This is a genomic window from Gemmata palustris, from assembly GCF_017939745.1.
In the GTDB taxonomy this organism is placed as follows: Bacteria; Planctomycetota; Planctomycetia; order Gemmatales; family Gemmataceae; genus Gemmata; species Gemmata palustris.
This window is the reverse complement of the sequence record NZ_JAGKQQ010000002.1, coordinates 403699-461369: the sequence shown is the minus strand read 5'-3', so window position 1 is coordinate 461369 and position 57671 is coordinate 403699. Positions and strand designations below refer to the sequence as shown.

The window sequence follows — 57671 nt, the reverse complement described above, 5'->3', positions numbered from 1 at the left end:
TGCTCAAGCCCGGTGGTGACTTCGGGAAGCTCTACCAACTCGAAGTGCGCGGGAACGCCGAAGCCAAGTCGATTCGATTGTTCACGGACGGCGTCGCGAGCGGCGAGCGCCCCTGGGCGCCCGCCGCACTGAGCCTGGCAGAGATTACCGTCGGCGCGCGGTTCTACACCAACGGCCCCGGTGCGCACGAGGTACGCGGCCCGGCCCGGTGCGACATCGCGGAGGTGCTGTTCTACGACCGCGCGCTCACCGACGACGAAGCCAAGAAGGTGCGCGCGTACCTCACCGCGAAACACGCTAACTTGAAGCAGAACCTCCCGCCCGAACCCCCGGCCGCGGGCGAGCGCCTCGTGCCGGTTACAGACCCGCCCCCGGTGCAGGTGTTCGTGCCGGGATTCACGGTGAAGCAACTCCCCGTCGATCTCACGAACGTGAATAACGTGAAGTACCGCGCGGACGGGGCGCTCGTAGCACTGTGCTACAACGGCGACATCTGGGTGCTGAAGGACACCGACGGCGACGGCGTCGAGGATAAGGCCGAACTGTTTTGGGAGAACAAGGGGCGGCTCCGGGCGCCGATCGGAATGGACCTCACGCCGCCGGGGTACAAGCACGGTGCCGGGGTGTTCGTCGCGTGCAAGGGGAAGGTGACGCTCATCGTCGATACCGACAACGACGGCAAAGCCGATAAGGAGATCATCGTCGCGGACGGGTGGAAGGAGATCGCGAACAACGTGGACGCGCTCGGCGTCGCGCTCGACCCGAAGGACGGGGCCGTGTACTACGGGCGCGGGGCGTTCAGTTACACCGATGCGTACCGCGTCGACAAGGACAGCAAATCGCAATACTCGCTCAAAGACGAAGAAGGAACGATCATCCGCGTCGCCCCCGACTTCAAGACGCGCGAAATCGTCGCGACCGGCATCCGGTTTCCTGTGGGGCTGCGATTCAACAAGGCCGGCGATCTGTTCTGCACGGACCAAGAGGGCGCGACGTGGCTCCCTAACGGCAACCCGCTCGACGAGCTACTGCACATCCAGCGAGACGACAGGAGGGGGGCGGGGGGGGAACCCGCGGGGGGGGCCTCCCCAAAAAAGGTGAGGCACTACGGGTTCCCGCCGCGGCACCCGAAGCACCTGCCGGACGTGATCGATGAACCGAGCACGTTCGATTACGGCCCGCAGCACCAGTCGACGTGCGGGTTCTGTTTTAACGAACCGGTGAAAGACGGCGGCCACCTCCCGACCGTCCCTGCCGGAACAGGAAGTTCCGTTGCGCGGGACGGTCAAACGTTTGGTCCGAAGAGTTGGGCGGGCGATGCGATCGTAACGGGCGAGTCGCGCGGCAAACTGTACCGCACGCAGTTGGTGAAAACGGACGCGGGCTACGTGGCGAAGAATCACCTCTTCGCGTGCCTGAACATGCTCACCATCGATTGCTGCATCGCGCCGGACGGTTCGCTCGTGGTCGCGTGTCACAGCGGTGGCCCGGATTGGGGCAGCGGGCCAACGGGGAAGGGCAAGCTCTACAAGATCAGTTACACCGACAAAGAACACCCGCAACCGGTGTTGGTGTACCCCGCGGGGCCGCGCGAGGTCCGCGTCGAGTTCGATCGGCCGGTCGATCCGCAGTTGCTCCGTGACGTGTTGGCGCAAACGAAGCTCACCGCGGGGAAGTTCGTTCGCGCCGGCGACCGCTTTGAAACACTCTGGCCGGGGTACGCGGTCGTTCAGGCCGAGAAACTCGCCCCGCGCTTCAATGTACCGGTTCATTCGGCGCAACTCACCCCCGACCGCCGAACGCTCGTGCTGGCCACGGACCCGCTTCACGGTGCCGGGCACTACGCGCTCACGCTTCCTGGCATGGGGCGGCCCGCAAAGGACAAGACGCCGAAGGGCGCTCTCACGCAGCACCCTCAGATCGATCTCGACTTCGATTTGAGCGGTTGTGAGGCAACATGGTTCGACGAAAATGGCAAAGCGGTGCGGACCGGTTGGTTGCCGACCCTGGACTTATCGCTCGCTCAGAAACTGACCGCCGGGAGCGCCGCTCACGCCGCTCTCTGGGAAGAAATGAAGAAGGGCGGGTATCTGGTACTGAAGGGACAACTGAACCTGATTGATATGCTCCGCCCGGCCGTTCAACCGGGATCGAAAATCGATTACCAGTTCCCGAAGGAACAGATCACGGTTAAGCACGGAAAATCTCTTATTACGGAAGCAAAGGAAGGGGGGCTGTGGCCCGAGCGTCTCGTGGTGCGGGTGACACCCGGCGCGGGCGATTGGCGCTCCGCTTCTGTGACGTGGTTCACCGCAGAAGATAAGAGCCCGCGCCCGTTCCCGCTCCGCCGCGCGCTCGTTCCGTGGGCGGATACGAAGGCCGAAATCGGGAAGCCGATCGAACTCGCGCGCCCGAAGGAACTCGATGGCGGGAGCTGGGCGCGCGGGCGCAAGGTGTTCTTCAGCGAGCAAGCGGCGTGCTTCAAGTGCCACAGCGTCCATTCACAGGGTGGCAGCATCGGTCCCGATCTCACGAACCTCATCCATCGCGATTACGGTTCCGTGGTGCGCGACATCACGCAACCGAGTTTCGCCATTAACCCCGATTTCCTCGCGTCCGTGGTCACATTGAAAGATGATCGCGTACTCACGGGGGTGATCCGCACGGTCGGCGACAAGCTCCATATCGGCGACAATAAGGGGACGACCACGATCGTCGATCGCACCGACGTGGAGTCGATCAAGGCGTCACCGCTATCGGTCATGCCGGACGACTTGCTGAAGAAGCTCCCGCCCGATCAGGCCCGCGATTTACTCACGTTCCTGCTCACTCCCGCGCCACGAATGCCGGACGATTACGTCGGCCCCGAGACGCGCCCCAAGCCGCGCACGCTCGCGGAGGTGAATGCAGCGCTCGCGGGGGCGCCCAACCCGCCCGAGAAAACGCGCCCCATTCGCGTCGTGCTGGTGGCAGGGCCAAAAGACCACGGGAAGGGCGAGCACGACTATCCCGCGTGGCAGAAGGCGTGGGCCGAGTTGCTCGCGGCCGACGACAAGGTCGAAGTCGTGACCGCAATGGAGTGGCCCGCGAAGGAGGAGTTCCAGAAGGCCGACGCGATGGTCTTCTTCCAGCGGGGCGACTGGGACGCGAAACGCGCCGCCGAGATCGATGCGTTCCTCGAGCGCGGCGGCGGTCTGACGTACCTCCACTGGGCAGTGGACGGGCAGAAGGATTCGCCCGGCTTCGCGAAGCGCATCGGGCTGACGTGGGGTAACGGCTCCAAGTTCCGCCACGGTCCGGTGGACCTCGACTTCAAGGACGCAAAACATCCGATCGCGCGCAACTTCGACAAACTGAAGTTGGTGGACGAGAGCTACTGGCAACTGACCGGCGACTTACCGAAGGAGCGCGTCCTTGGGTGGGCCAACGAGGACGCGAAACCGCAACCGCTGTTCTGGTCGGTGGAGCGCGGAAAGGGGCGCGTGTTCGTATCGATCCCCGGCCACTACTCCTGGACGTTCGACGACCCACTCTTCCGCGTGCTGCTCCTGCGAGGCATCGCGTGGACCGCGAAGGAACCAGTGGACCGGTTCAACGATCTCGTGCTACCGGGTGCGGACGTGGCGAAGTGATTCCGAATCGCGTGGCACCGACCTTCTGAAATCGGTCGGTGCTGCGTTGGATTGATTTCGGTTGTGGTAGTACAGCAGCGGCGCAGGAGGTGTGCTTACTTCTTGTCCTGGGGTACATGGAATCGTACCTGTTCTTTCCACTGAGGCGGCAAGTCGAGCTGGCGGCGAACGTCCGTCTCCACGACCACCGTCTTGAGGGGTTTCGGGAGTACGATGAAGCAGTAATCCGCAACTGCCTCATCCTTTGCTTCCTGGTGTGCTGTCCGCTTGGAGAGGCCATCCACCTGCCCAGGGAGGCGCCCCTCTGTTTGATAGCCACGAGCGGAGACGTGAAGTAATACTTCGTCGCCTCGCATGAACGTCTCGACCGACAGACTTGCGTCACACCCCACGAATACGGCGACCACGAAGTGTATGTCGAAATCGGGGCTCAGTTCCTGGTCGCGCTCAGTGAACGGCGGGTCGGCTTCTTTCCCGCGGTGCTGCGCCCACAGTTCTTTCCACTCGCGTTCCTGAGTCACTACGACGAACCGCTCTTTGCGGATCGCACTGTGCGAGCCACGGAGGACGAGCGTCGGCTTGAGCTTCGTTTCCTTCGGCTCTCCAGCGAGCGAAGCGGTGGCCAGTGTGCCCAAGGCGACCAAGCCGAGCGCGGTGCGGATGTTCACGGGCGCACCTCGTGAGTGGGGAGCAGCTTCATTCGCGATATAGCCCGGCAACTGGGCGAACGATAGCCCAACTAGTTCTTGTAGCGAGCCGCGACCGCAACAGTAGTTTCAAGGCGTTGCGTTGGTTGTAAGTGTATTGTGTGGCAGGGTAATACATCGTGTGCGTGGGTATCGTGAGCGGATCCGTTGCGTGAGCCAGTCGAGCATCTCGGCCAACGGGAACTGGGCGACCCAGGCGGTCGGCGCGAGCCCGCGTGCCCGAGCGATCCGGAGCGTCAGGTACACCCACACCTGGCGCAACAGCAGGGCCACGCCCTCGAGCAGCAACCGGTACTCGGGGTTGGTGCTGGTGGTCCACCCGCGGGCCTGGTTCTTCTGCCGATAGCTGGTCTCGATCCCGAACCGCTCTCGGTACCGCCGGCGCCCCAACCGAGCCCGGTTCGCCTCCGACACGGCGGTCGCATCGCCCCACCCGCGGAACGCGTACACCCGGGCGTGCGATTCGCCCTTCCGTTGCCACACGAGCACCCGAGTCGATACCGCCTTGCGGCTCTTCTCGGTGACCCACTCCATGGTGGTGATGGTGCCGTGGGGTTGGGTGTAGCTGGCGTTGCGGCGGTTGGTACCGGTGCCCTTCTTGCGCATCGGGACCGTGTAGCTCAGGTTCCGTTCCTGCAACAGCAACAGGGTCTCCCCGCTGTCGAACCCGGCGTCCAGAACCACCCCGCGGACCGTGAGCCCGCGGGCCGCCACCTGGTCCAGAAGGGTCTGCACCTGCTGGTGCGGCTTGGTTCCTTTCGTCACGCTCATCAGCCCCACGGTGTACCGCCGGTGCTTGTGAATCAGTACCCCGGTGGCGTACGCGTGAAAGAACGAGGTCCCGGCCTTCTTGGGTCCGCCGATGATCCCCGGGGTGCTGCGATCCCCATAAAAGGGGACGTAATGCACATCGATGGCACACGTCCACCGGCGCCTCCGGTCCCGGCGCGTGAACCCCGCCACCTGGTGAAGGGCATCCACCAACCGGGCCGTGAGTTGGTCCCGGGAACCCCGGTTGGCGTGCATCGCCTGTCGCGCGGTCTCGTGGGAGAACCCGAAGTACCGGGTCACTACCGCGAACAACGTGCGGGTGGTGCCCGCGATCAACAGCACCAGGTCGAGCAACTGGGTGCGCGTGACCGACCGCTTGTAGTCGGTCCAACCCAGGGCCCGTTCCAACGTTCGGCGCGTCAGTGCGTGGACCACCGCCGGGGTGATCGTAGAGTAACCACGTCGCATGGGAGGCTCCCGTTCAAGTGCCTGAGAACCTTGAACTTAGGAACTCCCATGCGGCACTGCCAAATCACTTGAAACTACTGGCAAGGGAGCGGGAGGCGCACCCCGTTTATCGTCCCAGTTCCACACACGGGAAGCCCCGCTCCCTTGCGGTCGCGGCTCGTTCGGTCGCTACGGGATCTCGAAACGAGCCTAACTACCCGTGTGTTGTCTTCGTGTGCGTGGTTGTCAACGAGACGGTATGATGCCCGAAACCGCGGGCGCATGCGGTTCCAGGAATCGAGGGTGCCATGCTGATTGACGTGAGCCACACGATCGAGAGCGGGATGATTACCTACAAGGGGCTGCCCGCCCCGCTCGTGTGCGACTTCCTCTCGCGCGAGGCGTCGCGGTCGGTCTACGCCCCCGGCACCGAGTTCCACATCGGCAAAATCGAGATGGTCTCGAACACCGGGACGTACCTCGACGCGCCGTTCCACCGGTTCGCGGACGGAGCGGACGTATCGCAACTGCCCTTGGACCGCGTCGCGCACATCCCCGGACTCGTGGTGCGTTTCGACCCGACCGCGGGCCGCGCGGTTACGCGCAAATTCTTCGCGGGGCTCGATGTTCGCGGGAAAGCGGTCCTCGTTCACACCGGCTGGGACGCACACTGGCGCACGGACCAATACTTCGAGGGCCACCCGTTCCTCACGGGAGAGGCGGCCGCGTACCTCGCCGAAGCGGGCGCCGCCCTGGTGGGTATCGATTCGCTCAACATTGATGACACCGCCGACATGCAGCGCCCGGTCCACACCGCGCTGCTCGGTGCGGGCGTGCCGGTCGTGGAGCACCTCACGGGGCTGGCCGCGCTGCCCGATTCGGACTTCCGATTCTTTGCGACGCCTGTCAAAGTGAGGGGCATGGGTACGTTCCCCGTGCGCGCGTTCGGGTTGGTGTAATGAACCCGCAAACCGGTCAAATCTACGCGAGACGGCGCGGCGGAAAGGCCGAGGTCGTTCGCGTCACGGCCGTCACGGCCGTCGCGGACGAGTGGGCGGAGTTCCAGTTTTTGCACGGCCCGGAACGGGTCCTTCGAGCCGGTTCGGGCCGCTGTAAGGTCAAGAACTTCGCCGCAGCGGGCTGGGAGCCGACCGACGAGCGCGCGGACTACACACACCTCGACGGCGCGACGCGCTACGAGACGTTCCGCGTGCTCGATACGAAGGGCGACCCGATTTTGAGGTGCAGCGCGAAACGGGCCGCGTTCTACTTGCGGAAGGGCTACGCCCGCGCGATCGCGCCGAACGTGTTGCAGTTCCTCGACCCGCAAACGGAGGACCGGCTCCGTGAACTGTACCTCGGCGGGTTCACCGAGTTCTTCATGGAGGTCAAGAACGACCGGTGCGTGTGTTGCGGGGCGACGACCGACCTCACGCGGCACCACGTCGTGCCGAAGCGCCACAAGAAGAACGTGCCGCAGCCGTGGCGCTCGTGCCTGTCGAACGTGCTGTTCGTGTGCGGCGCGTGCCACCGCACCTACGAGGACGCGCCCGAGCCGACGGTCACCGCGAGCGCCGACTGGCGCGTGTTCGTGTGGGCGTGGCGGGACCACTTCCGGGACGTGCTGAAACCGCGGTTCCTGCCCAATGGGTGGGACATCATCTCGGTGCAGAATTTCGCGGCCCTGGAAGAGTAGAGCGGGCGACAAATCCTGTAACCCTTATTTGCGTCAGTTCGTTTCTCAGTTCGGCCGTTTTGCTCGTTTCGCGTGTGGTCGGCGTTCGCGCGGTGCGGTCGCATTCGCGCGCCGCGCGAATAAGCCCTTCACCGGTGAGCGAATTTTCGCGTGCCGGGCGCGAATCGGGAGTGATTCCCGAGTTCCCCCCCCCGCTCTTCTGCCCCATTCGTTTGTCACCACCGGAATCGTGCCGCAAGTTTGTCGCGGACTGGCTGCTGTGAGCCGGCCGATCTGCGGCCCGGTGCGACCCCCACGATCCCGACGCCCACCTGTTATGAATCTCTTCCCCCGGAACCGAAACGACGAGCGCGATCGCGTTCGGGAGGGTTTGATGTCGCCCCTGGTCGACGAATTCGCGACGGACCTGGAACTGCCGGCCCTCGGCAGCGGCCCGGGAACGATGGAAGCGGCGATGCCCCCGGCCCAGTCCCTGCTCGCCCGGCTCCTGTCCGCGCAGGTGCTCCTGCCCGAAGAGTGGGAAGAGGTGCCGCCGGACCACCGCGACGTCCTCACGCGGCTCACCGCGATCGACGCGCTTTTGGCCAAACTGCTCGGGCTGCACCTGCTCACGCGGTTCCAGGTGGACACGGTCCGCAAGGGCGGGGCCGACGACCTGATCCTGGGCAACTACCGGCTCCTCGACGTGCTCGGCCAGGGCGGGATGGGCACCGTGTACCGCGCGGAACACATCCTGCTCCGGCGCCAGGTGGCGCTGAAGGTGATGTCCCGCTCGACGGACGTCAGCTCGCGCCTGATCCACCGGTTCTACGGCGAGGCCCGGGCCGTCGCCCGGCTCCAGCACCCGCACATCGTCACCTGCTTCGACGCGGGCCGGCACACGCGGGCCGGGACCCAGGCGCGCGAATACTTCGTAATGGAACTGATCCCCGGCCAGGACCTGTTCACGCTGGTGCGGGACAGCGGCCCGCTCCCGGCGCTGCGGGCCTGCGAGCTGTTCCGCCAGGTGGCCGACGCGCTCGGCGAGGCGCACCGCCACGGGCTGGTCCACCGCGACATCAAGCCGAGTAACGTGCTGGTCACCCCGGACGGGCAGGCCAAGGTGCTCGACTTCGGGCTCGCCCGGCTCCCGACGCAGCAGATGACCGAGCCCGGCGTCGTGCTCGGCACGATCGGGTACATGGCCCCCGAGCAGGCCCGCGACCCGCACTCGGTGGACAGCCGCGCGGACCTGTTCAGCCTCGGCGCGACATTGTACTGGGCCCTCACCGGGCGCGACCCGTACCCAGAATCGGGGAACCCGGTTCAGGACCTGCACCGCCGGTTCACGACGGTGCCGATGGCCGTGCGCCGGGTGCGCCCGGAGGTGCCGGCCGAAGTCTCCGATCTCGTGTCGCGGTTGATGGAGCCGGACCCGGAGATGCGGTTCCCGTCGGCCCGCACGGTCTCCGCCGCGCTCACCGGGTTCACCCTCTGGTTGCCGCACGGCGTGACCCCCGCGGCCGGCAGCTCGCGCCAGGAGCGCTTGGGGCGCGGGCGCGTGCTCCTGGTCGAAGACGACCCCGGCGTGCGGGCGCTCATGGTCGCGCTGCTCCAGGACCAGTACGACGTGCGCGAGGCCGAGGACGGCGAGACCGCGCTGACGGAAATCACCCGCGACCCGCCGGACCTCGCGGTGGTGGACGTCGGGCTGCCCGGGATGAGCGGCCCGGAACTCGTGGAGAAGGTCCGGTCCGCCGGGCTGGACTCCGAGCGCATGAAGGTGCTCATCACCTCCGGCGACCTGCCGGCCGAGGCGCTCGGCGGGCTGTCCGTTTCGTCGGCCGACGACTTCATCAGCAAGCCGTTCGCGCCGGTCGAGTTCCTGTCCCGGGTGCGGGCGCTGATTATGCGGCGCCCCGCGAAGTCGAGCGATTCCGATACCATCCTCACCCCGCCTCCGGTGGGCTCCACGCGGCCGGTCGCGGCCGAGACGCTCTCGCTCACCGTATCGCGGTTGCTGGCCGAGACCCAACTGGCCGCGGAAGGGCAGTGGCAGCGCCTCACGCGGTACGTCCGGGCGCTGTGCCGGGCGCTGCCCGATACGGGCCACTATCTGCAACTGAAGGACGAGCGGTACGCGGACATCCTGGCCGCGGTCGCCCCGATGTACGATATCGGGTTGCTAGGTGTTCCGCGGCACACGCTGCTGAAGCCCGGGCGCCTGGACGCCTCCGAGCGGTCGGTGGTTCAGACGCACTGCTCGATCGGCGCGGAGGTACTGGTCGGGGTGGCGCAAACTTACGGCAGCGAAGTTCAGGGGCTGGACGTCGCGGCGGAGGTCGCCCGCAGCCACCACGAGCGCTGGGACGGCAGCGGCTACCCGGACGGTCTGGTCGGCGACGAGATCCCGCTCGCGGCGCGCGTGGTGTCCCTGGCCGCGGTGTACGAAGCGCTGCGGAGCCGGCGCCCGCACCGCCCGCCGCTGAGCCACACGCAGACCGTGAAACTGATCTCCACCGAGTCCGAGGGCGAGTTCGACCCCACCGTGGTCACGGCGTTCGCCAGCGTCGCGGCCCGCTTCGAGCAGATTCACCAGGGTAAGTAACCCGTTTGTGTCGTGCCGGGCCGCGCGTTCAACAAAGAACGCGCGGTCATTCTGTTCCCGGCGCTTGTGCCTGCGTGGTTGTGCCCCGATAATGGCGGCACCCGCGGAGGTCTCTCCCCATGCTCCTGGTCGGCCGTCGAACGACCCACACTTGCGCCGGATTGAACCGGCGCGCGTTCCTTCAAGTCGGTGCGTCGTCCGTTTTGGGGCTGGCGCTCCCGGACCTGCTGCGCGCCCGCGCCGCGGGGAAGGGGGAGGGCGCCAAGGCGAAGGCCGTCATCCTCTTGTGGCTCTGGGGCGGGCCGAGTCAGCTCGACACGTTCGATCCCAAACCGAACGCCTCGCTCGACTACCGCGGGCCGTTCGGCACCATTCCGACGAAGATCCCGGGTGTTCGATTCTGCGAACTGTTTCCGCAACTCGCGCAACACACCGATAAACTCGCGGTCCTTCGCACGCTCACCACGCAATCGAACGACCACGGCATCGCGGGCACCATCGGGCTAACGGGCAGCGCCGCGGGCGGTACGGGGCTGGACGGCAAGCCGCTGCAAGGTTCCCCGCGCCCCGCGCTCGGTTCGATCGTTGCGAAGGCCCTCAGTGGAGCCAAATCCACCGGCGCTACGGGTGCGATTCATCCGTTCTTTGTGGTTGGCGGAAAGTTGCACCAGGGGAAGAAGGCGATCATCGGCGAGGGCGGCGGGCCGCTCGGCGGCGGGTGGGACCCGTTCCGACTGGAGTACGACCCCGCAACGGGCACGAAGATTCCCGCCCTGCAACTCCCGCCCGATCTCACCCCCGAGCGCGTGGCCGACCGGCAGAAACTCCTCGCCGCGCTCGGGAGCGCGGACCGGCGCGTGAACCAAATCGGCTCCACGGGTACGATCGACGAGTACCACGCGCGGGCGCTGGCGATGCTCACCTCGCCCACCGCCGCGGCCGGCTTCGATCTGTCGAAGGAGCGCGACGCGACGAAGGACGCCTACGGGCGCACGCGGTTCGGGCAGTCGTGCCTGCTCGCGCGCCGGCTGGTCGAGGCCGGGGTGCCGTTCGTGCAGGTGAACTGGAGCGACCACGTCGAGGCCGAAGAGGACTCGGGCGACGGCGGGTGGGACCACCACTACCGCAACTTCCAGATCATGCAGGACCGGCACGCCCCCTGGCTCGATCAATCCATGTCCGCGCTGCTCACCGACCTCCACGAGCGCCGGATGCTCGACAGCACGCTGGTGCTCGCGGTGGGCGAGTTCGGGCGCGAGCCGAAGGTGAACGACAAGGCCGGGCGGGACCACTGGCCCGGGTGCTACAGCGCGCTCGTCGCGGGCGGCGGGGTGCGGGGCGGGCGGTTCGTGGGCACCAGCGACGCCCGCGCCGGCAAACCGGCCGATTCGCCGCTCTCGCCCGTCGATCTCAACGCGACCGTGCTCAACCAGGTCGGTCTCACGAGCGAACAGATTACGGGGCTCGGCCTCGCGCCGGTCGGCCGCGTCATCGAAGAACTGTTCTGACCGCGAACCGGGCGCGCGTTCGCGGCGTCCGTCCGGCGAGTTCCATCCCGCCCAAACGACTCGCAAAGGTCCGCAATGGCGAAGAAAACAAAAGTCACCAAGAAGCCCAAGAAACCGGCACCGAAACCGTCCCTCTTCACCCGGCTCCGCAAGCACTTCGGCACCGATCCCTCGAAGCTGCCGGTCCTCGAACAGACGTTCCAGAGTTACGACCGCGCGAACTTGCACCTCACGACCGAGGAGTTGCTCGTGGGTGCGGACGCGGCGCTCGTCGGGGTCGTGTTGCCCAGCCAGTACTCCGGCGCGTCGCTCGCCAAGCTCTCGCGCCCCACCACCGCGAAGGGGTACGAAGAGGGGCCGGTCGAGTTCGTCGACGTACAACTCGCCGACGAACAGCGGCTCGCGTGCGTGAAACAAGGGCTGTATACGTTCCGCGACGAGGGCAAGCCCGTTGCAATGCTCCTCGCGGAAGAAGAGACGTACCGGCCCGACAAGGGGCTTCAGGTTGCGGTGATGGCGCCCGATCGTGAGGCGGCCGAGCGGTTCTCGCGCAAGCTCGTGAAGGGCGTCCGCCACGGTTCCGCGTTCCGCGGGAAGGTGCTCTCGGTCGAGCAAAATTGCTACGGCAGCACGACGGTTCGGTTCCACAAACTGCCCGATGTTAAGCGCGAGAACCTGATCCTGCCCGAAGAGCTGCTGACCCGGATCGAGCGGCAGACGATGGGGCTGAGCAAGCACGCCGCGCGGCTCAAGGCCGCGGGCCGGCACCTGAAGCGCGGCATCCTGATGCACGGCAAACCCGGCACCGGCAAAACGCTCTCCGCGATGTACCTCGCGGCGCAAATGACGGGCCGCACGGTGCTGGTGCTCACGGGCGGCGCGGTCGGGTCCATTGAGACCGCGTGCGCGCTCGCCCGCCTGCTCGAACCGGCGACCATCGTACTCGAAGACGTGGACCTCATCGGCACCGAGCGGGAGCAGCAGTCGGTCGGTGCGAACGCGCTGCTCTTCGAGTTGCTCAACCAGATGGACGGCCTCGGCGAAGACGCGGACATCCTCTTCATCCTCACCACGAACCGCCCGGACTTCCTCGAACCGGCGCTCGCGGCCCGGCCCGGGCGCATCGACCTGGCCATCGAAGTTCCGCTCCCCGACGAAGCGTGCCGCCACCGGCTGTTCGAGCTCTACAGCCGCGGGCTGAAGCTCGAACTCGCGGACCTGGGCGTGTGGGTGCGCCGGACGAACGGCGTGAGTGCCGCGTTCATCCGCGAACTGCTCCGTAAGGCCGCGGTCCTCGCGGCCGAAGCCGACGGGACCGGCTCCGAACTCGTGGTTACCGACCGACAGTTCGAGGAGGCGATTGCCGAACTCCTCGTCGCGGGCGGCCCGATGACGCGCGCGCTGCTCGGCTTCGCGAGCGGGACCGAGTAGGTGAGAAGCAAAACGGTTCACCGCAGAGGGCGCGGAGAGCGCAGAGGAAGAAAACATGAAGCGACTCGTACTGCACAGTTTTGTCATTGCTCTGCTCTGCCTTCCTCTCTGCGCCCTCCGCGCCCTCTGCGGTGAAAATCTTCCCGTGCGCCTCACCAAAGACGGCAGCTTCAAACAGAACCTTCAGTGGTCGCCGGACGGCAAGACGCTCCTGTTCACGCGCATCCACGAGGGCAAGATGGCGCTGTGGCTGATGCCCGCCGACGGCGGCGAGCTGAAACGCCTCCTGCCGAACCACACCGAACCGCACTTTGACGGAAACTTTTCGCCCGACGGTAAGCGAATCGTCTACGTGTACGACAAACTCGAAGGGACCGACGGCAAGTTGCGAATCAACGTGTGCGCGGCCGACGGCAGCGACGACCAGGTACTCATTCCTCACAGGGCGTTCGAGGAGTCGCCGCGGTTCAGTCCGAACGGCAAGAAAGTGTTGTGGGTGTCGACGCGGAACAAGAACCCGGACCTGTACACTGTGGACGCGGACGGGAAGAACGAGAAGCGGCTCACGAACGACCCGGCCTACGACCTCCACCCGGCCTGGAGCCCGGACGGTGCGAAGATCGCCTTCGCGAGCGGGCGCAGCGGCAAACAGAAGATTCACGTCATGAACGCGGACGGGAGCGACCAGAAGCGCATCACGGACGGCGAGTTCCTCGATGCGTGGCCCGTTTGGGAACCGGGAGGTAAGCGGATCGCGTTCGCCTCGAATCGCTCCGGGAATTCCGACATCTGGTTGATGACGGATGATGGCAAAGAACTTACCAACCTGACACAAAACAAGGCGCAAGACACCGCACCCGCGTGGCACCCCGAAGGGAAGAAGCTCGCGTTCGTTTCCACGCGCGACGGCGGCAGCGACATCTACGTGATCGACGTGAAATAGCCGCGCGGCATGGCAGCGAGGTCCGCACGGTTCTGATCTCGGTCTCGTTTCTGGGTCGTCGAAACGGCTATAACGAGCCGCGACCGCAACAGTAGTTTCAAGGCGTTGCGTTGGTTGTAAGTGTATTGTGTGGCAGGGTAATACATCGTGTGCGTGGGTATCGTGAGCGGATCCGTTGCGTGAGCCAGTCGAGCATCTCGGCCAACGGGAACTGGGCGACCCAGGCGGTCGGCGCGAGCCCGCGTGCCCGAGCGATCCGGAGCGTCAGGTACACCCACACCTGGCGCAACAGCAGGGCCACGCCCTCGAGCAGCAACCGGTACTCGGGGTTGGTGCTGGTGGTCCACCCGCGGGCCTGGTTCTTCTGCCGATAGCTGGTCTCGATCCCGAACCGCTCTCGGTACCGCCGGCGCCCCAACCGAGCCCGGTTCGCCTCCGACACGGCGGTCGCATCGCCCCACCCGCGGAACGCGTACACCCGGGCGTGCGATTCGCCCTTCCGTTGCCACACGAGCACCCGAGTCGATACCGCCTTGCGGCTCTTCTCGGTGACCCACTCCATGGTGGTGATGGTGCCGTGGGGTTGGGTGTAGCTGGCGTTGCGGCGGTTGGTACCGGTGCCCTTCTTGCGCATCGGGACCGTGTAGCTCAGGTTCCGTTCCTGCAACAGCAACAGGGTCTCCCCGCTGTCGAACCCGGCGTCCAGAACCACCCCGCGGACCGTGAGCCCGCGGGCCGCCACCTGGTCCAGAAGGGTCTGCACCTGCTGGTGCGGCTTGGTTCCTTTCGTCACGCTCATCAGCCCCACGGTGTACCGCCGGTGCTTGTGAATCAGTACCCCGGTGGCGTACGCGTGAAAGAACGAGGTCCCGGCCTTCTTGGGTCCGCCGATGATCCCCGGGGTGCTGCGATCCCCATAAAAGGGGACGTAATGCACATCGATGGCACACGTCCACCGGCGCCTCCGGTCCCGGCGCGTGAACCCCGCCACCTGGTGAAGGGCATCCACCAACCGGGCCGTGAGTTGGTCCCGGGAACCCCGGTTGGCGTGCATCGCCTGTCGCGCGGTCTCGTGGGAGAACCCGAAGTACCGGGTCACTACCGCGAACAACGTGCGGGTGGTGCCCGCGATCAACAGCACCAGGTCGAGCAACTGGGTGCGCGTGACCGACCGCTTGTAGTCGGTCCAACCCAGGGCCCGTTCCAACGTTCGGCGCGTCAGTGCGTGGACCACCGCCGGGGTGATCGTAGAGTAACCACGTCGCATGGGAGGCTCCCGTTCAAGTGCCTGAGAACCTTGAACTTAGGAACTCCCATGCGGCACTGCCAAATCACTTGAAACTACTGGCAAGGGAGCGGGGCCTCCTGTGCGTTGAACAGTAACCAGCAACGAGATGCGCCTCCCGCTCCCTTGCGGTCTCGTTACAAGCGCACCAAAACCGGACCAAGCTGCGTAAAGGCAGGTTGACCGCTTCGCCTATTTGGGTAGAGGGATGAGGCGGACGCGGGCGGACATCCCGGGCGAGAGTAGGCCCTTCGGATTCGGGACCGTGGCCCGGAACCGCGCGGTCCCCGTCTTCGGGTCGACCTCCGGCGCGATCAGGTCGAGTTTCGCCTCATGGGGGAACCCCTGGTCGCCCGCGAACCCGACCGCCACGCCCAACTTACTCGGTTCGGCCAGCCCGTCGCGGCGCAGTTGCAAAAGGAGCGATTCGGGCACGTTGAAAGAGACGTACATCGGTTCCGTGGCCACGACCGTCAAGATTTGCGTCTGGTCGGCGGTGACGAGACCGCCCTCGGTGGCTTGAAGGCGGCTCACCCGGCCGGTGAACGGGGCGGTGACCCGGGTCCACGACAGGGTCAGTTCGACCCGCTCCACCTCCACCTTCGCGACGATGAGTGCGGCCTCCGCCGCCGTATTCAGTCCCAGTTCGTCCGGGCTGATTACCTTGTTCTCCAGCAACTTCTTGGCGTTGGCGGCCGTGATCTTGGACACCTGCAACTTGGCCTCGGCCACTTTCAACCGCGCCTGGGCCGCGTTCAGGGCGAGTCGGTACGGCCGTGAGTCGAGCTCGACTAGCAGATCCCCCTTCGCGACCGCGTCCCCTTCCCGGACCGCGACCCGGGTCAGGTGGCCCGTCACCTGCGCGCGCACATCGACGGCAGAGGTCTGCGTCCGGCCCGTGAACTCCCACCCTTTCGACGGGTCTTCGGCCCGCATGCCGGCGGGTGGGAACAACAACCCCGCAACCAGAACGAACAGCGCGGCTCGCATGTGGAGAGTCTCCGGGCACGGCGGGTGCGTCCAGTATCCGCTGGACCGTCGAGATTGTCCAGCTTTTGCCGGGCTCGTGACCGTGGCGGATAATAGGAGTTGGTGCGGGCAAAGAATGGAAAAAGCGTGACCGCCGGGTTTAGATTCACGCGACTCGTCCCGTACTGGGGATGTTCGCAAGGCGCGATCGCGTTCATCGATCCGTCGGAATTGCCCATATTCCCTGCTTTCGGAGCCCTTCAGGTGAGCAAAAAGGACATTCTTCGCGGTGACGTCGAGTACGCACCCATCGAAGTCGGGTCGTGGATCTACGTCTGGACACCGGGCGGGCAGAAGCCGCAGCCCGATCGCAGTCGTGCGTGTATGATTAGTGCCCACGGCGAGACGTCCCTGATCACGTCCGGTGCCGGCGCGCCGAAGCACGTCTACCTCGCGTACTACTGCCCGCACGGGAGCAACATCTCCGGGTCATCGTTGATGTTGTCCGCCACGCGCCAACTGAAAGTGAAAGAGCTGTTCGGCCCCGGTCAGGCCAAACAGGATTACAAACTGACAAAGTATCAGGGCTCCCACAGCGGCGCGAATGAAACCTATGGAAAGATCCAGACGGGCGTTCACCGTAGAGCCCGGGAGAAGGACGTCGAGAAGAACCACGCGGAGAGCAAGCGGTTGCTGCAGAAGAGGAGCGTTGAAGACTGGGAAAGGTCGCGTTTAGAGGGGATGAGTATGGTCAAAGATGTGGTCTACGACATCGTGACCATTCGGAACCGGTTGTTTTCCTTCGGCACCCCCACGTTGTTCTCAGTGGTCGCGGACCTCGAAAAGGCCGGCTTTTACTACTCCACCGTTCACTGCTTCTTTTGCCGTGGCTTTGGAAAGGATGATGATGAGAATTACCGTGCCGAGCGGCGCAATTAATCGTCCAAGGCGGTGCGGCGATTGAACGAGGCGAGGCGCTCACTGTGCGCACGAGCGCTCCGCGAACGGCACACGAGTTATAGGCTTTACTCTGCTCGCGATGTCCGGCGCGGCACAACGTGCCGCGCTGAGGACTTTTTTTGGTGGGTCGGGTCAGAGGCCCGCCCACCAAAAACAAACACATCAAACGGCCGACTCCAGAAGACCGCCCGAACGAAGTGGTGCGTTACCAGTCCGACAAGAGGACGTTGCCGTCATACGGGTCGCAAACGAAAGTCCACGTCTGGTTGCTGACGCTGGCCGACACGCCGCGCACGCTGCCGTCGCACATGGCGACGCTCATCGTGCCGGACGACATGCCCTGCGGCACGCGGTCGTCGGCGATGTTGTTGGCCGGCTTGCTCTGGAACGGGAACGGTTGGGCCGGGGACGCGATGAATTGCGGGAGGAACACGACCTGCGACGGGGTCGCGCCGGTCGGGAACCACAGGTGCGGGCCGTACACGTGCGTGAGCGTGGCCTGCGGCGTAGCGCCGGTCACACCGCTGTACATCACTGTCCCACTGCCCGTCGTGGTCACCGCGTACCGCTCTGCGAACAGAAGGGTGTTCGAGGTGCCGTCGCCCGGGGAGTTCATGCTGTACAGCTTCGCCGTGTACGACGGGGTGCCCGTGTTAACGACCGGGGCGGTGAGGAGCGGGTTCACGATCCCCAGAACCAGGCCGTTGCCCGAGTAACTGGTGAGCGGCTGCCCGCTGACGAACGAGGCGTCGTTCGGGGCGGTGTAGGTCTTCATGACCGTGGTCGTTGCGGCGTTTTTAGCGGCGTTATCCTGCTCGATGTAGGGCAGGATGTGCCACGTCCAGGGCCGCACGGGGTCGCCGGTGCTCGTGGTGGATCGCAGACCGCCCCACCCGGCGCAGAACTGGTCGGACTGGTTGCCCGCGAGGTTGTGCATCGCGAGGCCCATTTGCTTCAGGTTGTTCTGACTGCTCATTCGCGCGGCGGCATCGCGGACCTTTTGGACCGCGGGCAGGAGCAGCCCGATGAGGATCGCGATGATGGCGATCACCACCAGCAACTCGATTAGCGTGAACCCCTTCCGCCCGCGTTGTTCGGTGCGAGCGGGAAGCGGGAGCGAAACACGAACCGGCATTGTGGAACCTCTGTGACGAGCGAAGTGGAATGGGCGTACCCCGCCTCAATCGGGCGGTAACGTGGTGACGTGACTAAACTGGGGAGGAGTTTGTCGGCACTTCGGAATCTGCAACCCGTGTGCCATGCACTCGGAAAATCGTCCGAGACGCACGACCACAGCCGTTCTAACGAGAAGTTTTCGTTAATAATTTCTTGGTTGCGCCTCACGAGCTTAATCCGAATAGAGAAATCCATGCCCAGGTCTAGGGCGAATCAAGAGCCGAGTGTGCGCGCACTTTATGCTTTGCAGGATGTTAACAAAATGCATCATATTATAAGAAGACGCACGAGTGAACGCGACGCGCTATTCACGGCTATTGTTACTCACTCAGAGAGTCACACGTGCTCCCTGTGTATGCAGGTGGCGTAGTGAAATAATGAGAACGGCCGCGCGGAGTTTATTCGCTTGTGCTGCTGACACGCGGCGTTCGCCTGAACTGGAATTACTTCTTCGCCTCAACCGTGAGTTTCAGCGGGGCGCTCGTGAGCGTCACCGAGCCGAAGCCGTCGTTCGCGTCCTTTGCGCCTTTCGGGGCCGGGTTCATGCCCGTCTTGAGCGTTGCGGTCAATTCGTACTCCCCCGATTCGAGCCAGTACGCCCAGTGCGCTGCGCCCCGGTAACCGCTCACGAGCGTTTTCACCGGAATCACGTGCGTCTTGCCGGCCGCAATTTCTACCCCTTTCGGGATGCGGAACTCTTCCGTGAACGCCAGTGGCGGGGCAACGTTTAAGGCCCCCTTCCCCCGGAGGGTACAGGTAAGTACCACCGGGTCACCAGTTACCCACACCGTGACGGGCTTATCGGACGTGTTTTTGATTTCGATGCTAAGGTCTACTGCCGGCGCAGCGGGTGGCCGTTTGCCGGTTTTTGCTGCGGACTCAATCAGGTTTTTGAGTTCGTCCGTGGTCCGACCGCCGAGGTCGAGGGTGTACGTCGTCGTCGTACCGGTTAGGGACAGTTCGAGCGGCGTGGCGGGCGGATCGGCCCGCGGTTTGTCTTTTTTGTCTTCGGCGGTGAGTGGGGCCGAGCCGATCGTAAGCAGCGCGAATAGTGCCGCCGGGAGAATCGTTCGGAACATTGTAACCCTCGAATTTGTTGAGTCTGCCGCGCGGCGCGAACCGGGCAACCGGTCGGAACGGTGACCCGTGCCGCGAGATTCCGACGAACGTGCCCGGGGATGAGATTGTTCACGAAACCTACACCGACTTATATTCTGAATCAGGGGCCAGCGCGCCCCGCCCTTCTTTTCTACCCGGCGGTGACATGGACGAGTTGCACCACGAATGTGGCGTGGCGGCGTTGTATTACCTTCCCCAGAACGGGGACAAGTCGCCGGTTTGGACCGGCGCACCCGACCAAGTGTCCCGGCTGATGCCGCGGATGCTCCTCGACCTCCAGAACCGCGGGCAACTCGCAGCCGGGATGGCGACCTACAACCCGGAGCGCGACAAGCTCATCGACACGTACAAGGACATCGGTACTGTCATTGAGGCGTTTCGGATCAACGAACCGGCCAAGTACGCCTCCATCATGGAGGACTACGCGGGCCGGGCCGCGATCGGGCACACCCGGTACGCCACCTGCGGGGGCCAGACCCGCAGTTACGCCCAGCCGTTCGAGCGGCGGGACGGGTGTAAATGGAAGTGGTTCGCGTTCGCGTTCAACGGCCAACTCACCAACTTCGCCGAGCTCCGCACCCAGCTCCTCCAGAACCACGACTACCACCTCACGCGGGACAACGACACCGAAGTCATCATGCACTACATCGCCCACGAGATGCGGGGCGGCCAGCGCCCCGACCTCGTGGACGTGTTCCGCCGGCTCGCGACCAAGTTCGACGGGGCGTACAACCTGACGTTCCTGAACGCGATGGGCGACATGGTGGTGCTCCGCGACCCGGTCGGCATCCGCCCGCTGGTGTACGCGCAGGACGGCCCGATGTTCGGGGCCGCCAGCGAGAGCGTCGCGCTCCAGAACCTCGGGTTCCGCCAGGCGAGCATCAAGTCGCTGGCGCCCGGGGAGCTGATCCTCATCCAGAACGGGGAACTGAGCGTCCACCGGTTCGCGGAGAGCAAGCGCACCGCGCACTGCTTCTTCGAGTGGATCTACTTCGCGAACGTGGCCAGCACGCTCGACGAGCGGAGCGTGTACCTGAGCCGCGCGCGGTTGGGGCACGAACTCGCCAAGCAGGAGCGCGAGCTGAACCGCGTCCCGCTCGACCCGTCCGAAACGGTGGTCGTGCCGGTCCCGGACACCGGCAAGGCCGCGGCCGACGCGATGGCGTTTTCGCTCGGCATTCCGAGCGTGGAAGGGCTGATCCGCAACCGGTACATCGGCCGCACGTTTATCGAGGGCGGGAACCGCGCGGACAAGGTGCGGCTCAAGTTCACGCCGCTGCGCGAGGTGCTGCACGGCAAGAAGGTGCTGCTCGTCGAGGACTCGATCGTCCGCAGCACGACCCTGCAGAGCCTGCTCAAGCACTTGCGGGACCAGGGCGGCGCGGCCGAGATCCACGTGCGCGTCGCGTGCCCGCCGATCCTGTCGCCGTGCTTCTACGGCATCGACATGAGCACCGTGAAAGAGCTGTTCGCGCCGAAGTTCATGGCGGGTAAGGTGCCGACGGTCGCCGAACAGGACGCGATGGCGAAATCGCTGGGCGCGGACTCGCTGTTCTACCTCCCGGTGGACGCGGTCGCGCGGTGCATCGACCTGCCCACATCGACCCTGTGCCGGGCGTGCATCACGGGCGACTACCCGACCCCGGCCGGGGAGCAAATGTACCAGCTCTCGCTCCGCAAACACGCGGTCGGCGACACGGACGGGCGCACCTACGAGCGCCCGAACGAACCCTTCATGTGCTCGGTAAACGACAACGGGCGGACGTAAGAAACGCGGAGCACGGAACGCGGAGCGCGGAGTGAAGACGGAGGCGCTGAACGCTTTTGTCTTCACTCCGACTCCGCGTTCCGCGCTCCACGCTGTTTCAGGATGGACCCATGCCAGAGAACGCGAACGAACTGATCGCCTATTCGCTGCACCCGAACCAGCCGGCGGACGTGTTCCCGGAGCCGGCGCCGATCCCGCGCGACTGGATGGACGGCGCGCACCAGCGGCACCCGTACCGGTGCCTGCCGCTGGTCATCGCCAACCAGTGCGGGTGGGTGCTGCGAAGCCCGGTCGGGTTCGAGGCGTACTGGTACGGGGGGCCGGGGAAGGGCGACCTGGAATTGCGCTTCGACCGCCCCGACAACCGCATCGTGAGTCACTTCGGGAGCGGCGTCATCACGTTCACGATCCCGTTTTTGTTCCGCACGCCCCCGGGAATCAACCTGTGGGTGAAGGGGCCGGCGAACTGGATCAAGGACGGCGTCCAGCCGCTCGAAGGCGTCGTGGAAACGGACTGGCTCGCGTCCACGTTCACGATGAACTGGAAAATGACGCGCGTGTGCGAGTGGGTCCGGTTCGAGCAGGGCGACCCGTTCTGTATGCTCGTGCCGGTACCGCGCGGGCTCATCGAGGGCTTCGTCCCGCGCGTGGTGCCGATCGAAACTGAACCGGAACTCCAAAAGCAGTACAAGCAGTGGGAAGAGAGCCGCAGCGGGTTCCTTGTGGGACTGACCACCCAGAACCCCGAGGCCGTGGCCCGCGGGTGGCAGAAGGACTACTTCCAGGGCAAAACGATCGACGGCAAAGCGGTCGAATCGCACCAAACACGGCTCAGCGTGAAGCCCTTCCAGGAGAGTCCCAAGTCGTAAGGTCCCAAGTCATAAAGTCGAAAACGCTCAACAAGGGAATGTCTTCGACTTTACGACTTTCGACCTTACGACTTGGGACTTAAAAAACTCAGCGAACTGCTTCGACCTTCGTCTCGGAAGTCACCGGGCCGGTGTCTGTTTGCACGGTGGCTTTCACGACAAGAGGCGCGTTGAACGGACCGGCGTTCGGTGCGAACTTCAGCACGAGTTCGCCGTCGCCCTTGTCGGCCGCGACCACTAACTTTGCCACAGTCACTCCCCTCACGTGCTCGGGCAAAACCAACTCCACAGTCGCCGGGCCGCTCAGGTTCTTGCTCCGGCTGATCTTCACCGCGAGCTTCACTTCGCCTTCTGCGAGGACGCTGGTCTTCTCCGCGCCCACGTCCAGGCGCCCGGGACCGACGACCACGATCATTTGCTGATTCTGCTCCACGGAACTGAAGCTGACGGTGTGCTCGCGCCCGTCGATCGGGTCGCGCACCTTTGCGGTCGCCATCACGCACACGCGACACGTGCGCCCCATCTCCATCCACGGTGGGAGGAACGCGGGGTACGCGAACTCGGTTTCGCCCGGCTTCAGCGTGAGAACCGGTCCGGTGACGCCCTGCAGGTGTCGCGCCTGGCGGTCCGCGAGCTGCACCTGAATCGGGCCGTCGAAGCCGCCGCGGTCGATCGTGTACTTGCGGTGGTACGTTTCGCCGCGCGGCGCGCTGGTCATCACGTACTGGTCAATGATCTTGAACGGCGTCGGGAGCGCGACCGCGAGCCGCGCGTCGGTTGTGTCGCTGCGATACGCTATCAACCCGGCGACCCCGAGGCCGGTCAAGCGGAGCGGGTGTGTGGCAATGGCTGCGTCCGCGCTCGCGGTGAGTACCAGATCGGCGTTCGGCTGATTCGCGGCAATGCGGATCGCGGGCGCGGTGATACCCTTCGGCAAATCCGCCGCGCTCACAATGATCGGCCCCTGAAACGTGCCGAATCGCTCGGCGGTCACCTTCACCTTGAGCGTACCCGCACGCGGTAGCGTGAACACGTCGCTGGCGAGCGCGAGTTGGAAACCGGGGGTTATCTTCTCGGGCGCGTCCAGCACGCGCAGCCGGTACACGAAGTTCGCCCCCGCGCGCCCGCGGAACTTCTCGCCCACTTTTACCGTGTAAACGCCGTCGGCCGGTGGGTCGAACGCGAACGGCGCGGCGTCACTGTTTTCGGCGCCTTCCGCGCGCTTCAGTTCCTTGCCGGTTGCGTCGAAAATCGTGACCACACCACACAGCGGCGACTCGTGGCGCCGGGCTTGTAGGTCGAAGGTGTAGCTCCCGGCTTTCTTCAGATCGAGTTTCCATTCGTTGACGGCGCCGGGGCGCTCGATCCGACCGTTCAGTGCGATCGGAGCTTGTAACACCGGGGCCGCGTCGAGTGCGTCCTTCAACCCGTCCGGCTTCGCGCGGAGTGGGTAATGGAACTCCGGCACGTTCTCTGCGGTGATCGTGAGCCGGTACACGTATGCGGGACCACCGAGCGCGCGGGCGTCGGTGACGCGCACGCGGTACTTCCCGGCCACCTTCGGCGTGAACTTCACCGAGGCGTCCGTGCCGACGCACGGGTGAAGCATCTGCTCCGCGACGACGGTGCCCTTCGCGTCGAGGATGTCCAGCCTCGATACGAGTGGCGAGTTGATCGACTGCGCGTGAACGAGTGCAGTAATCGCAGTGCCGGCCTCCGCGTCGAACTCCCACAGATCGATGTCTTCGCGCGGAAAGATGCGCCCGTTCGCCGTGACGGGCAGTTTGATGGGTGCGGGGATCTGGTCGCCGTCCGTTTCTTGCTCCACCACTTCGGGCAGTTCGCCGACCACGAATCGCGGCCCGCCGGCCCCACCTTGCGCCGTAAACACTCGCACGCGGCGCGGACCCAGGGGCGCATCTTTTGTAATCGCAACGTTCCCGCGCGTGTCGGCCGGGTAATCTTCTTGTTGCTGTGATTCGGTGAGTGGAAGGAGCGGTCCCTCGAACCACACGCGCTTCGCGGGTGCGAGGTGCGGTGAGTGAGTGACCCCCAATCCGGTTAATTCAAATGCCGGTTTGTCGTAAAGAAATAACCCGCCTACGCGGACATCAACGGACGTTCCGCGCTGCGCTCCGGCCGGGAAGATGTAACTCACCGCGGGCGGGTTGGCAAAAACGACAGAAATGCACAAAAATAGCGAGAAAATACTCAGAAATAGTACGCGGAACATGCTGTAGCCTTTTTCGTGTAGACTCAATCTTGGGTCGCGATATCTTCGTCGATCTGGAGTCTAATGTTGCCAATGATCGTTAGTAATTTTGATTGCGCGAGTGGTGGGGATGTGATAAATTGAGTCAGGATCGATCGATCATCATCGCACGTGCATATGAAAAATGATGATTGTGCTGCTAGTTTGATTTCGTCAGGGCTAAGCGTCTCGTGTTCCAGAACAGCTATGAGCCAATCGATCGCGTCTTCCGAAAATAACTCGCCCACCGTACTGAAAAAGATCGATCGATAGTGCGTTCGGCGGTAATTATCCGCCTGGTTAATGTACATTTCAGGATCGCGACTCCCTGCTTGACTCAAGCAGATCAGAAGATACAGGAGCCAGAGATCAGAAGTGTCAAAGCGATTTAGCCGATTCAGACGTTGGATAGTCTCTTGCACCAATAGAGGCAAGTCTTCGCTAGTCAATTGCGCGAGCCAACGTTCCCATCGATGTTGTTGGAGCTCAAAATCCATGAACGGGCCGGACGACAGGTACGCGGACAACGCCTGATCGATCTCCTCCACGGTTACAGCCACGATCATCCCCCGTCAGCAGATTATTCCGGCTGGCTATTCCTTACACCAGTTCGCTCATCACTTTGCCGTTGTTGACCAGCGCAATGGGTCGGCCGTCGGGTGTGTGGGCTTCGTCTTTCGGGTCGATACCCATGCACGTGTACATCGTCGCGAACAGGTCTTCGGGTCCGTAAGGATCGCTCGCCGGCTTCTCGGCGCGGGCGTCGGTCTTGCCCACGACCACACCCGGCTTGATGCCCCCGCCGCCGAGCAGCACCGTGAACGCCGGCCCCCAATGGTCCCGCCCCGCGTTCTTGTTGATCCGCGGCGTGCGCCCGAACTCGCCCGTCACCACCACCATCGTCGAATCGAGTAACCCGCGGTCGGAGAGGTCGCGGAACAGCGTGCTGATGGCGGAATCGTACATCGGGAGCAGTGAGTTCTTCAGCACCGCGAAGTTGCCGTCGTGCGTGTCCCAGTTCGAGTGGTCGATGGTCACGCACCGCACGCCCGCTTCTACCAGTCGGCGCCCCATGAGGCACGACTGGCCGAGCGAGTGGCGCCCGTACTCGTCGCGGAGCTTGTCTCCTTCGGCGTGGATGTTGAATGCTTCCTTCGCTTGCCGCGACGTCATCAGGTCGAACGCCTTGTCGCGGAACGCGGTGAGCGCGCCGGCCGCGGGGTTCGCTTTCACTTCCGCGCTCTTGTGGAACCGGTCCACGGTTTCGAGCAGCTTTTTGCGGTCGTCGAGGCGGCTACTCGCGATGGCCGGCGGAGGCACGAGGTCCGGCACGCTGAAGTTCGGCGCGCTGGGGTCGGCGTCGATCACAAAGGGCGCGTGGTTCGCACCGAGGTAGGCGGGTCCGCCGCTCGGGTGAACTTTCGGCAGCGCGACGTAGGCCGGCACGGACCCTTTGGGGCCGAGCTTCTTCGACACGACGGAACCGACGCACGGGCGCTGGTTGTTCGGGCTGAGGCTCGGGTTGAATCCGGCCGTGGGGAAGTACCCCGTGAGGATGTAGTGGTCGGCCGGGCCGTGGTCCGAATTGTGGTGGCGGAACGAGCGGACGAGCGAGAACTTGTCGACCTGCCCGGCAACCTTCGGCAACAGGTCGCAAATCTGGAGCCCGGGAACCTTGGTCTTCGCGGGGCTGAAATCGCCGCGGAACTCGGCCGGCGCATCCGGCTTGAGGTCGAACGTGTCGAGGTGGCTCTGCCCGCCGTGCAGGAAGATGAAGATCAGCGACACGTCCTTCTTCGTTTTCGCCCCGGCCGACGCGCGCAGCAGTTGCGGCAAACCGAGTGCGGAACCGAAGAGGGACGCGGTGCCGACACGGAGCGCATCGCGCCGGGAGAGTCCGTCGCAGAACGTTGCGGGCATTGCCGCTCCCGAATGAGCACCCGGCCAATGGGCCGGGCACGGTGGTGGGGTCGACCGCAGTTCCAATCACGGCTTGCGCTTCATGACGCCTAGGCGCCCGCCATCAAAACCGAATCCCTGGAACTCGGTCAGGTCTTCGTTGAACGTCAGGATCGCGGTGCGGTCGGACTTTCGTCCCTTTTCGACCCAGAGGACGATTGTGCGGCGGTCCACCGCTTCCCACTTGGTGACGAGCGAGTTGGCGGTCCATTCCCTCTGCTCGAGGAGCCCGTCGGCGCGCAGTTTCAGCCCCGTGCCCCAGTCCCACACCGTTTCCGGCAGGTAGTTTTGGAGATCTTCCTTGGTCTCCACTTCTGTTGTGCGCGCCCCCGTCGTCGGGGACCGCATGCGGAACTCTTTGAGTTCCGCTTGTGTGGCTTGCGCTTCGGTCAGTTTGCCGGCCTTTGTCAGATCTTTGATTACTTGGTCCGCGGCCCTTTCAAACACGAGCCCGGCCTGCCTCATCGACAGGCGATAATTCCGGGCCGCAGCTTTCACGTGTGCTCCCGTGGGAAGTGTACCTCCGGCCTCGAACGCTTCCTTCTCCGATTTGAGCGCCTTGACCGCGTCGAGGTCGCCGCTGCTCGTGGATGTTTTGATCGCCGACGCGAATGCGTCGAGTAAGGTGGTTCGCGCTTTTTCAACGGAATCCTGGTAGTCCTTACGGGCTTTCGTTAGTGGGGCGGGGGCATCTACCGCGCCAGCCACCAGGACCACCCCGAAGAGGACGCTTGAACTGAGCAGGCACCGTAACATTACTGATTCCTCTGGCGCACACAGGGCCGCTATCTGCCATATCGGAGATGTGGTTAGGGCTTCCGTTTGCTGACGGGGATTCGGTCCTTCCCGTTGAAGTCGATACCCTGGAACTCCGTCAATTCTTCGTTGAAGACCAGGACCGCCAACCGGTTCACATCGCGCCCTTTTTCGATCGAGAACAGCACGGTTCGGCGATCAATCGCTTCCCACTTGGTCACGAGGCCGGCGGAGTCCCACCCCTTGTTCTCGACATACCCGTTCGCCTTGAGCCTGCAGTTGCCCCAGACCCACGACGTGTTCGCCAGATACGCCTGGAGGTTTTCTTTGGTCGCGACCGTTTTGGCACGAAGGTCGTGCAATTCGGACTGTGTTTCTTCTGCCTGGGCGATCTTCCCGGCCTTGGTGAAGTCCTTGATTGCCTGCTCGTAAGCCGCGTCTAACGTGGTCCTCGCTTGCTTCATTGATTGCTGGTAGCTCGCGACCGCCGACTTCATCCGCGCAGACGTGGGTAATTTGCCACTGTTCTCGAACGTGTCCTGTTCGGCCTGGATCACCTTGACCGCGTTCAGGTCGCCGCTGGACTTGGCCGCGTTGTTCGCCGCTTTAAAGGCCTCCAGAAGCGTATTTCGCGCCTTATTGACACCTTCGGCGTGTGCCTCTTTCGCTTTCTCCACTGTCGCCGCGGGATCTTCTGCGGAGGCGACGGAGTTGAAAAGGCCGACGGCGAGACACAGAGAAAACAGCGATCGTAGCATTCGTTTCGCGCTCCCATTGACGGGTTGGTGTTAATGTTCGATGTCGTTCACTTAACTAAACAAGCTCATCACCGGTCTGCCGTCGCACAATCGGTGCGGGCGGTTCTCGCGGTCGGGGATCATCGCGGCCGGATCGACGCCCATCGCGTGGTAGATCGTCGCGAGGAAATCGTCCGGCGACACCGGGTTCTCGGTCGGGTACGCGGCGATCTTGTCCGTTTTGCCGTACACCTGACCGCCGCGAATGCCACCACCCGCGAAGAGGGCGGTTTGTGCCGCGCCCCAGTGATCGCGGCCCATGTCCTTGTTGATCTTCGGCGTGCGCCCGAACTCGCCCGCGACCGCGACGAGTGTGCGCTCGAGCATCCCGCGGTCGCTCAGGTCTTCGAGGAGCGCTGCGAGTGCCCGGTCGAGCGGCGGCAGGCAGTATTTCTCTTTTAGCATCGCGTACCCGGTGATGCTGCCCAATCCACCGGTGCCGCCGTGGTTGTCCCACACGTTCGCGACGCCGCCGTTCGGCATGATGTACAGCCAGATGACCGAGACGACTTTCACGCCGTTCTCGACCAGCCGGCGCGCGAGCAGGAAGCTCTCGCCGTACTCGTTGCGGCCGTAGTGGTCGCGCAACCGTGACGGCTCCTTGTTCAGATCGAACGCTTCGCGCACCTTCGGCGACGCGATCATCTGCATCGCCTGACCGCGGAACCCGTCGAGTTCGCTCCCGCCGGTCTTCTGGAGGTGTGCGTCCTGCTTCTGGAGGAGTTTGAGTAATCCTTCGCGGGCCGCGAGGCGCGTTTGGGTCACGTCCGGCGGGAGCACGTCCGGGTGCGCGGCCGGCTCGTTCGACTTGTTCGCGGCGAGCTTTTCGAGCGGGTCGTACTTCGGCCCCAGGAAGCCCGCATAGGTGCCCGCGTAGGTCACGCCGTCGTGCCCGACCGGGCGCGGGATGGTGACGTTCGCGGGCACAGCGCTCGGCTCGGCGAAGTACGCGAGGGCCGAAGCGAAGTTCGGCGGGTGCGAGCGCTTGCGCGGGTTGCGCGGCGAAACGAGAGTCGGGTCTTTGTGGCCCGTGAGCATGTGGTACACGCTCGGTTCGTGGTTGTTGTCGCCGTGCGAGAGCGACCGCACCAGCGCGACCTTATCCGTGTGGCGCGCGAACAACGGCATCTGGTCGCAGACGCGAATGCCGGGTACCACGGTGTCGATCGGATTGAACAGCGACTTGATGCCGGAGGGCGCATCCGGTTTCATGTCCCACGTGTCCTGTTGCGGCGGTCCGCCCCACAGGAAAATGAAGATGCACGAGTCCGCGGTCCCGCTCTTCGCGCGCGCGGGCGTGTTCGCGCGGGCTTCCAGAAGGGTCGGCAGCGCGAGTCCGCCCGCGCCGAGTTGCCCCAGACGAATCATCGCGTCGCGGCGGTGGAGCATGACGAAGCTCCTGGCGAACGGCCGGTGTCAGCCGGCCGGTGTTAGGGAGAATATCTCACCGACCGGCTGACACCGGTCGCTCGCCTAATGGTTGAACAAGAATTCCGTGCTGTTCATCAGCGCCCAAGCGAGGTCTTCGGTCGCGGCGCGGCGGTTGTTCGCGTACTTCTTCAGGTGCTTCACGCCCGTTGCGCTTTCGTCCGCGCTCGGGAGCCGCGAGTAAAACGTCAGGTATAATTCCTCGACTAACGTCACATCGTCCTTCTGTGCGCGCACCAGTTTCGCGACTGTGCCCGCTTCGTGTGTGAGCTTTGCCTGGATCTCGGTCGAGTTCAACAGGTTGAGCACCTGACTGACCGACGGTTCGCGGGTCCGCTCGCACTCGCACGCGGTCACGCGGTTGGGGCGCCCGAACAGCTTCAGGAAGTCACTGCGGGCCTTGCTGTCCCACAACTGAACGGCCCGCGTTACGCCGGGTGAGCCGGTGAATTTCTCCGGTACGCCGAGCGACTGCGAAATCATGTCGAGCAGCACTTCGGCTTCCGGTCGGCGGAAGTACGCGCGCGAGAAATTGCGCTCGTCCTTTTCGTTGGTCGCGTTGGGTGCGGCGGAGGTCTGGTACGCGCGCGACGCGGCGATGAACCGGATCAACTTGCGCACATCAAACTTGTTCTCGACGAGGTACTTCGCGAGCGCATCGAGCAGTTCGGGGTTACTCGGCGGGTTGGTCGCGCGGACGTCGTCGACCGGTTCCACCAACCCGTGCCCGAACATCCACGCCCACACGCGGTTCGCGAGGTTCCGCGCGAAGAAAGCGTTGTCCGGCTTCGTCATCCAATCCGCGAGCGGAACGCGGCGGTCGCCCACGGGATCGGCCGCGGGCATGTCGGTATCGAGCGCGTGCGCGAAGACGGACTTCTGCGTGCGCGGGTGCGTGGTCGTTCCCGTGCTAAAGAACGCGGACATGCCGTAGTAATCGGATTGCTTCCACCGATCGAACGGGTGGTGGTGACACTCGGCGCACGCGATGCGGACTCCGAGAAACACTTGCGAAATTGTTCCCGCGATTTCGCCGGGCTTCGTCACGACCTTGAAGAAGTTCGTGGGGCCGACCTCGGTCACCGGGCCTTCCGCGGTGACGAGCTCGCGCGCGAACTGATCGAACGGCTTGTTCGTGGCGATCGAACTGCGAATCCACTTGTAGTAGAGGTGCGCCCGCTGGTGCCCGAGCGGTTCGCGGTCCACGCGGAGCAGGTCGGCCCAGCGCAGCGCCCACAGGTCCGCGAACTCCGGCCGGTCGAGGAGCGATTCGACGAGCTTCGCGCGCTTGTCTTTTGTCGTATCGGCGAGGAACTGTCGCGCGTCTTCGGCTGTGGGTAGCGTGCCGGTGAGATCCAGGAACGCGCGACGCAGGAAATCCGCGTCGTTACACAATCCCGAAGGGGCGATGTTGAGTTTCGCGAGTTTGGCGTCAACGAGTTTGTCGATGAGGTTGAATTGCGGGAGCGCGTTTTGTGCCGGAGCGCCGGGACGTGGAACCAACACACGGAACAGCCCGACTTCGCCGAGGTACGCGGCCATCACCGCGGCCTCACCGGGAACGTCGTGCGTGCTGACCATTCCACTCGCGCCGACGCTCGCAACGACGTCCGTGTTGCTCTGGAAACGGCAGAGGCGCGTCACGTCCTTTTCGGTGCCGTCGCTGTATTTCGCGAACGCCTTCAGTTGCTGTTCGGCTTTCTGGCCCAACACGCGCTCCACGGGTTCCACGCGAAGCGCGACCACCCGCGGTGCGTCGTGCGCACCCAGAGGTGTTCCCGTCGCGATCCAGTCGCGCAGCACGCGGTAATCTTCGTTCGCCGCAGAGAGCTTCGTGCCGCCGCCGTGTGCGACGCGCCCGCTGGCTTTCCGCAGCAGCAGACTTTCGTCCGGTGAAGTCGGGAGTATGCGGCGCCCGCGCCCCTCTTTCGTGAGTGCGGCGAAATCGGCTTCCGGGTCCGACGCGAACACTGACAGTTTGAACCCGCCTTGCCCCTCGGCTTTTCCGTGACAGCCGGACGTGTTGCACCCGTACCGACTCAGGATCGGCAGGATGTCGTTCTCGAAATGAATCGCGGGTGCGTTGGCGCGACCGTCGGCGGCCCGCGCGGGAAGCGGGGCCACGATCAAGAGGATTGGCAGGCAGAACCGCATGGGGCGGCGTCCGGTGTGTGCGGCGGGCTAAGGTGTGACCGGGAGTTTGGAGAAGCCCCGGCAGTCTCGGCAGGTAACTAACACGGGCCATTCTGTCACGACGCGCGCGGCGAAGCAACGGAAATGCCACCAACAACCGTCATCCGTCTGGAGACCGGGCCGGGGGGCTCTGTCCTGAGAAGATGTGCCGGGCGCTCCCGCCGGTTCGTGCGCCGGTCCCGGGCGCTGAAGAGGGAAGACGCCGGTGATGGGCGGGGACGGCAGACGCTCCGCCGGTCCCACGATGCCGCACAAGGTCTCGGGCCGTTGCACGGCTGGCGTAGGTCAACCGAGGGTATTGCTCTGTTGAAGGCCCTGCCAGCGCGCATAGTTGGGCAAGTTGCGTTAGGAGCGGTCGCTGTTCTACAGCTTGAGCCGTGGTGGCGTTTACGGTGTTGCGGGCGTGGCCCGGACCGTGTCTGTGCCCTGCGGATGAGGACGGCCGACCCATTAATCACTTCCCCGCACGCTTGAACTCGATCAAGACGAAATTTTGGTCCTTTTTTACCTCAAACTTGGACGGACGCTCCCCGTCACGGGGGTTCATACACAGCCTGAACGTGCCGTCCTGCACCTCGCAGATTCCCTTGAACGTCTGCCCCTTTTTCTTCCCCTCTTCGGGGGTCATATCAATCTCAATCGGATTCTTAGTGAGGTCCAGCTTGTATTTAGACGCCTTCGCATTCTTGCCATCATCCATTGTGAGCGTGTCTTTCGTGATGACCACGCTGAGCGGGATGTCGGCGGGATTAATAAGGGTCGTGTCGCTGGTTTGCCACAGCGTTGCGTTCCATGTGCCCAGGAGCGACTTTGCATCCTCGTCATCTGCTCGGGCTGAAAATCCGATGCCCAGAGCAATGGTGGTCAGGACCGTAACGGCAAACTTCATACCGGCCTCCACTCCAGCGGAAGAATCGGGTGGGAGGATTGGCGATTGTTGGCATGGGTGCAAGGCCAAACCGAGAAGGGTTCACGAACGAAACCGACGGGGGCAGGGTGTCGGAGCGGAACGCCACAACGAAGATGGATCGAGAACCGGGGCCGGGCATCACGCCGACGATTCTCGACAGCCGCGGGAAAGCGAAAGGTTAGTCCCAGAAGGATGAAGGATTACAAAGGGCGGATCATCGAGAACGTGTTCGGCCGGGACTGCAGCTTTTGGGTGCTGCTTCGAGGAGGTGCGAAGGGAGTACCCGTGCCTACTCGTCTTTAGATCGAAAATCGTTCAGTGTCGTGCCGAGTACTGCGGCCAAGACGCACAGTTCCGTGAAGGTCGGCTCCGTCTCCCCGCGCTCCCATCGCATGTACGTCTGGATGTGAACGCCCACGGCTTTGGCGGTACGTGCCTGGGATAGCCCGGCCGCTTTGCGCAGCTCCCGGAGCCGCATCTTGAACGTGAGGGATTTCTGCTTTGCCACGGTTCGCGTGCGGTTTCTCGCGCGGGAAACTCAGAGCGCTCGTGTTCCGGTGCCCGGCGCTTCTGTTGATTCGGTCGCGCGGTCGAGATTCGGGCGCGTCAGGGGCCGGGGGAGAGAGGCGTCAAATCGTTCCGTCCCGGCGAACTTGATCCATTAAGTTCGTTTGTGAAGTCTACCATTTCTGCACCTGACTGCAAGACTGCGAGCGGCGGGACCGCCAGTACGTGCTGTTCTTAGGTTCCACGTCGTGGGCCGGCGCGTTCAACTGTGCCGCACACAGATGCCGGGCGCGATCAACATTCGCCCACAGTCTGGACTCGGCTTTCTGCGTGTGGTACGCTTCCATCCTCCGCTACTTTCGCCCATCCCGCCTGACCCGGCCCGTCTCATGCGATACGGCTTGCTTCCCACAATTGTGGTCGCGTTGTGGGCGTCCCCCGCACCCGCGGCCGAACCGATCACCTTCGAACAGCACGTCCGCCCCATTCTGAAGGCGTACTGCCTCGACTGTCACGGCGCCGACGAGAAGGTGTCCGGCAAACTCGACCTGCGTCTGAAGCGCTTTGCCGTGGCCGGTGGGAAGAACGGCCCGGCCATTGTTCTCAAAGAACCGGACAAGAGCCTGCTCGTCGAGCGGATGAAGTCCGGCGACATGCCGCCGGTGGGGAAGAAGGTGCCGGCCGCCCAGATCGCGATCATCGAGAAGTGGATCGCGGCCGGCGCACCGGTGCGGCGTGACGAACCCGCGACCCTCCCTCCCGGTTTGGGCATCACGGCCGACGAACGAGCCTACTGGTTCTACCAACCCCTGAAGCGCCCGAGCCCGCCCGCGTTCGCGCCGACCGATCGCGTGCGGACACCCATTGATGCGTTCGTGCTCGCGAAGTTGCGCGAGAGGGGCATGAGCTTTAACGCCGATGCGGACCGCGCGACGCTGATTCGCCGCGCCGCGTTCGACCTCACCGGGTTACCGCCCGCGCAGAAGGAAATCGACGAGTTCGTCGCGGACCCCGCACCGGGCGCTTACGAAAAGCTGCTCGACCGGTTGCTCGCGTCGAGCGCTTACGGCGAGCGCTGGGGGCGCCACTGGCTCGACGCGGCCGGGTACGCCGACAGCGACGGCGACGGCTCGACCGATACCGTGCGCCCGTTCGCGTGGCGCTACCGCGACTACGTCATTCGCGCGCTCAACGCCGACACGCCGCTCGATCGGTTCGTGATCGAGCAACTCGCGGGGGACGAACTGGTTCCGCGCCCGTGGACGAATCTGAAACCGGAGCAGATTGATTTGCTCGCCGCGACCGGCTTCCTTCGCACCGCGCCGGACGGCACCGCGAGCGGCGGAACGCCCGCCGACACCGAACAAGTGGTGACCGACACGCTGAAAATCGTGACGTCCGGCTTGATGGGCTCGTCGGTCGCGTGCGCCCAGTGCCACGACCACCGCTACGACCCGATCCCGCAAGCGGATTACTACCAGCTCCGCGCGGTGTTCGAGCCGGCCCTGGACCCGGGCAAGTGGCGCCGACCGGGGGATCGCGTCGTGTCGCTGTACACCGACGCGGACCGTGCCAGGGCCGCCGCGGTGGAAGCGGAAGCGGGCAAGATGCAGGCGGACTTCAACCAGAAGCAGTCCGCCGCCGTTCGCGCCGCGTTCGAGAAGGAACTGGAGAAGTTCCCCGCTGACGCGCGCCCGAAGCTGAAGGCCGCGTTTGACGCGCCGGCGGACAAGCGGACCGAGGACCAAAAGAAACTGGTGGCGTCGAACCCGAAGTTGAACATCACGCCGGGAGTGCTCTACCAGTACGACGTGAAGTCCGACAATGAACTGAAGGCGATGCAGTCGAAGATCCAGGCGAAACGTGCCGAGCGCCCGGTCGAGCCCTTTGTTGCGGTGATGGCCGAGGTGCCGGGCCGCGTGCCGGCCACGAAGTTGTTCTACCGCGGGGACGCACGCCAACCGAAGGGGCCGGACCTTGCTCCTGCTGATCTGACGATCGCCGGTCAAGACGGCAAGCGGTTCGAGATCGTCCCGCCGGGCGCCAGCGGAGCGACCACCGGGCGCCGGCTCGCGTGGGCGAAGCACCTGACCGACGGCGCGCACCCGCTGTTCGGGCGCGTGATGGCGAACCGTGTCTGGCTGAATCATTTCGGGCGCGGGATCGTGGACACGCCCGGTGAGTTCGGCAAGCTCGGCCAAACTCCAACGCACCCCGAACTGCTCGACTGGCTCGCGACCGAGTTACCGCGCCAGAACTGGAGCCTCAAGAAGTTCCACAAGCTCGTCATGACTTCGACCGTGTACCGTCAATCGTCCGTGCGCGACCCGGCGAAGGACGCGATGGACCGCGCGAACGCGCTGTACGGCCGGTTCCCGGTCCGACGCCTCGAAGCGGAAGCCGTGCGCGACCGGATGCTCGTCGCCGCGGGGCGACTGGACCGTACCCCGTTCGGCCCGCCGGTGGCGGTGGTCGAGGACGGGGCCGGGCAAGTCGGGACGCCCGACGACAAGCCGCGCCGAAGCATTTATCTGCAAGCGCGCCGGAGCAAGCCGGTCGCGTTCCTCACGGCGTTCGATGCGCCGGCCGGCGAACTCCAGTGCGAGCGCCGGACCGCGACCACCACGGCCCCGCAATCACTCATGCTCCTCAACAGTACCTTCGTGCGCAAACAAGCCGGGGACGTCGCGACGGCGGTCCAAGCGGAGACGAAACCCACTCTCTCCGGCTTCCCCACCACCGTGGCCACGGCCCTGAAGACGGGTGTTCCCGTCGAGCGCCTCGTCGAGAAGGCGTGGCACCGCGCTTACCTGCGCGCGCCCACAGCGGACGAACTGAAACTCGGGTCCGCGTTCCTCGAGACCCAGACGATCGTGCTTCAAGGGAAGGCGAAAGACCCCCGCCTTGCGGCGCTGACCAACCTCTGCCAGCAACTCTTGGCCTCGAACGAGTTCCTCTATGTCGATTAACACCATCTCCCCCACGCGCCGCTCGTTCCTGTCGCACACGGCCGGCGGGGTCGGGTTCTTCGCGCTCGCGCACCTGCTCCAGCGCGAGGGCTTGCTCGGCGCCGACGGGCCGGGCAAGCCGGGCGAGAATCCCCCCGCGAGCCTCGCGCCGCAAAAGCCGCACTTCGCGCCGAAAGCGAAGGCGATGATCTCGCTGTTCATGCACGGCGGCCCGTCGCACGTTGACCTGTTCGACCCGAAGCCCGAACTTACGAAGCACAGCGGCACCGAGTACAGGGGTGACGTCCACTACAGCTTCGTGAACCGCGCGAGCAAAAAATTGTTCGGCAGCCCGTGGAAGTTCGCGAAGCACGGCAAGTGCGGGACCGAGGTGTCGGAACTGCTGCCGCACACGGCCGGGATCGTGGACGACATCACCGTGATCCGGTCGATGCACACCGGGTTCAACGGGCACGAGGTCTCGATCCGGTACTTTCACGGCGGAATCGCGGGGGTGACCGGGCGCCCGACGATGGGCAGTTGGATCGTGTACGGCCTCGGCACCGAAGCGCAAAACCTCCCCGCGTACATGGTGCTTTCCGACCCGGGTGGGGCGCCGGTGGACGCGACCCACAACTGGGACTGCGGGTTCCTGCCCCCTCTGTACCAGGGCACGGTGCTGCGACCCCAGGAGCCGCGCATCCTCAACCTCGACCCGCCGCCGGATGCCGCGGGCGACGTCCAGCGCCAGAACCTCGGCCTACTCGCCGAACTCAACAAGCGCCACCTCGCGACCCGGCCCGGCGAGGCCGACCTGGAAGCCCGCATCGCCAGTTACGAACTCGCCGCCGCGATGCAGGTCGCCGCGAAGGAGGCACTGGACGTGTCGCGCGAACCGGCCCGCGTGCGCAACATGTACGGCCTCGACCGGGCGGAGACGCGCGAGTACGGCACCCGCTGTTTGATCGCGCGGCGCCTAGTGGAGCGCGGGGTGCGGTTCGTGCAAATCTTCCTCGGCGGCCAGCCGTGGGACACCCACAACAACATCCGCACCGGGTTGCCCGCAATTTGCACGCGGACCGACCAGCCGGCCGCCGCGCTCGTGAAAGACCTGAAGCAGCGCGGGCTGCTCGATTCGACGATCGTCCACTGGGGCGGTGAGATCGGTCGGCTCCCCGTGTGCGAGGGGGAACTGGACGCCACCGCGGGCCGCGATCACAACGGTCAGGGCTTCACCAGTTGGCTGGCCGGCGGGGGAATTAAGGCCGGTATGACCTACGGCGCAACGGACGAAGTGGGCCACAAGGCCGCCGAGAACGTGGTGACGCCGAACGATTTCCAGGCGACGCTCCTGCACCTGCTCGGCCTGGACCACAACAAACTCGTGTACCACCACGGCGGGAAGGCGCAGCGCCTGACCGACGGGCGCCCGGCCCGGGTCGTGAAAGAGATCCTCACTTGATTGACGGGCGCTAACGCACGGAGGGTGCGCCTCACACGGGTGTGTTGATTGCCTACTGTGGCCCGCCCCTGTGTCCGGGCGCGCCTCTGTTCGTTCAAACAGCACAAGTGACATTCGGTCGTGGGTTGTAAGCCCCGTGCCAAGGTCTCGAGGACGTTCTTTCGCCCCCGAGGTGGAACGAAGGGGCGAGTCGGAGGACGTTGAGTTGCGTAACCGCGTGGCCGGTCCCGAATCGCATTGCAACAGGATGGCTTTATTGGCCTGGAGATTATTTGATTTTTATGGCAGCCCCGTTTTCCGCGTCCCCGGTCGCGGGTGGCGCGGGGAGAAGTGCCCTGCGATTGGGAACCAGAAACCGTCGGGAAACGTGCGCCAACCACGTCCGGTTCAACGCGCACGTGTAGCAGATACCGAACAGGATCGCGTAGCCCGCGGAGTAACTCAAAAAGGCCGCCCACGTGCCGTCCGAGTACGCGGCGCTAGCGAGCCGGACCAAGACCGCGGGCACGGCCGCACAAAGAAGCGGCGGGACGAGCGTCCGCGTCACGTAGCGATGGATGGGCACGTCAAGAATGCGGCACCCGTGAACGATCGGTCCCACCCCGCGCGCGAAGAACGCAGGAACCGCCACGGCCAGCCCAGCGCCGATTAATCCGAACGGTGGGAGAAGGGCAATCATGAGCCCGCAGACGGCTAGCGCTTCCAACGTCGCGAACAGCGCGAGCGCACGGTGCCGGGCCGTGGCCTGAATAATGGAGCACGTGGCGTACTGCGTGCTGGGGAGCAATTCCCCCAGCACGAGTACGGTCAAGAGCGCTCCGACTGCCGCGAGATCGGGCGCCGAGAACTTGGACCCGACCCAGAGCTGAATCAAGGAGCCGCCGAGTGCAAGCAGGCCCCCCATCAGGAACGCGCCCAGTGCGGCCGTGTGTCGGCCGCCGACGAGGAAGAGGCTGCGCTGGCGCTCGGTTTGGTTCGCGGCGTGGAGCGCTGTTGCGTGCGGGGTCAGCACGCCGGTCACGGCGACGAGCGCCGACACGGCGGCGATCAGGAGGCGGTTCGCAACCGAAAAAAATGGGACGAACGCCAGCCCGAGAAAGACGCCGATCAGGATCGGGCCGAACTGCGTGCGCGAAAGGTACGCGAGGGTACTGAGCATGTTCCAGCTCCCGTAGCCCAGGAGTTGACCGAGAGCGGAACGCTTCAGGTATCGGAACCCGATTCGGGATGACGGGGCCGCGTAAAAGTACAAAGTGGCTTTTGCGATCAGGTTCGTACTCGACATCGCGATTGTAATTACGGCCAGGGTTGCGATATCTGAATCCGATCGGATAAACAAGAAGGTTGCGGTGAGTCGAGCAAGGGTAACCGGGATATCGACCGCGTTCAGCCAGTCGAACCGTTGAACGCCCCACAGCGCGGCGTCAAACGCCGTACTCAAGAGCACGATCACGAAGTTGAGCGCGATAATGCGATAGGCCGTTCGCACGAGGCTCAAGTTGCTTTCGGGGATCTGGTACGACCGCAAAAACAAGGGTTCGCAGAGGAAGATCGCCAGGCCCGCGAGGAGGCCGACCCCGAGGAGGGCGGTAACGCCACAGGTCAGAGTTTGGTTCGCTGCGGTCCGATCATTTTTTGAGTGGTAGAGGGCAATGTGGCGCCCGATCGAGCCCCGAACGCCTAGTTCCAACAAGCCGAAGTAGCTCGTGAGCGCGCCGAGAACCAGCCACACACCGTAGGTCGACGTCCCGAGCTTGTCGAGGAGAAACGGCAGAACGAGAAACCCCGTGGCGACCTCGACCACGAGCCCGGCGGTGTTCCAAACCATGTTGCGCTTGATCGTTGGTTTTGCGCTCGCCCCACTCAATCTCTTCTCCTTGAAACACGCACGCACACCTGAGAATTTGATGCCCGCTGGCCGTTAACGTTTGATCGCTCTTCGAGCGAAAATCGCGATCTACATGAGGTCCGTGGATTCGTTGGCCTCCTTACACGCCCGCCAAACTTAGTCCTTGGGTCACGAACTTCATGAGCACCAACCCGGTCACACTCGCGATCAAAATCCAGCGGAACCAACGGTCATTCACCTGGAATCGCTCGGGGAGAGTGGGGGCCGCTTGAGCGAGGAGTACGGATACGATGCCCAGTGTCAGATAGGTGGGCACCGCGAAGTTTCTCGTGATCGAATAACACCCCATGGCGTACCCGATGATCACCGCGAACCCGTAGTGCTTGGCGTCCAGTGCCCAGCGGGGGGCGTCGACCCCGCGGCCGAAACGATCAATGATCCGCGCGCTCAAGTAGAACGCCCCCAGGAACGCACCACCGCCCAACAAGCCGAGCTCGACGTAAGATTGGACAAAGGAATTGTGAGCCACGAGGCCGTTCTCGCTCACGAACCACCCGATCCCCAAACCAGTTGGGATGTAAAATGGTCGGGCGAACAGGTTACTCAAACCGTCCGCCCAGAACATGAGGCGCTCGTGGGCCGTTTCGCCCCCGATGCTCCCTTGTCTTCCCCCAATCCCGAGTACCACGGCGACCGCCCCCGTTACCGCATATGGGAGCGCTTTGGGGCCTCCGAATCGGGAATAAAGGTATGCTGTTGCGCCCGCCAGAACGCCCAAGAGACCGCCCTTTGATTGCGTGTCCGTCAGTGCATAGGCAAAGAGTGGGATTGGGAGCAACCAGAGGTACCCACCGGTCACCTTTGGACGGCTCGTGGCACAGTAAACACAACTTAAGATCCCCAAGCCCAACATGAGACACAGGTCGTTCGGATCGTTGAAGATCCCGCTGCTAACAAGTCGTGGTAGTTCGGTTGCTTCCCCGGTAACAGGGTCGGTCCCACGTTGAAGGCATGGAACGATGTTCGGGAAGTGAGCAATGCCGTAATGCTGCGATAGTGCAATCGCTGTGAGCCCGCTAATCAAAACGACGAGAGCCGCGACGAACGCTCGGAAGCGGCTGGGCGTGTCAACGGTGGCGAGCAACAAGAAATAGTAGAGAATGACCTTGCCGAAGTCCGGGCAGAACTCGAAGAGCGCCTCATTGAAGCGGCCCTGGACAGAAAACGAGAGGATAGTTGAGAGGAAAAATAGGAGTACACACACGCTGACCGGGCGCCGGCGAAGAGTGCCGGGCGACAGTTCCCGCGCCAACTGGGGCAACGAGAGTGAGACGCACGGGATGATTGTCAGCAGGTACAGGCGCAGTCCCGTAATCTCCGGGAAGAGTTCTTCCGGCCGGAGAAGCAGGACCGCGTTCAGGAGGAGGAACAAAACGAAATTCATCGTGCCCCACCGCGCGCGGGTGCCCCGCCCTCGGTAACTAGGGCCGGTGCCATTTCGTTCTTACGGGTTGGCGCGGGCTGGTGGCGCAGGACGACTTTTGCCCCGCCGATCGCGCCGCGGGTTCGCGAGCCGGTTGGGGGCGGGGCAACGGTCAGCGGGTTCGGCAGGCGCATGAGCAGGCGCACTTGTGCGTAGGAAAATCCGACTAAATACACGAGCGTTCCGAACATGATTCGGAGGTCGAGCCACAAGCTCGCGTGTTCGACGTAATAACGGTCGAGCACGAGCTTGGTTCGCACCGATTCTACGTCGGAGTCCGCGGGGAGTTGGATCTGTGCGAGGCCCGTGACCCCGGGGCGGACTTGGTGGCGCTCGGGGTACCCCTCGATTTCTGCGGACAGCGGAACGACGAACTCCGGGCGCTCCGGGCGCGGACCCACGAGGCTCATGTCACCCTTCAGCACGTTCCACAGTTGTGGGAGTTCGTCGAGGTGGAGTTTCCGCAGAACTCGGCCGACGGGGGTGACGCGCGCGTCACCCTTTGTCGACCACTTCACGCCGGACCCAGACTCACAGTTGTGGGTCATCGTGCGGATCTTGTAGATCCGGTAATTTCGGTTACCCCGACCCACGCGGACCTGAGAGTAGAAGCCGGGGCCGGAAGACGTTGCCCGGACGAGGGCCCAAGTCACCAGAATTAAGGGGCTGGTCGCGAGCGCGAGCCCGGTACCGAAAATGATATCGCAGGCGCGCTTGAATCGGTCCGCGCGAGCCGAGCCAGGGTTGAAAGGGGGAGCGACCGATCGGGGCGCTGGGCGAATTTGGGCGGGCATACGAATCCACTCCGGGGGGGTGAGTGTTCTTCGGGCACAAAGGAACGAGCACGAAGTTCAGTCGCTCGCGGCGAGCGCTCGGGTCACGTCGGGCAAGGCCTGTCGGAGGAAGTCTCTGCAGGATTCCGCGGACTCGTCTCGAGTCCCCGCTACGAACTGCCGGACGACGTAGATTTTGTACACCGCGGGCAAACGGGCCAGGGACAGGCGCGGGTTCGTTGGCGCGTCCCACACGTGCCCGTCTCGGGACCAGCCCCAATAGATTTCGAGTTGGGTGGGTACCACTCCCGCTTTTCCGAACCGGGCTACCCGAAACGTTCCCTTCTGGCTCTCACCCCACTCGACGTCTTTTGTGGGAGTATCGGTGAGCTGCTTGTACCCGGCGCCGGCGTAGCACACGTCCGGGGTGTGGACGCTGATCGGTCCCCCCCGTCCGCACACCAAGAGGATCGAAACGGTCTCGCGCGTGCGCGCGTTGCGGTAGCTCCGGTACACGCACCCTTTGATCCCGGCGCGCGCCATGTCACCGGCTTCGTACGAGATATCCTCGCCGCGCCAGTCGCCGCATACGGGGGGGACGCGCTCGAGCCGGGCGAGCGCGTTCTGGAGCTCGCCCGAGGGGCGCCACCGGTCCGTTTGGACCCCGTAAACGGCCCCCGTAACGCTAATGACGAGCGCGGACATTACCAGCGGTCCGATGAAACGCACGGGTTAGTTACCTCTTCTCAAGAGAACCGGAGCCGATGGCGAGCACGGGACCCGGTTTAGCGGCGTACCCGTGGGTGTACTCGTGGGCGGCGCTGCGCACCCCGTTCGCGATCACCCCGGTCACGTTGGCGCGGACCGTTTGGAGGCGCGTAATGGCCTCGTCGACGAGCCCGACCTGACTGACGCCCATCAGAACGGACACCACGACCCCGTCGGCTTCTCGGGCCACGAGAAGCGTGTCGGACACGAGTAGCAGGGGCGACGTGTCCACCACGACGTAGTCGAACTCGGCCTTCAGTTGCTCCTTGGCCACCCGCCACCGGGCCCCGACGAGCGCGTGGCGCGTGGCCAAGGTCCACTCGCCGGCGGTCATAACCGAGAGCCCCGGGACGCCCGTTGGTCGGGTCATTGGCGCGGCGCCCGCCTCCTGAAGGAACTCGCAAAACCCGGGCGCGAGGGGGATGTCGAACACCCGGTGCGCCGTGGGCGCGCGCAGGTCGCCGTCGATAAGGAGCGTTCGGAACCCGGCCCGCGCGAGGCTGATCGCGAGGTGCCCCGACAGCGAGGTCTTCCCCTCGCCGGAGACCGCGCTCGTCACGACCAGCACGCGCAGGTCCGAGTCGTGTGCCCCATTTAGGAGCATCGTGCGGGTCGCGTCGATCGCTTCGACGAGCACCGGGTGGGCCTCTCGCCCCTTCTGCGAATCGCGGCCCGAGACCGGGACCGCGCCGATCAGTCGCATGCCCAATGCGGACGTTACGTCATCGGTGTGGGTTAACCGACGGTACCGATACTCCCACGCTATGACGCCCGCGAAACCGATGAACAGAACCCCGAGGGTGCCCATAAGTGTGAATTTCAGCTGCCGGTTCCCTTCGATCCCCGGGACGATGTACGGGGGCTCGACCATCGCGACACGCAGTTGGGTGCCGGCCGCAATTTCGATCTTGAGCTTTTCCGTCTCCGTGGCGATGTTTTCACTCAACTTTTCGGTTTGACCGATCTGTTGCTGGAAGCCCTCGAGTACCAGGCGATTACCGTTCGTTTTGCCGATCGTGCTCTTGATGTCTGCAATTTTCTCTGCGGCTAATATTTGCTGCCTTTCGAGGGACTCGATGCGTGCGCGCATCTCGGCAACGCGCTCCTGTGCCTTTTGTTCGTTTTTCTTGCGCAGACCACCGGCAATCTGGGAGCGTATTTGGTCCCTGTACTGGCCCCGCTTCAAAATCGCTGCCTGGACCGCTTTTTCCGCTTTGATGACCGCCGGCGCGTTTTTGTCGTCGAACAGCAATTTGGTTGTGGCGAGTGCCTGTTGTGCCTTGTCCACTTGTACGGTCAGATCCATCAACCCCGGGTCGTTGGTCAGAGCCTCTGCGACTTGCTCCGGTGAGGGATCGAACGGTCCAGCCGGGGGATCACCGCCGAGGCAGGCGATGTGGGCCGCCATCAGGGGGACCAGTTCGGCCGGGGGAACCTGTTCGGCACGCAGGGGGGGCTTGGGAAGTTCGGCTTGCGCCGCTTTAACTTGTGCCGCGAAGTCGGCTTCTTTATCGATCGCCCGTTTTAGGCTATCGTTCATTTGTGCGCTGATGATGGCCAGCATTTGTCCATCTTTAGACCCGAGGCTAATCGCGATTGTATCGATGTTATTGTGAAATCTTTCCAAGTCTTTGCGGTATTTTTGGTTCGTATCCTCGAGTTTTTTCAGACGGTCCCGGCGCCCGCCGTTTTCGGCGGCATCGACACCTTTCAAATACGCCTTTTGTAGTGCCTCGAGGATCGCGAGGAGGTCGTTGGGGGCGTCGCCCTCGAGTGAGACCCGGATGTAGTCACTGTTGGGTCGCACCTCGACCTTGAGCGCGGTATCTAACCAGCCGAGGGCATCGGGCTGTTTCTGAACGATTGGGAGGTACTGAACCTCGGGCTGCTTCAAGGTTTCGTTTAGAATCAAACGTCGCTTGATGGCTGCGGCCTGCGACGCCTTGTAAGTATTGACGTCGGAACGGCCTTCGGCCGATTGTTGGAAAATGAGAGCCGGGGCTTGGTGCGATACCTGGAACACGGTCGCAGCGGTCGCCTTGGGGAGCGGTAGGAGGAACCATATGCTGGCGCCCGCACCGAGTGCAAGAAACGCGACCATCAGGAGCGTACCGGGGCGCCGGTTGACGGCGTGAAGAACCGCCCGCGCGTTCAGCCCACTGCTCCGTTTCTCAGTACCGAGCGTTTGTTCGTTGCTGTTCGTCGGGCTCATAATTGTTCTCGGATCCAGAACTCGTGTTTCGGGCCGTCGGCGCGTTCACGTTAAGCGGGTGCATCGCTCGCTACGGGGATCAGGGATCGTTTCAAAATAAACAGTTCACCGAGCAGCAGCGCGATCGCCAGGGGCATCATTAACAAGCCGGCAAAATCGTGGAACACCGCGCGCGCCCACTCGCCCTGGTTCGCTTCAAATAGTACTCCCGTGAGGGTGATTCGCGCGACGTTGGCAATTACGGCGATCGGGACCGCACTCGCGACGATGGCGACTCGCTCGACCAAGCTCCGTTTGGCGAGGATGGCCACCCCGGTCGCCAGCGCGAAGAAGGTTACAAGCATACTCAACCCGTTACACGCTTCGACAATGCCCAAAGTGGTTTCACTCAAAAGAATCACATTTCCTTCGGCCACGGCCGGGACGCCGAGCGTTTGGAGGGCGTAGGTGCTGGTCAGCGTCGCGACGCGCTGGAGCGTCCCGCCCAACATCATTTGCACACGATAGGGGAGCGGAACCGTGAACGCGAGGAACAGGATCGCGGGGCCGGACCACACCACCGCCCGGCGCCCGCCTGCCGTCGCGGCGAGGCCGAACAAAACAATGATTAACGAAGTTGGGTCGATCCACGGCTGGTAAAAGACGTGGCCCACAAACCGCAACCCCGTGCCTACCAGCACCGCGCCGAGCCCCCACCACCGGGGGCGGAAGTCGTTTGCCCACAGGTGCTCGCGCCGGCGCCACAGCAAGTACCCCGAAAACACGGGGACAAAGAAGCCGTGGGAGTATTGTGGGTCATCGACCCACCTCACGCAAATATCCACGAGCGTGCCCCAGTACGCCCACACGAGCGCTGACAGGGCGACGAACGCGGCGAGAAAGAGCGGCTTGCGAGCCGATTGAGGGTCCATGAGACATCAATCCAAACGGGATCAGTGGCGCCCGACGCTCTGCTGGTTACCGATCTCAAATTGGAGATCGGTCCCCGCTTCAGGAGCGTCGATCTTCAGCACAAGCGGACGGCGGAGTTCGGTGCCAGAAGTTCGGTGAGGCAAATTGGTAGCGGGCGTCGGTTTAGTAATAAAGGCCGCAAGATCACTTTAGGATCCCGGACCATCGAGTTCCGACGCGGTTGGTTGCGGGGATTGCTCGGTCCCAATCTTTGGAACGATTCCCACCAAGAGAAACGGACATTTTGGGCGACTCCACGGATTTTGGCCAGCGATAGACGGCACACTGTCCGGAGGTTTGTCGAGCAAAGGTCGGCCGGAGTTCCCACAAAACCTAAAAAATGTGGTGGCCGCCAATTTGCCAACTCGAAATTCTACCGGAAATTTTAAATTATGATTTCCGAAGATGTTACCGCGGCTGAGGGCCGGTGAGGGATTTGGCCCGGACAAGAAGCGAATTGTTGGAATTGGGCGTTTTCATAGTGCATTTCCCAAAGTGGTTGGATGAGGTAACCACGTTCTACGGTGTCGATTCAAAGTAGCCGAACAGCATTGGGAAGAGGTAATTTAGTTCCTCGCTTGGCTCGCCACAACCTCAAAAATTGATACCGAAGGATTAAGTCATTTAAACCGTTCTTGCTGAACCTGAGAAACCTATGCTTTATGCGCCCCGCGCGAATTGCGGATAGCAGTCGGGGTGATTTTTGTCGACGACTCGGGATCGAGAGTCTCGGGTGTCACTTTTCAGATCTCTGAAGTGGTCTTCCCTGGTAGCGGGGCAACGTCCCACTTGTGGCGCATCAGGCCGAATCCTGTTGATTAGTGACCACTGATCGTCACAGAAGTTGTTGTTATACAATGGCTTCCAACGCAACTGGCGGGCGGCCAATCGACGTGATTTGGTAGCAGTTCTTGTCGCGCAGGGCGAGCCGTGTGTACCGCCTGAACTGGGAACCCGGCCGCGTTAACCGTGAAGCGGCCCGGGCCAGGAGCAGAAGCGTCGCCCGCGCCCGCTTCTCGGAATGCACCGATGCACCCGGAGAACCACCAGGCAGTTGCGCCGGACCAGTTGCGAATGCCTTCTCGTTTCGTTCTGCTGCGTCCAGTGCAAGTGTTTGGCATCGGTCGGGCACCGGTGCGGGCTCGGTGGAGCGGCAATTCACTTCTGGTTCTGGGAGGCCCACAGGATCACGCCCCCGATCGTGGCGATGACGAGCCCAAGTACCATCGCGCAACCGCCGCCCGGCCAATCCCCGGGTAGTGGAAGTCGACGCCCCCGTCCTCGTTCGTGGACTCGGTGCGAACGGACACGACGCGAGCGCTAACGCGGACGGCGCGGCGGAGCAGCGCCCGTTTCTGCCGGCGCTTGTCCAGTCCGCCGACAACGGCAAGCAGGCCGCCACAGAGGAAGAGCAACCCGAACCCCAACCGGTGGTCGGTCACGTGATCTCCGGGCGAATACGGAACGTGAAATCACTTGCTAACGGGTTCCGCCTCACACTGGCGGGAGCGAGTACTCGAAGTCGTAGAAGTGCTTCCCCTGTGCGATCTCGATCACCATTTTGCCCGATAACCCCACCAGTTCTCCGGTCCCCGAGTCCGGCACGACCGTGACCACGAGCGCCGGCTCGCCCCGGTTCATGGTCCCGCTGTGTTGCAGGACGAACGACCCGGCCCGGCCGCTCAGTGCCCCGGTCACCCACTCGATGGCGACGTATCCGGCCGATCCCTTGACCGCGGTCCCGGCGGACAGCATCTCACCGATGCTCGTGGCCTCGAGTTCGCCGCGGAACGTCTTGTCGATCGACAGCCGCCCGAGGGGGCTGCCCGCGGCCGTGTCGTGTGTCGGGAGCGGGGCCAGTTTGACCTCGAACTCGCCGCGAATCCGGTTCGCCATCGTGTCCTCCGTAAGTCGCTTCGCCCGTCTTTATACTCCGGCCCCCGCGAAGGCCCCTCCGCCGGCACCGACTCGTTGGTTGCGGGTTGCCGAACGCGCCCTTCGCCCCGGCCGCGCTGCGAGCAGGCGCGGGCCGGTGCCAACGGGTGTAGATCGGCACTCTCGGGGCGAAAACTTGCGTACCCGTCCGGGGACGGGATCGTGCCACCCGGATCAGAGAGTGGCCGGACCGATCTCGCTCTACAGAGCGGGAGCCGCTGTGCCCGTCTGTGGTCCGTTCACGAACCGTTGCCGTGCGGGCACGCTGGGGCGGCAACTAGGCTCCCGAGATGGCACATTGGGAATAACGAGTGTTAATGTTCTTGTAATAAAAACGCAGTGGAAGAATGAGAGTTAACTGGATCGCACTGATTTGCACTCTGATCGATCTCACGCCCGGCTCACCGTGGTCTCAGCCTCCGCGGGGTAGAGTCCCCTTCAGAACACACTCGTCACCGCGAAGGGGGCATCATGGTCGGGATTACGACACACCGCCGGGGTTTCTCGCTCATCGAGCTGTTGGTCGCACTGGGCATCATCGCGACCCTCATTGGGTTGCTGCTCCCGGCGGTACAGAAGGCGCGGGGGGCCGCGGCCCGGGTGCAGTGCCGGAGCAACCTGCACAACGTCGGGCTCGCGTTCCACCACTACATCGACGTGAACAAGGGGCAGTTCCCGGACGCGGCGCGGGTGCCGAGCCTCCCGCTGACCCCGGGCCAGCCGAGTCTAGCCACCGTGCTCGGCCCGTACTGCGAGAACAGCCGGGGCCTGTTCCGCTGCCCGCTCGATTCGACCCGGTACCCGACCGAGAACCTGAGTTACGAGTACCAGCCGCGGGTGGTCGGCAAGACGCTGGACCAACTGCGGGCCAACAAGCTCGGGCTCCCGCTCACCGAAGTCTGGCTCACCTACGACTTTGACCCGGTCCACGGCCCCGACCCGGAGCGCTCGCGCAACTACCTGTACGCCGACGGGCACGTCGAGTAACGAACCCGCCCACTCCCCGCGTCACGCAGCATCACTTCATTCATTGGAGCCTCCCAATGCACGCGCTCAGCGTTCGCCCTCAGAAGACCCCAGAGCCCGATGAACCCCCGCGCCGACGGTGGCGCCGGTGGGCCGCGGCCGTCCTGCTCGTTCTCGGGCTCGGCGGGCTGGCATGGGCCGTCCGCCCCGACCCGCACCTCGCGCGGGCCAAAGAGCTGCAGAAGGAACTGTTCAATTCGGGGGCCAAGAACCTGTCCCCCGAGCAACGCAAGGCCCTGTCCGCCGAGTACCGCGAGCAGGTGAAGCGCCTGAGCGCTGACCAGAAGTGGGAACTGTCCGCGCCGATGCGGGAGAAGCAGAAGGCCGAGATGGAGCGCTATTTCGCGCTGTCGCCGAAGGAGAAAACTAAGTACCTCGACGAGCGGATCGACCGTTCCGAGAAGGCACGGAAGGAGCGGGAGCAGAAACAGAAGGCTGCGCCGGGGGGCGCTGCGGCGCGCACCGGTGGGTTCGGGGGCGGACCGGGCGGGAAGGCCGGTGCGCCACCCGGAGCGCCGGGCGGCGGGCCGCCGCGCTCGGCCGAGGAAATCGAGAAACGGCGGAAGCAGGCCCTCGAACGAACGACTCCAGAGGAGCGCGCCCGGGCCGATCAGTTCCGCAAGGAGATGAACGACCGGCGCCGGCAGCGCGGTCTATCCGTGCGCCTGTGAACGGGTTCTGCTGCTACCGATCCATCGGCCGAGCGGTGCCGCGAGATCCGTCGGCCGTCGTCGCGCCAGGAGTTGGGTAGCGCCAATGCGCCCTAAACTGCGCCTCCTGTGCGTAGCTCGGGAAAGCCGCTTCACACCGGCGCGTGCAGACTTTTCCGGTCGGGTAAGGCTTACAACGGGTGGGCGACGCACGAAGAATCGAAACTGCTTGAAATCCCGGCAGAAACGCGATTGGTGTGGGGGGCGAAGGGATTGGCACGGGGCGTGCTTTATCTGGAGACGTCGAACACCAATCGGGTCAGGATTCCCCCGGCCCGCCCCACATACCTCCCGGCACCTCCCCCTACTTATCAACGAAAGCCGGTGGCTCGGGCCACCGGCTTCTTCTTTTTCTCGCGCGATCTCGAACACCTGCCGTACCGCGGTCGTTCGTCCCGCGCCCACCGGCCACCACGCGGAGGTGAGGAGCCGGTGAAGCCTAAATGAGAGCCGCCACCGGACCGCGCAACGATACCTCGACGAATCGTTCCTCACTCAGAAGGGCTGACCCGAAGCCGACCCACAACGAGGAGAACGACCGTGATCCGCAAACTGATCTTGTCCGCCGTGATCGCGACCGGAACCATCGCCGGCTTGACCGCCACATCGACCACCGCCGGTGCCGCGCCGGACGTGTTCGACCGCGAGCGCCACAACGTCCGGTTCGAGGTGCAGGTGCGCCACCGCGGGCACTGGGACACTTACGGCACCTACCGCGATCGCGACGATGCCCAACGAGTTGTTCGGATGCTGGAACGCCGGGGTCAGGATGCACGGATTGAAGTGGAACGGGGCCGCTGGTGAGAGAGGTGCGTGATTGGTATGGCGCATAAAAAAAGGACCGGCCGCTAACTGTCACACTGTCGCCCATTCAGTGTGGCTGTCGCGGCCGGTCTGAAGGAACTATACCGCCCAAAGGGGCGAAAGCAAACGAATAGAGCGGAAAATCCCGACGTGTCGGAGGCTCGCGCCGGGTATTCGGACGGACGAGGATGTTGAGTACGCGATCGATAGGGAAGCGATAAGTCGTTAATCAGAAATAGCTTGCGATAGAAAAACGAGAAAAGTATTGCCTCGGCGCGCGACCTGCTATCACCTTCTCCCATCGCACCGGCCGTTCGCCCAACTTCGCCCATAATCGCCCGCGGTCCCGGTTGCGATTCGACCCGGTTCGCCCAACCGGGTTTCCGAACACGCTCGACTACGTTCCGAGTTCGCCTTCGGAACTCCGCGCGGATCGGGTGAGGCCGCTCATCGCCCTCGCCTCCCCGGTCCGCGCGGGTTGACTTTCAATACCTCTCCGCGCCCCGCTCACCGAACGAAAATTCATCACCGGAATCTCCATTCGGAATCCCTGACCCACAACCCGGCCTCGAACAGTTGTACAGAGCGAGTTCTCGTTTTGCTTTCACACCCGTCGGCGGCACACGTGACCGCTGCGGGCGGTACCAATATCCACCCGACCCGTGAGGTCTCGATGTCCGCAATACCGAATGCCGTGACGCAGTTGGTGGCCGAAAACAGAGAGGTTTCCGCGCCGTCGCCCGCCCAGCGCGAAGAGGCGATCCGCGCGAGCGTCCTCGCCAAACTCGGGCGCCCGGTCCGGCTGCTGAAGGTGGCCGTCCTGCCGCTGTGGGGCAATAACTTCCGGGTCAACGTGTGGACCGGCGAGGGCGCGTCCGCGGACGCGATCCCCAACAGCTACTTCGTGACGGCCGACGAACGGGGTGGCATCCTGCGGTCCGAGCCGCCCATCCAGAAACAGTACTGACGTGCCCGCAATGTTCGGGCGCCCTCGGTTCACCACGAGCCGAGAGCGCTCGGCTTGTACGTCATCGCCATTCCTCCTCGACGTTCGGGTTGTGCGATTCCATCTGCCGAACGACCATGCCGTAGTATGTGCCGCGAGCGGCCATGAGTTCCTCGTGACTGCCGCGCTCGGTGACCCGCCCGTCCTCCATTAGCAAAATCAGGTCCGCGCGCCGGACCGTGGACAGGCGGTGTGCGATCACGAACGTGGTCCGCCCGGCCAGGAGCGCCGCCATCGACGCCTGAATCAACTGCTCACTTTCTGTGTCCAGGTTACTCGTCGCTTCGTCGAGAATCAGAATTTGGGGGGACGCCAGGATCGCCCGGGCAATGGCCAATCGCTGTTGTTGGCCGCCCGAGAGCCGCACCCCGCGCTCCCCGACGACCGTTTCGTACCCTTCGGACAGCTTAACGATGAACTCGTGCGCGTTCGCGCGCCGGGCCGCGTCCTCGACTTCAGCGTCCGCGGCCCCGGGGCGGCCGTAAGCGATGTTGTCCCGAACCGTTCCGTCGAACAGGAACACGTCCTGTTGAACAAGGGCCAGCAGGTCGCGGTAGGTCCGCAGCCGGAGGTCCCGGAGGTCCACGCCGTTGACCAGGATGCGCCCGCGGGTCGGGTCGTGGAACCGCGCCACCAGGTCCGTCACCGTCGTCTTCCCGGCCCCGCTCCGCCCCACCAGCGCGACCACCGACCCGCCGGGCACGACCACGTCGAACGCGCGGACCACCGGGCGCCCCTCGTGGTACTCGAACTCGACCTCCTCGAACCGGATCTCCTGCACCACGGACGGAGCGCTGAGGGCGCCGGGGCGGTCGGGCTTGTCCGCGTCCGTCGCGAGCACCTCGAACACCCGCTCCATCGCCGCGAGCGAGCGCTGGAGTTCGGAGAACGAGTTGACGATGTTCCAGACCGGCCCCAGGAGCAGGAACGTGTACCACTGGAACGCCATGATGTCGCCGACCGAGGCCCGGCCGGTGACGGCCAGGTACCCGCCGTACCAGACGATCACCACGTTGACGCCCGCCACCAAAAGGCCCCAGGACGTCCACAGGACCAACTCCCGGCGGTGCGCGAACAGTTCCTTGCGGAGCACCGTGTGGCGCCCGACCATGTAATCGAGGAGCTCCCGCATTTCGCGCCCGAACGCCCGCACGACGCGGATTCCCGAGAACGTCTCGCCCGCGCGCCCGTCGATCGCCTCGACGTCCTTGCGGACCGAGCGGTAGATGGGCCGGACGCGCCGGGCAAAGGTGAAGCTCATGAGCACCGCGCCGGGAATGACGGCCAGCGCCATCAGTGCCAGGCGCCAGTTCAGGGTTAGCAGCACGCCGATCGCGATGGTGAGGCGGACGATCGAAAGGGCCGGCGACACGATCGCCATCTGCAAAAGCCCCGTGGTCGTGTCGACATCGCCCGAGAGCCGAGACAGGATGCCCCCGGTTTTCATGCCCCAAAGTTTCGGCAGCGGCAGGTGGAGCAACCGATCGTAAAGCGCGCGCCGGAGGGAAAGCATCACCCGCGTGTTCAAGAGCTTTTGGCGGTAGTCCTTGAGTACGCTCGCCAGTTTGGAGACGATGACCACGCCGAGGAACGCCGCGCCCGCCGCGTGGAGGTAGGTGAGGCGCGAGGTCGTGTCGAGCGCGGTGTTCAGGAGCACCCGATCGACGATGAACCGCATGAACAGAGGTTCGATCATCTCCAACCCGGCGCCGACCAGCGCGAAGAGGAAGATCGTGCCCACACCGTAGCGGTGCGGCCAAAGGAAGCGCAGGTACGCGCGGGTGTACTCCCGGCGCGTGCTGCGGCCGGGGGCTTCCGGCTCTGCGGTGGGTGCGTTTTCGTCGGTACGAACGGGGGCATCGGGTTTCGCACCTTGATCCACCTCGGCCGGATCGTCGAGTCGGCGGTGCTTGTAGTCTTTGACGAACTCCCGGTAGCGCTGGCGCGAGGTGCGCGGCTTTTTCGGGTGTTTCGGTTGGTCATTCATATCGTTGCACCGGGACCGAGCGGCCCCAGCGGTCCACGGACTGTGTTGAATGAAAGTTGGCAGTATGACCACGTCCCAGCGCGAAAAACCATCTCGGATGTCGATCGGAAATTTCCAGACGATCCGCGATGTCCCGCGATTGGTTCCCACCACTCCCTCAGTGGAATAGCGGAGATTTTTCGGTACCTGTCTCGGCGAGCGTTGACGAGCGGGCGGAACCCCACCATTCGCGAGAGCGAGACCGCCTCGAACTCGGTTAACCGGGATTGCCCCCCGTCCGCCCCGGATGGTATCACCCAGTATTCCCCAACCACGCTCCGGTCGCGGACCGCGCCGATGGCCGACAGAGCGGTCGTCGTGACGAGGTTCCGCGTTGAGTTCGCGCTCCCGCATCAACATCACCGCTACCGATCTCGGGGAGTACGTCCGCCACCACTCCTGCGACCGTCGGTTCCACCTCACCGTCCACTCCGCACGGGAGGTCGGCCCGCTGCCGTTCTTCGATCGCGTCCGGGACAGCATCGACCCAGTCCTCGCCGAGATGGGGCGCCGGCGCGAGGACCGGTGGGAGACCGAGTTGGTGGAATCCGGGTTTCAGAACCTCGCCGCCGCGCTGCCGAAGGGGAAGCGGGACGAGGTCACCTGGGAAGCCCTCGCGGGAGTCTTCGCGCAACTCCCACCCGGCACGCAGGGGTACGCCCGACAGGTCGCGGTCGGCGGAAACATGGGTGTGTTCCGGCTCTATGGCATCATTGACTTCGTTCTGCTCCGCTGGATCGGCGACGCACCGCGCGTGTGGCTGGTGGAGTGCAAGGCGAGCCGCCGGGACCGCACGTACCACCGCATTCAGGTTGCGGCGTACCGAATGCTGCTCCGCGAGATCATCGGCGATCAACCCGTTCCGGTTGGGGATCACAGCTTCGATCGAACCACCATTGAGTGCGTTGTTGCCCGAATTGATGCCGATCGAAACACGAATCAATCGATCCTCGCTCTACCGCCGCTCGATTTGACGCACGAAGAAGCCGACCTCACCCAACTACTCGCTCCCGACGGCCGGCTCGATTCGGCCGCGGCGCGCCCGTTGGCGGAGATCGGGTTCCAGATCGATACGAAGTGTGACGGGTGCGTGTTCGCTCCGCACTGCTTGACTGAAAGTGCCCGCCTGCGGCGCACGGAACTTCTCGGGCTGGACCCGGTAACGACTCGGCTACTGCGTGCGGCCGGTCTGGACACACTCGATCAGTTGGCCAACCCACCTCTATTCGATCCGAGAATCGAAGCCCTCACACGCGATCCCGGGTTCAGCGAGAATCTTGACCGGCTCAGGCTCCGTGCCCGCGCCCGGTTGTACACGCTTCCCAAGAATCGAACCGTTATCGGATCGGGTGTGGAACCGATCCCGAACACCGGCGTCGGCCACTTGCCGCCACACGAAATAAACGGGAACCGGCTGCTGCGGATCTATCTGGCGATCGATTACGACTACACCGAGAACCGCATCGGAGCGCTGTCCGCCCACGTCACCCGAAGCGCGGGCCGCATCGACACGCCGTTTATCGACAAACGCGCGGTTCCTGAGATCCGGGAACGATTTGAAGCCGGAAAAGACTCGGCCGGTCGACCCGTGACCGAGGAACGGCCGCTCCCCGCCGACCGAGAGGTGGTCGAATACCAGACGGCGCCGTGGTCCGGGACCGACTACTCCGCAGACACGGTAGCCGAGGGCGAACTGATCCGCCGGTTCTTCGACCGATTGGTAAGACTCATCGCCGAGGAACTCGGAACCACTTCGGCCCCGGTCCACTTTTACGTCTGGTCCCGCTCCGAAGTGCGCCAACTGCTCGAAGGGTGTTGCCGGGCCGGACCCGAACTGCTCGGTCCGGTGCGCCAACTGTTCGGCTGCCGGGAGGGGTTGGAGCAGTTGATGTACTCGGCCGTGCAAGAGGAAGTGGACCGGCGGTTCGCCCTCGGGTGGACCGGGCGCGGACTCGGGGTCGTCACGTCTCTGGAGTGGTCGGGGCGGCGGTACCACTGGACCCGTCTCGTTGACGGGAACGAACACGATCTCGCGCACGTGTTCGCACAGGGCGTCTTCGACTTCGCGACCCGTCTCGGTGTCGGACCGGGTGGTGAGTGGGCCGCGGACGAGACTACACCGGGGCACGTGTTCGAGTTGCGCAGCCGGTTCTCCGACGCGCTGCCCGCCCCGTATTGGCACGCCGCGTGGGGAACGTTGCCGAAAGCCGACCAGGACGCCGACGTCCGCGAGTCACTTGCGGCCTACGCCCGCGCCGGGGCACCCGGGGTGCTCGCCGAGTACCTTCGGGCACGGGTTCACGCGCTGCGTTGGGTTGAAGAGGGGATTGGCCCCAAGAACTCCGGGATCGAGAAGGCGCCGTTGACCGCCGGCGAGTTGCCAGCCTTCCGCCTCGGTCGGGACGGGGTTGCTCGTGCAGCGACCGATTTTCTCCGACTGGACCAGCACGTCCGCCGGTCCGATTGGGTCGCGGCGCATTTGCTCCCGCCGATCGCCCGCGTACCGGCCGGGCGCACGCTTCCGTTGCGCCAGGTCAAAGTCGGGGCTGACAAAAGCACGGTTACGGGAATGATCGAGCTGTTCGCGTTCGGCGGGCTGACGCTGGCCGATCTGGAAGCCCGGTGCCGGTTCGGTCCCGGGTCGTTCGCCCGTTTATCTCCGTGGAACGGCGACCCGAAGCAGGGGCAGACGGTGGGCCAGTTAACTGCGGCCGTCGGGCGCACGTGCGTGGTGCGGGAGATCGATTGGCCGACCGGTCGCGTGACCCTGGACGCCATGTACGCGGAGGAGGACCGCTACCGGTTGTCGAGCGGCGCGAGCCGCAAGGCCGAAATGCTGTTCGAGCGCGGCTACGCGACACTCGACGAAAACGTGTCCGACTACGTCGCCGGGCGCGTGGACGATCGGCTCCAGCAGCCGAGTCACGTCTATTCGTGGTTCGACCCGGTCGATCCGCGTCCCCCCGCTGTCGTGCCCCTACCGGCCGCAGAAGTTGATGCTCTGCGACAGTTGGTCGACTCGTTCCCGCTCCCGCCCACGAACGTGTACCCGGCGTCCCCGGACCAGGCGCGAGCCGCGGTCGAGGGGCTCGGCACCCGGGTCCAGTTGATCCAGGGACCGCCGGGTACCGGAAAGACCACGACCACGGCTCTGTCGGTACTACTCCGGGTGCTTGTGGGAGGGAAGTCGGGAGACATCGTGCTCCTCGCCGCCCACACGCACACCGCGTTGGACAACCTGCTCGAGCGCATCGACCGGTACCGCGAGGCGTTCACCCGTCATGCAGCGGCGAGCGGTCGCCGAGTGCCACCGGTCCGACTGGTCAAGGTTCACACGAACGACCCGACGCAACACGTCGTTAGCGGTTCGGTCGAGAACCTGCCGGCGGCGCTACTCGGGGCGAAGAAGAAGCTGACCGAACTCACGACGGGCGCGGTCCTGGTGATCGGCGGGACGACCGCCGGGTTGCTCAAGCTCGCGGCCGCGGTCGAGAAGCTCAAGACCTTCAATGGGGGGGCCGGTCTCGGTGCGACGCTGTTAGTCGTGGACGAGGCGTCCATGATGGTGTTTCCGCACTTCCTGGCTTTAGCCACGCTGATACCTCCCGACGGCCGGATTCTGTTGGCCGGCGATCACCGGCAACTGGCCCCGATCACGGCCCACGACTGGGAGGCCGAGGACCGCCCCCCAATGGTGCTTTACCAGCCGTTCGCCAGCGCCTACGACGCGGTCCGGCGCATCATCGGAGCACAGGACACGGCCGGGAACTCGGTCGTGCCGGTGACGGGCGCGCGGTGGTCCGGGCTGACGCTGACGTTCCGTCTCCCGCCGGTGGTTCGGGAACTGATTGCCCGCGTGTACCGCCGCGACCAGATCGAATTGGCCGGCCTGTCTCGAGCGGTCACCGTGAATCCGGACGTTGGTGGGCCGTTCTGGGGACACGTGTGGAAGTGGAACGTCGGGTTGTTTCTAGCGGTTCATGACGAGGACGGTTCGCGCCGCAGCAACCCGGTTGAAGTGGCGATCGTGGAGCAATTGCTCGGAGCCGCCCCGCCGCTCTCGGCCGGTTCGGTGGCAATCATCACCCCGCACCGCGCCCAGCGGAGTCTTCTGGCCACGCGACTGGCCGCTCTGTCCGGGACCGGTGCTCCGATCGGCGTAATCGACACGGTTGAGCGCCTTCAGGGTGGGGAGCGCCCGACGGTGGTGGTATCGGCGACGGTCAGCGACCCGACGGCGATCGAAGCGAGCGTCGAGTTCATACTCGATTTGAACCGGGCGAACGTCGCGTTCTCGCGCGTGCAGGACCGCTTGGTGGTGGTCTGCTCACGAACGCTACTCGACCACATCCCGGCCGAGGCTGAACACTATCAATCGGCGATTCTGTGGAAAGCCCTGCGCGGGCTGTGTAGTGAACTCGTGGCCGAGAGCGAGGTGTGCGGGCACCGCGTGCGGCTGTACCACCCGCCTCAAGTTCATGAGAACTTCAGCACCTCGGGCGGCAGTGGTGGTAACTCGGAAAAGTGATGTCGCGGTAAGTGTCGTTCGTCTGTGGCTGGTGCTTCAGATATGTGCAGATTGGGAGCGCCGCCGCTTCCATTGGCACGCAAATAGACGAAGCGGGTTTGTGACAGCCTCTCCCTCTGTCACAAACCCGCTTCGCGTTTTTCTGCGGAGAACGACCCGTTGTGTAGCACGCCTCTCCCACCGCACTACACAACGGGCCGCCTCGTTAGTGTTTGAAAGTAAAGCATGGGCCGCGCCAATCGCGAGCAAGTCGCAATAAAAAATTCTGGATCGCGGTTTCTCCGGGTATTTTGAGCCATTTCATTTGGGATTCGATTTGTGATGGGCTTTGGAGATGCTCTGTTTGCGCGCAATCTGGAAGCGAGTTGCTCATGTTTGAATCATTCATGGCAATTTTGGTTGCTCGTGGCCAATTCACTTCTCTCCCCGAAGATGGCTGAGGAACCGCCGGCTCAGCGGTATCTCAGTACGCGCCCGAACTTGTGAGCCGATTTTTGGCGAGGTCGTGATGAAATCGTCGG

42 protein-coding genes (2 of these 42 only partly in view) are annotated in these 57671 nt (G+C 64.2%); 18 read left to right on the top strand and 24 right to left on the bottom strand.

Annotation, left to right across the window (positions count from 1 at the left end):
• Positions 1-3632 carry the 3' portion of a ThuA domain-containing protein gene (locus tag J8F10_RS36315; protein ID WP_210663036.1) on the top strand. Its footprint begins 532 nt before the window's first position, so only the last 3632 of its 4164 coding nucleotides appear in the window; its start codon lies beyond the left edge, outside the window; the stop codon is at positions 3630-3632.
• 95 nt (positions 3633-3727) lie between these two features.
• Here the strand turns inward: J8F10_RS36315 and J8F10_RS36310 are convergent, their stop codons facing one another.
• Both J8F10_RS36310 and J8F10_RS39595 read right to left on the bottom strand, forming a co-directional pair.
• Positions 3728-4300 (bottom strand): hypothetical protein, encoded by a 573-nt coding sequence (locus tag J8F10_RS36310; protein ID WP_210663034.1) that lies wholly within the window; start codon positions 4298-4300, stop codon positions 3728-3730.
• A 108-nt stretch (positions 4301-4408) separates the two neighbouring features.
• Positions 4409-5578 (bottom strand): transposase, encoded by a 1170-nt coding sequence (locus J8F10_RS39595; protein ID WP_246522717.1) that lies wholly within the window; start codon positions 5576-5578, stop codon positions 4409-4411.
• Between the two features lie 287 nt (positions 5579-5865).
• On the opposite strand from J8F10_RS39595, the gene J8F10_RS36295 reads away from it, so the two are divergent.
• The 6 genes from J8F10_RS36295 (at position 5866) to J8F10_RS36270 (ending at position 13722) form a co-directional block, all read left to right on the top strand.
• Positions 5866-6516, top strand: a complete 651-nt coding sequence (locus J8F10_RS36295; protein ID WP_210663031.1) for a cyclase family protein — start codon at positions 5866-5868, stop codon at positions 6514-6516.
• Positions 6516-7253 carry an HNH endonuclease signature motif containing protein gene (locus J8F10_RS36290; protein ID WP_210663029.1) on the top strand — a complete coding sequence of 246 codons (738 nt, stop codon included), beginning with the start codon at positions 6516-6518 and terminating at the stop codon, positions 7251-7253. The genes J8F10_RS36295 and J8F10_RS36290 overlap by 1 nt, the downstream gene beginning before the upstream one ends.
• A gap of 373 nt (positions 7254-7626) precedes the next feature.
• Positions 7627-9840 (top strand): protein kinase domain-containing protein, encoded by a 2214-nt coding sequence (locus J8F10_RS36285; RefSeq protein WP_210663027.1) that lies wholly within the window; start codon positions 7627-7629, stop codon positions 9838-9840.
• A 119-nt stretch (positions 9841-9959) separates the two neighbouring features.
• Entirely contained in the window at positions 9960-11348 is a 1389-nt protein-coding gene (locus tag J8F10_RS36280) for a DUF1501 domain-containing protein (RefSeq protein WP_210663025.1), read from the top strand.
• A 75-nt stretch (positions 11349-11423) separates the two neighbouring features.
• The gene (locus tag J8F10_RS36275; RefSeq protein ID WP_210663023.1) at positions 11424-12779 is read left to right on the top strand and encodes an AAA family ATPase; all 1356 of its coding nucleotides are present in this window, start codon (positions 11424-11426) and stop codon (positions 12777-12779) included.
• A 55-nt stretch (positions 12780-12834) separates the two neighbouring features.
• Entirely contained in the window at positions 12835-13722 is an 888-nt protein-coding gene (locus J8F10_RS36270; protein ID WP_210663021.1) for a TolB family protein, read from the top strand.
• 97 nt (positions 13723-13819) lie between these two features.
• Here the strand turns inward: J8F10_RS36270 and J8F10_RS39590 are convergent, their stop codons facing one another.
• The gene (locus tag J8F10_RS39590; RefSeq protein WP_246522717.1) at positions 13820-14989 is read right to left on the bottom strand and encodes a transposase; all 1170 of its coding nucleotides are present in this window, start codon (positions 14987-14989) and stop codon (positions 13820-13822) included.
• A 210-nt stretch (positions 14990-15199) separates the two neighbouring features.
• Complete coding sequence (locus J8F10_RS36255; protein ID WP_210663019.1) at positions 15200-15997, bottom strand: efflux RND transporter periplasmic adaptor subunit; 798 nt, start codon at positions 15995-15997, stop codon at positions 15200-15202.
• A gap of 243 nt (positions 15998-16240) precedes the next feature.
• Here J8F10_RS36255 and J8F10_RS36250 point away from each other — a divergent pair, with 243 nt between their 5' ends.
• Entirely contained in the window at positions 16241-16915 is a 675-nt protein-coding gene (locus tag J8F10_RS36250; protein ID WP_210663017.1) for a putative adhesin, read from the top strand.
• A 226-nt stretch (positions 16916-17141) separates the two neighbouring features.
• Here the strand turns inward: J8F10_RS36250 and J8F10_RS36245 are convergent, their stop codons facing one another.
• Entirely contained in the window at positions 17142-18071 is a 930-nt protein-coding gene (locus tag J8F10_RS36245; RefSeq protein ID WP_210663015.1) for a DUF1559 family PulG-like putative transporter, read from the bottom strand.
• 484 nt (positions 18072-18555) lie between these two features.
• Positions 18556-19191 (bottom strand): hypothetical protein, encoded by a 636-nt coding sequence (locus J8F10_RS36240; RefSeq protein WP_210663013.1) that lies wholly within the window; start codon positions 19189-19191, stop codon positions 18556-18558.
• A gap of 185 nt (positions 19192-19376) precedes the next feature.
• Here J8F10_RS36240 and J8F10_RS36235 point away from each other — a divergent pair, with 185 nt between their 5' ends.
• Together J8F10_RS36235 and J8F10_RS36230 are read left to right on the top strand one after the other, a co-directional pair.
• Positions 19377-20999 carry an amidophosphoribosyltransferase gene (locus J8F10_RS36235; protein ID WP_210663012.1) on the top strand — a complete coding sequence of 541 codons (1623 nt, stop codon included), beginning with the start codon at positions 19377-19379 and terminating at the stop codon, positions 20997-20999.
• A 110-nt stretch (positions 21000-21109) separates the two neighbouring features.
• Positions 21110-21868, top strand: coding sequence for a DUF6065 family protein (locus tag J8F10_RS36230; protein ID WP_210663010.1), 759 nt, complete (start codon positions 21110-21112; stop codon positions 21866-21868).
• Positions 21869-21956: 88 nt separating this feature from the next.
• Here the strand turns inward: J8F10_RS36230 and J8F10_RS36225 are convergent, their stop codons facing one another.
• The 9 genes from J8F10_RS36225 to J8F10_RS36185 form a co-directional block, all read right to left on the bottom strand.
• The gene (locus J8F10_RS36225) at positions 21957-24101 is read right to left on the bottom strand and encodes a hypothetical protein (protein WP_210663008.1); all 2145 of its coding nucleotides are present in this window, start codon (positions 24099-24101) and stop codon (positions 21957-21959) included.
• 23 nt (positions 24102-24124) lie between these two features.
• Positions 24125-24679 carry a hypothetical protein gene (locus J8F10_RS36220; protein ID WP_210663005.1) on the bottom strand — a complete coding sequence of 185 codons (555 nt, stop codon included), beginning with the start codon at positions 24677-24679 and terminating at the stop codon, positions 24125-24127.
• 40 nt (positions 24680-24719) lie between these two features.
• The gene (locus J8F10_RS36215; RefSeq protein ID WP_210663004.1) at positions 24720-26039 is read right to left on the bottom strand and encodes a DUF1501 domain-containing protein; all 1320 of its coding nucleotides are present in this window, start codon (positions 26037-26039) and stop codon (positions 24720-24722) included.
• Positions 26040-26105: 66 nt separating this feature from the next.
• Positions 26106-26834, bottom strand: coding sequence for a hypothetical protein (locus J8F10_RS36210; RefSeq protein WP_210663002.1), 729 nt, complete (start codon positions 26832-26834; stop codon positions 26106-26108).
• Between the two features lie 53 nt (positions 26835-26887).
• The gene (locus J8F10_RS36205) at positions 26888-27592 is read right to left on the bottom strand and encodes a hypothetical protein (protein ID WP_210663000.1); all 705 of its coding nucleotides are present in this window, start codon (positions 27590-27592) and stop codon (positions 26888-26890) included.
• Positions 27593-27643: 51 nt separating this feature from the next.
• On the bottom strand, positions 27644-29020 hold the full coding sequence (locus J8F10_RS36200) for a DUF1501 domain-containing protein (RefSeq protein WP_210662998.1): 1377 nt from the start codon (positions 29018-29020) through the stop codon (positions 27644-27646).
• 84 nt (positions 29021-29104) lie between these two features.
• Positions 29105-31213 (bottom strand): DUF1549 domain-containing protein, encoded by a 2109-nt coding sequence (locus J8F10_RS36195; protein WP_210662996.1) that lies wholly within the window; start codon positions 31211-31213, stop codon positions 29105-29107.
• Between the two features lie 493 nt (positions 31214-31706).
• Complete coding sequence (locus J8F10_RS36190) at positions 31707-32141, bottom strand: TIGR03067 domain-containing protein (RefSeq protein ID WP_210662994.1); 435 nt, start codon at positions 32139-32141, stop codon at positions 31707-31709.
• A 310-nt stretch (positions 32142-32451) separates the two neighbouring features.
• Complete coding sequence (locus J8F10_RS36185; RefSeq protein ID WP_210662992.1) at positions 32452-32670, bottom strand: helix-turn-helix transcriptional regulator; 219 nt, start codon at positions 32668-32670, stop codon at positions 32452-32454.
• A gap of 388 nt (positions 32671-33058) precedes the next feature.
• Between J8F10_RS36185 and J8F10_RS36180 the strand changes: the two genes are divergently transcribed.
• On the top strand, positions 33059-35638 hold the full coding sequence (locus J8F10_RS36180; protein ID WP_210662990.1) for a PSD1 and planctomycete cytochrome C domain-containing protein: 2580 nt from the start codon (positions 33059-33061) through the stop codon (positions 35636-35638).
• On the top strand, positions 35628-37079 hold the full coding sequence (locus J8F10_RS36175; RefSeq protein ID WP_210662987.1) for a DUF1501 domain-containing protein: 1452 nt from the start codon (positions 35628-35630) through the stop codon (positions 37077-37079). Before J8F10_RS36180 ends, J8F10_RS36175 begins: the two co-directional genes overlap by 11 nt.
• A 268-nt stretch (positions 37080-37347) precedes the next feature.
• Here the strand turns inward: J8F10_RS36175 and J8F10_RS36170 are convergent, their stop codons facing one another.
• The 8 genes from J8F10_RS36170 to J8F10_RS36135 form a co-directional block, all read right to left on the bottom strand.
• Positions 37348-38907, bottom strand: coding sequence for a lipopolysaccharide biosynthesis protein (locus J8F10_RS36170; protein ID WP_210662985.1), 1560 nt, complete (start codon positions 38905-38907; stop codon positions 37348-37350).
• Between the two features lie 160 nt (positions 38908-39067).
• Positions 39068-40372, bottom strand: a complete 1305-nt coding sequence (locus tag J8F10_RS36165; protein WP_210662983.1) for a hypothetical protein — start codon at positions 40370-40372, stop codon at positions 39068-39070.
• Positions 40369-41205, bottom strand: coding sequence for a sugar transferase (locus J8F10_RS36160; RefSeq protein ID WP_210662980.1), 837 nt, complete (start codon positions 41203-41205; stop codon positions 40369-40371). The genes J8F10_RS36165 and J8F10_RS36160 overlap by 4 nt, the downstream gene beginning before the upstream one ends.
• 57 nt (positions 41206-41262) lie before the next feature.
• A complete protein-coding gene (locus J8F10_RS36155; protein ID WP_210662978.1) occupies positions 41263-41889 on the bottom strand; it encodes an exosortase-associated EpsI family protein in 627 nt (208 codons plus the stop codon).
• Between the two features lie 31 nt (positions 41890-41920).
• Positions 41921-44164 (bottom strand): polysaccharide biosynthesis tyrosine autokinase, encoded by a 2244-nt coding sequence (locus J8F10_RS36150; protein WP_210662976.1) that lies wholly within the window; start codon positions 44162-44164, stop codon positions 41921-41923.
• A 50-nt stretch (positions 44165-44214) separates the two neighbouring features.
• On the bottom strand, positions 44215-45075 hold the full coding sequence (locus J8F10_RS36145; RefSeq protein ID WP_210662974.1) for an exosortase/archaeosortase family protein: 861 nt from the start codon (positions 45073-45075) through the stop codon (positions 44215-44217).
• 1227 nt (positions 45076-46302) lie between these two features.
• Positions 46303-46557: a hypothetical protein gene (locus J8F10_RS36140; protein WP_210662972.1), complete on the bottom strand. Its 255-nt coding sequence runs from the start codon at positions 46555-46557 to the stop codon at positions 46303-46305.
• Between the two features lie 52 nt (positions 46558-46609).
• Complete coding sequence (locus tag J8F10_RS36135; RefSeq protein ID WP_210662970.1) at positions 46610-47011, bottom strand: DUF3224 domain-containing protein; 402 nt, start codon at positions 47009-47011, stop codon at positions 46610-46612.
• Positions 47012-47521: 510 nt separating this feature from the next.
• On the opposite strand from J8F10_RS36135, the gene J8F10_RS41040 reads away from it, so the two are divergent.
• The 4 genes from J8F10_RS41040 (at position 47522) to J8F10_RS36115 (ending at position 50557) form a co-directional block, all read left to right on the top strand.
• A complete protein-coding gene (locus tag J8F10_RS41040) occupies positions 47522-48037 on the top strand; it encodes a type II secretion system protein (RefSeq protein WP_210662968.1) in 516 nt (171 codons plus the stop codon).
• 56 nt (positions 48038-48093) lie between these two features.
• Complete coding sequence (locus J8F10_RS36125; RefSeq protein WP_210662967.1) at positions 48094-48747, top strand: hypothetical protein; 654 nt, start codon at positions 48094-48096, stop codon at positions 48745-48747.
• A gap of 579 nt (positions 48748-49326) precedes the next feature.
• The gene (locus J8F10_RS36120; RefSeq protein WP_210662965.1) at positions 49327-49590 is read left to right on the top strand and encodes a hypothetical protein; all 264 of its coding nucleotides are present in this window, start codon (positions 49327-49329) and stop codon (positions 49588-49590) included.
• A 673-nt stretch (positions 49591-50263) separates the two neighbouring features.
• Entirely contained in the window at positions 50264-50557 is a 294-nt protein-coding gene (locus J8F10_RS36115; protein ID WP_210662963.1) for a hypothetical protein, read from the top strand.
• Positions 50558-50618: 61 nt separating this feature from the next.
• Here J8F10_RS36115 and J8F10_RS36110 read toward each other — a convergent pair whose 3' ends face one another.
• Positions 50619-52583: an ABC transporter ATP-binding protein gene (locus tag J8F10_RS36110; protein WP_210662961.1), complete on the bottom strand. Its 1965-nt coding sequence runs from the start codon at positions 52581-52583 to the stop codon at positions 50619-50621.
• Positions 52584-52956: 373 nt separating this feature from the next.
• On the opposite strand from J8F10_RS36110, the gene J8F10_RS36105 reads away from it, so the two are divergent.
• Positions 52957-57150, top strand: a complete 4194-nt coding sequence (locus J8F10_RS36105) for a bifunctional RecB family nuclease/DEAD/DEAH box helicase (RefSeq protein ID WP_210662959.1) — start codon at positions 52957-52959, stop codon at positions 57148-57150.
• Between the two features lie 508 nt (positions 57151-57658).
• Positions 57659-57671, top strand: the beginning of a protein-coding gene (locus J8F10_RS36100) for a class I SAM-dependent methyltransferase (RefSeq protein ID WP_246524769.1). 698 nt of this gene lie beyond the right edge of the window; only the first 13 of its 711 coding nucleotides appear in the window; it begins with the start codon at positions 57659-57661; its stop codon lies beyond the right edge, outside the window.

Coding starts and splice junctions, on each gene's coding strand:
- J8F10_RS39595 (WP_246522717.1), bottom strand. CDS start 5,578: ATGCGACGTGGTTACTCTACGATCACCCCGGCGGTGGTCCACGCACTG.
- J8F10_RS36295 (WP_210663031.1), top strand. CDS start 5,866: ATGCTGATTGACGTGAGCCACACGATCGAGAGCGGGATGATTACCTAC.
- J8F10_RS36290 (WP_210663029.1), top strand. CDS start 6,516: ATGAACCCGCAAACCGGTCAAATCTACGCGAGACGGCGCGGCGGAAAG.
- J8F10_RS36285 (WP_210663027.1), top strand. CDS start 7,627: ATGTCGCCCCTGGTCGACGAATTCGCGACGGACCTGGAACTGCCGGCC.
- J8F10_RS36280 (WP_210663025.1), top strand. CDS start 9,960: ATGCTCCTGGTCGGCCGTCGAACGACCCACACTTGCGCCGGATTGAAC.
- J8F10_RS36275 (WP_210663023.1), top strand. CDS start 11,424: ATGGCGAAGAAAACAAAAGTCACCAAGAAGCCCAAGAAACCGGCACCG.
- J8F10_RS36270 (WP_210663021.1), top strand. CDS start 12,835: ATGAAGCGACTCGTACTGCACAGTTTTGTCATTGCTCTGCTCTGCCTT.
- J8F10_RS39590 (WP_246522717.1), bottom strand. CDS start 14,989: ATGCGACGTGGTTACTCTACGATCACCCCGGCGGTGGTCCACGCACTG.
- J8F10_RS36255 (WP_210663019.1), bottom strand. CDS start 15,997: ATGCGAGCCGCGCTGTTCGTTCTGGTTGCGGGGTTGTTGTTCCCACCC.
- J8F10_RS36245 (WP_210663015.1), bottom strand. CDS start 18,071: ATGCCGGTTCGTGTTTCGCTCCCGCTTCCCGCTCGCACCGAACAACGC.
- J8F10_RS36240 (WP_210663013.1), bottom strand. CDS start 19,191: ATGTTCCGAACGATTCTCCCGGCGGCACTATTCGCGCTGCTTACGATC.
- J8F10_RS36235 (WP_210663012.1), top strand. CDS start 19,377: ATGGACGAGTTGCACCACGAATGTGGCGTGGCGGCGTTGTATTACCTT.
- J8F10_RS36230 (WP_210663010.1), top strand. CDS start 21,110: ATGCCAGAGAACGCGAACGAACTGATCGCCTATTCGCTGCACCCGAAC.
- J8F10_RS36225 (WP_210663008.1), bottom strand. CDS start 24,101: ATGTTCCGCGTACTATTTCTGAGTATTTTCTCGCTATTTTTGTGCATT.
- J8F10_RS36215 (WP_210663004.1), bottom strand. CDS start 26,039: ATGCCCGCAACGTTCTGCGACGGACTCTCCCGGCGCGATGCGCTCCGT.
- J8F10_RS36210 (WP_210663002.1), bottom strand. CDS start 26,834: ATGTTACGGTGCCTGCTCAGTTCAAGCGTCCTCTTCGGGGTGGTCCTG.
- J8F10_RS36205 (WP_210663000.1), bottom strand. CDS start 27,592: ATGCTACGATCGCTGTTTTCTCTGTGTCTCGCCGTCGGCCTTTTCAAC.
- J8F10_RS36200 (WP_210662998.1), bottom strand. CDS start 29,020: ATGCTCCACCGCCGCGACGCGATGATTCGTCTGGGGCAACTCGGCGCG.
- J8F10_RS36195 (WP_210662996.1), bottom strand. CDS start 31,213: ATGCGGTTCTGCCTGCCAATCCTCTTGATCGTGGCCCCGCTTCCCGCG.
- J8F10_RS36190 (WP_210662994.1), bottom strand. CDS start 32,141: ATGAAGTTTGCCGTTACGGTCCTGACCACCATTGCTCTGGGCATCGGA.
- J8F10_RS36180 (WP_210662990.1), top strand. CDS start 33,059: ATGCGATACGGCTTGCTTCCCACAATTGTGGTCGCGTTGTGGGCGTCC.
- J8F10_RS36175 (WP_210662987.1), top strand. CDS start 35,628: ATGTCGATTAACACCATCTCCCCCACGCGCCGCTCGTTCCTGTCGCAC.
- J8F10_RS36170 (WP_210662985.1), bottom strand. CDS start 38,907: ATGGTTTGGAACACCGCCGGGCTCGTGGTCGAGGTCGCCACGGGGTTT.
- J8F10_RS36165 (WP_210662983.1), bottom strand. CDS start 40,372: ATGAATTTCGTTTTGTTCCTCCTCCTGAACGCGGTCCTGCTTCTCCGG.
- J8F10_RS36160 (WP_210662980.1), bottom strand. CDS start 41,205: ATGCCCGCCCAAATTCGCCCAGCGCCCCGATCGGTCGCTCCCCCTTTC.
- J8F10_RS36155 (WP_210662978.1), bottom strand. CDS start 41,889: ATGTCCGCGCTCGTCATTAGCGTTACGGGGGCCGTTTACGGGGTCCAA.
- J8F10_RS36150 (WP_210662976.1), bottom strand. CDS start 44,164: ATGAGCCCGACGAACAGCAACGAACAAACGCTCGGTACTGAGAAACGG.
- J8F10_RS36145 (WP_210662974.1), bottom strand. CDS start 45,075: ATGGACCCTCAATCGGCTCGCAAGCCGCTCTTTCTCGCCGCGTTCGTC.
- J8F10_RS36135 (WP_210662970.1), bottom strand. CDS start 47,011: ATGGCGAACCGGATTCGCGGCGAGTTCGAGGTCAAACTGGCCCCGCTC.
- J8F10_RS41040 (WP_210662968.1), top strand. CDS start 47,522: ATGGTCGGGATTACGACACACCGCCGGGGTTTCTCGCTCATCGAGCTG.
- J8F10_RS36125 (WP_210662967.1), top strand. CDS start 48,094: ATGCACGCGCTCAGCGTTCGCCCTCAGAAGACCCCAGAGCCCGATGAA.
- J8F10_RS36115 (WP_210662963.1), top strand. CDS start 50,264: ATGTCCGCAATACCGAATGCCGTGACGCAGTTGGTGGCCGAAAACAGA.
- J8F10_RS36110 (WP_210662961.1), bottom strand. CDS start 52,583: ATGAATGACCAACCGAAACACCCGAAAAAGCCGCGCACCTCGCGCCAG.